Source organism: Mesorhizobium sp. M1334 (genome assembly GCF_040317995.1).
In the GTDB taxonomy this organism is placed as follows: domain Bacteria; phylum Pseudomonadota; class Alphaproteobacteria; order Rhizobiales; family Rhizobiaceae; genus Mesorhizobium.
This window is the reverse complement of record NZ_JAMYLM010000024.1, coordinates 1-57409: the sequence shown is the minus strand read 5'-3', so window position 1 is coordinate 57409 and position 57409 is coordinate 1. Positions and strand designations below refer to the sequence as shown.

Below are 57409 nucleotides of genomic sequence, written 5' to 3'. Positions count from 1 at the left end.
GGCAGGCCCTGGACGGAAGCGACGGTCGAGGCGGCGATGGCCGCGTACGCCGGCGATTTCACCCCGCTGACCGACATGCGGGCAAGCGCCGAATACCGGGCGCTGGCGGCACGCAACCTGCTGCTGCGCTTCTTTGCCGAAACCACCGGCACCCGGGCGCCGATCCAGGTATCACGGCACGAGGCGGCATGATGAACAAGCACGCCACGCCAAACCTGAAGGCGCAAAAAATCGCCGGCGGCGTCGCCACTGACCAGCGCCATGATTCCGCGCACAAGCATGTCAGTGGCACGGCCGTTTACATCGACGACATGCCGGAACCGGCCGGCACGCTGCACGGCTGCCTTGGGCTTTCGACGGCGACGCATGCCACCATCACCAGCATGGATCTTTCGGCGGTACGCGCCGCACCCGGCGTCGTCGATGTGCTGACGGCGAGCGACGTGCCAGGCGAGAACGACATTTCGCCGACCGGCCGTCACGACGAGCCGGTGCTGGCCGACGGCAAGGTGCAATTTTTCGGTCAGCCGATCTTCTGTGTCATCGCTGAAACCCGCGAGCAGGCGCGCCGCGCGACAAGGCTGGCCAAGGTCGAATACGAGGAATTGCCGTTCGTCGCCGATATCGGCGAGCTCAATCCCGGGAAAGACAAGCTGGTCACGCCGCCGCTGACGCTGAAGCGCGGTGACGCAGCGGCTGCGATCAATGCGGCGCCGCGCCGGCTGAAGGGAAAAATGCGCATTGGCGGCCAGGAGCATTTCTATCTCGAAGGCCATATCGCCGTGGCCATCCCTGGCGAGGACCACGACGTCACCATCTATTCCTCGACCCAGCACCCGAGCGAAATCCAGCACATGGTCAGCCATGCGCTCGGTGTTCCGAGCCACGCCGTGACGGTGGAAATCCGCCGGATGGGCGGCGCTTTCGGCGGTAAGGAAACGCAAGGCAATCAGTTTGCGGCATTGGCCGCTATCGCCGCGAAGAAACATCATCGGGCCGTGAAAATCCGGCCCGACCGCGACGACGACATGATAGCCACCGGCAAACGCCACGATTTCCTCGTCGACTACGAGGTCGGCTTCGACGACGAGGGCAATATTCTGGGCGTAGATTTCATGTTCGCGGCGCGCTGCGGCTTCTCGGCCGACCTCTCCGGCCCGGTCACCGACCGCGCGCTGTTCCATTGCGACAACACCTATTTCTGGCCGGCGGTGCACGCGCAATCGGCGCCGCTTTACACCAATACGGTATCGAACACCGCCTTTCGCGGCTTCGGCGGCCCGCAAGGCATGGTCGGCGCCGAGCGCGTCATCGACGAAGTCGCGTTTGCCGTCGGCAAGGACCCGCTCGAAATCCGCAAGAAGAACTTGTACGGCACCTCAGACCGCAACATCACGCCCTACCACCAGACGGTCGAGGACAACATCATCCACCGCATAGTCGCCGAGCTGGAGGCGAGTTCCAATTATGCGAGGCGCCGCCGCACCATCGATGCTTTCAATGCCAACAGCCGCTTCATCAAGCGCGGACTGGCGCTGACGCCGGTCAAGTTCGGCATCTCGTTCACCGCCACCCATTACAACCAGGCCGGCGCGCTGGTGCATGTCTATACCGACGGTTCGGTGCATCTGAACCACGGCGGGACCGAGATGGGGCAGGGCCTCTATGTCAAGGTGGCGCAGGTTGTGGCGGAAGAGTTCCAGATCGACCTCGATCAGGTCAAGATCACCGCGACGACGACCGGCAAGGTGCCGAATACCTCGGCCACCGCCGCGTCTTCCGGCTCCGATCTCAACGGCATGGCGGCGCAGAATGCCGCCCGCCAGATCAAGGACCGGTTGACCAATTTTGCCGTCGAGAGATACCAGGTGCCGCGCGACCAGGTGCTGTTCCTGCCCAACCGCGTGCGCATCGGCAACCAGGAGATCGCCTTCGCCGATCTCGTCAGGCAGGCCTATATGGCGCGCATCCAGCTTTCGGCGGCGGGTTTCTACAAGACGCCGAAAATCCATTGGGACCGCGACAAGGGCGAGGGCCGGCCCTTCTACTATTTCGCCTATGGCGCCGCGTGCTCGGAAGTCTCTGTCGACACGCTGACCGGCGAATATATCGTCGAGCGTACCGACATCCTGCACGAAACCGGCCGCTCGCTGAACCGCGCCATCGACCTCGGCCAGATCGAGGGCGGCTTCATCCAGGGCATGGGCTGGCTGACAACGGAGGAACTGTGGTGGGACGACAAGGGGCGGCTGCGCACCCATGCGCCATCGACCTACAAGATCCCGCTAGCGTCGGACCGGCCGAAGATTTTTAATGTGATTTTGGCCGACTGGGCGCAAGCAGGCGAGCCGACGGTGTACCGCTCTAAGGCGGTCGGCGAGCCGCCCTTTCCGCTCGCAATGTCGGTGCTGCATGCGCTGTCGGACGCAGTGGCGAGCGTTGCCGGCCACAAGATCTGCCCACGCCTCGACCCGCCGGCCACGCCGGAGCGTGTGCTGATGGCGATCGAACGGCTGAACCGGGAAGCCAAGACCGGCACTTGAATCCCGGAAACGTGCAATTCAGGCCGAAAAACTCTATATTTCCCGATAGGGAACACGAAATGATGAACGCGAAAGTGCAGAGCCTGAAAGCCTTTCTTGCCGGCGCCGGCCGGGTCGCCTTCGTTGAGGTGGCCGGGACAAAAGGTTCGACGCCGCGCGAGACGGGTGCCTTCATGCTCGTCTCAGGATCGGCCACTTTCGGCACGATCGGCGGCGGCCAGCTCGAATACATGGCGATCGACAAAGCGCGGCAGATGCTTTTCTCCCCCCTTGAGGAGGAGATGGCCGCGGAGCGGCCAGAGGGGGTCGTCTCAGAAGGCACCGCCGGTGCGTCGAGCACTGCCGCAGCGACCCCACCCGGCGGCTTCCCCGCCACCCTCCCCTCAAGGGGGAGGGATACCCTCGACATCGCGCTCGGCCCGGAGATCGGGCAGTGCTGCGGCGGCAGGGTCGAGCTGCTGATCCAGCTGGTCGACCCGGCGCTTGAAGCCAAGCTGGTTGCGGCGGCGGAAGCCGAGGAAGCGCAGCTACCGCATGTCTACATCCTCGGCGGCGGCCATGTCGGCCAAGCGCTGGCCTCGGCGATGGCCTTGCTGCCGGTGCATATCGTCGTTGTCGAGACGCGAGCCGAGGCGCTCAAAGGCATGCCGGAAGCAGTCGAAACCAAGCTGACGCCGATGCCTGAGGCGATGGTGCGCGAAGCCCCGGCTGGATCGGCCTTCGTCGTCCTCACCCATGACCATGCGCTGGACTTCCTGATCGTTGCCGAGGCTCTGAAACGCCGGGATGCCGCCTATGTCGGCATGATCGGCTCCAGAACCAAGAAGGCGACGTTCCGGAACTGGTTCCTGAAATCGGCGGACGGAAGCGAGGCGGAATTTGCCCGCCTCGTCTCGCCGATCGGCGGCGATGCCGTTAAGGACAAGCGCCCGCAGGTGATCGCCGCACTCGCCGTAGCCGAGATTATGACGGCGTTGGCCGGCCATGCGGCGGCACCGTCCGCTCAGTCCAAAACCCCTCGCCGCAAGGCGATGGCCGGCTGACGTTTTGGCTATTCCTTCTCCTGCGTGTGCGCCTCAAGGAACCACAGCAATTTGTCGAGCGAGCGTGAATAGGCGGTGAAGATGTCGGCGGTGTCGGCATCGCCCGCGCCAGCCGCCTCGTCGATCGCCGCGCGTGCCCGCTTGGCGGTTGCGGCATAGCGGTCGATCAGCGCCGCCAGATGATCCCGGGTCTTGTGGATGTCGGTCGGATAGGCCTCGAGCATAGTCGCCTTCGACACCTCTTGCGATGTGCCGAGCGCCGTCCCGCCGAGTTGTACGGCGCGCTCGGCGATGGTGTCGACATGGCCGTCGATCTCCTCGCGGAACGTGTCGAGCATCTCGTGGATGGCGATGAATTGCGGTCCCTTGACGTTCCAGTGCGCCTGCTTGGTGATCAAGGCCAGATCGATGGCGTCGGCGAGGCGGGCATTGAGAAGATCGATACACTCTTTCTTGGCATTGGATTGCAGGTCGTTGCGGGTGGCGATGGCATCCATGATCGGCTCCTGTGGCGGTTGCGTCCGCTTGGTTTTAAAAGGGCGAAGTTTGTGGAAGGTCAATCGAACATGCGCGCAGACGCCCTCATCGCCGCGCGGCACAGCATCCCAAACGGCGATCTCCGACTTTCGTTCCGCTCGTCGTTTACGCCGGCCTTTTCAAGCCCAGATGGTCGCGCAGCGTGCTGCCTTCATAATCCGTACGGAATAGCCCGCGCCGCTGCAGCTCCGGCACGACTAGTGTGGCAAAGGCATCGAGTTGGCCGGGAAAATAGGATGGCATGACGTGGAAACCGTCCGCCGCGCCGCCCTCGAAGCGTGCTTCGAGCTCGTCGGCGATCTGGGCGGGCGTTCCGACGACGCGCCAATGGCCGCGCGCGCCGGCGAAATGACGGGCAAGCTGGCGAATGGACAGATTGTCGCGGCGTGATTGCTCGATGACGAGCGCCTGCCGGCTCTGCATGCCTTCGCTGGCCGGCAGCTCGGGCAGCGGTCCGTCGATGGGATAGCGCGCGAGATCGGATATGCTGAGATAGCTGGAAAGCAGCGCGACACCGACATCGTCCGGTATCAGCTCCTGCAGTTCATCATGTTTTGCCCGGGCTTCCGCTTCGCTTGCCGCGACGACCGGCGCGACGCCGGGCATGATCTTGACGTCCTCCGGCTCGCGCCCATGGGCTGCCAGCCGTCCCTTGAGGTCGTCGTAGAAGGCCTTTGCCTCCTCGAATGTTTGCGCCGCAGTGAACACCACATCGGCGGTCCGGGCGGCGAGATCGCGGCCCTCATCCGACGCTCCCGCCTGGACCATAACCGGTGCACCTTGTGGCGAGCGCGACAGATCGAGCGGGTCACGCACCGAAAAACTTCTGCCTTCGTGTCCATCCTGGCCTTGCCAAAGGCCAGCAACCACGGCAGCGAATTCGCGCGCGCGTTCGTAGCGGTCCGCATGTGGGCGCAGTCCGGTCGAGCCGAAATTGGCGGCCTCGATCTGGCTGGCCGAAGTGACAAGGTTCCAGCCGGCTCGGCCGCCGCTCAGATGGTCGAGCGACAGGAAGGTTCGCGCCAGCCCGTAAGGCTCGTTATAGCTCGTCGACGCCGTTGAGACGAGGCCGATGCGCTCCGTCTGCACCGCGAGCGCCGCAAGCAGGCTGATCGGCTCGAAGCCGATCGAGCGCGACGTTTGGCTGGCGATGTTGACATTGGCCTCGCGCACGCCGGCGGCGTCCTCGCAGAAGATCATGTCGAACTTTGCCGCTTCCGCCGTCCGCGCCAGCTGGATGTAATGATCGATGTCGATACCGGCCGTGACATGCGCCTGCGGATGGCGCCAGGCGGCGATGTGGTGGCCTGTCGCCCACAGGAAGGCGCCGAGCTTCATCTGGCCCCGACCGGCGCTCATTGCCGATCCTCCCCTGCAAGCCCGAGATGGGCGCGCAGTGTCGCCGCGCTGTAGCCGGACCGGACAAGGCCGCGGCGGCGAAGCTCCGGCAGCACGAGACCGACGAAATCGTCGAGCGCCGATGTGAACGGCATGGCGATGTTGAAACCGTCGCAGGCTTTCGAGCGAAAGCACTCTTCGAGCCTGTCCGCAAACAGGTCCGGCGCGGCGGTTATTTCGGCGCTGCCGGTAACGTTCATCAGCACTTTCAGCGCCTCCGGCCTGCGCCCGGAGGCAAGCGCACGGCGCTTCAGATCGCCAGCCTTCGCCGGCTCGATCGATGGCGCATCCAGCAGGACGACATCGGCGGTGCGGGCGGCAACATCCATGGCCGGCTCGGACAGGCCGGACATGACCAGCACCGGCGCGTCCTGCGGCGACCGCGCTACGTTGAGCGGCCCGCGCACGGAAAAATATTCCCCCTTGTGGTCGAGAAGGTGCATCTTCTCGGGATCGAAGAAGCGGCCGGCAACTTTGTCGAACAGCAGCGCGTCCGCGTCCCAGCCTTTCCACAAACCTTGCACGATGCCGATGAATTCCTCTGCGCGCAGGCGGAAATCGTCGCCGGAAAAGCCTTCCGGCCGGCTGAAATTGGCCGCCTCGCGCGGTTCGGGCGTCATGCTCGCGTTCCAGCCGGCGCGACCATGGCTGATAATATCGAGCGAGGCGAAACGACGCGCGAGATTGTAGGGCTGATGGGCGACCGTCGACGCTGCCGCGACGAGGCCGATCCTGCTTGTCACCGTAGCCAGCGCTGCCAGCAAGGTCGTCGCTTCGAAGCGCATTTGCCGGTTCGGCCCACTTGCAACCGGCGCGGAATCGCCGAGCAACACCATGTCCAGGCCGGCCGCTTCGGCTTCTTGCACGAACCGCGCCAGCAGACTGAAGTCCGGGCCGGCGCCGGGCGGATGGGAAGGAGCGGCTTCCGGAGACAGTGAAACGGCGAGACACATTGTGGCGCCGTCGGCCATCGCTTTTCCCTGTTGAGCGAGATTCCTTGGGAATTATCTCGTCGGCTGGACGGAAAGAAACCGGCCAGCCGGCTATCATTTGCCGGCCAGAATATCCCGGATCAGCCGCTGGCAGCGCTCGGCCATGAAATCGAGCAGCAGCCGCACCTTCGGATCCTGCAGCTTTTTGTGTGGGTAGACGGCGGCAAACTGCACCGGCGTCGGCGGCGTATTGCTCAGGATCACCTTCAGCCGCTGGTCGCGGATAAACGGCTCGACCTCGAAGCGCGGCTTGTTGATGATGCCGCGGCCGGACAGCGCCCAGCCGGTCAGCACGTCGCCATCATCGGTATCGTAAGGGCCGTGCACCTCGAACTTTTGCGGGCCGTTCGGCGTCTGCAGCGTCCAGACATATTCACGCGCGCCGGAATAGCGCAGCATCAGGCAATCGTGTTTCTTGCCGATCAACTCCTGCGGCTCGCTCGGCTCGCCGCGCACTTCCAGATATTGCGGGGCCGCCACCAGCACGCGCTCGCATTCCATAATGCCGCGCATCCTCAGGCTGGAATCCTCGATGATGCCCAGCCGGAAGGCAACGTCGATGCCTTCCTTCATGATATCGACATTGTGATCGGAAAGCCGGAGTCGTACCTCGATATCGGGGTACCTGTCGTGGAAATCCGGGATGCCGGATGCTACCAGCCGCCGCCCGAGGCCGAGCGGCGCTGTCACCTTTATGGTGCCGCGCGGCTGGCCGGATAATGCGCTGACCGCCGCTTCCGCCTCGGTGACCGCCTCCAGCACCTGCTTGGCGCCGGAGTAGAACACCGTGCCGTGCTCGGTCGGCATCAACTGCCGCGTCGTACGGTTGAACAGCCTGACGCCCAGGTGCTTCTCGAGCTCCTTGATCCGGTTGGAAGCGACCGCCGGCGAAATGCGCATGTCGCGCCCAGCCGCCGACAAATTGCCGAGCTCGACGACACGGACGAAAACGGCGATGTTATCGAGATAGGCCATGCGGCTTTCGTGGCTCTCATGTGGCTGCGTATGATCAGCCTAGTATTTTCCAATTTTTTTTGAAAGTCATCGTGCGTCTCGGCCCTTTCCGTTTGCGCTCCAACCCGTAAAGTCAGCCGATCGGCAGGGACGATTTTTCATGATGGATTTCGCGATATTCTGGGATTGGCTGAGTTTCGCCGTGCGCTGGCTGCACGTCGTCACCGGCATCGCCTGGATTGGATCGTCCTTTTATTTCGTCGCGCTCGACCTCGGGCTGCGCCAGCGTCCGGGCATGCCTGCCGGAGCCTTCGGCGAGGAATGGCAGGTGCATGGCGGCGGCTTCTACCACGTGCAGAAATATCTGGTGGCGCCGGCCGAAATGCCCGAGCACCTGACCTGGTTCAAATGGGAATCCTACGCCACCTGGCTGTCGGGCTTCGCCATGCTGTGCGTCGTCTACTATGCCGGGGCGGACCTGTTCCTGATCGATCCGAATGTGCTTGCCATGTCGGTGCCTGCAGGCATCTTGCTGTCGTTGGCGACGATCGGCGTCGGCTGGGTGGTCTACGATCTCTTGTGCCGTTCGCCGCTTGGCAACAGCGACACCGGCCTGATGCTGGTGCTCTACGGCGTGCTGGTGTTCATCGCCTGGGGCCTGACCCACCTGTTCACCGGCCGCGCCGCTTTCCTGCATCTTGGCGCCATCACCGCGACGATCATGTCGGCCAACGTTTTCATGGTCATCATCCCCAACCAGAAGATCGTAGTCGCCGACCTGATCGCCGGCCGTAAGCCCGATCCGAAATACGGCAAGATCGCCAAACAGCGCTCGCTGCACAACAACTACCTTACGCTGCCGGTTTTGTTCCTGATGCTGTCGAACCATTATCCGCTGGCGTTCGGCACAGAGTTCAACTGGGTCATTGCCTCGCTGGTGTTCATCATCGGCGTGCTGATCCGGCACTATTTCAACACCAGGCATGCGCGCAAAGGCAATCCGACCTGGACCTGGCTGGCCGCCGCCGTCCTGTTCGTCGTCATCATCTGGCTGTCGACGGCACCGAAGCTGCTGACCGGCGAGGTCAAAACGTCCTCGGCGGCACAGGTCTACGTCGCCTCGGCGCATTTTCCCGCCGTGCGTGATACGGTGCTTGGCCGCTGTTCGATGTGCCATGCGGCGGAGCCGTCCTACGAGGGCATTTACCACGCGCCCAAGGGCGTGATGCTCGATACCGATGCCGGCATCGCCGAGCACGCCGGCGAGATCTACCTGCAGGCCGGACGCAGCCACGCCATGCCGCCCGCCAACGTCACCCAGATCACCGACAAGGAACGGGCACTGCTGGTAGCCTGGTTCGAAGGCGCGGGGAAATAGCATGACCAGCACGCTCCTGCGCGGCCGCACGCTGTCGTTTTTGCGCTGGCCAGAAACTGTCGACGACCATTCCGCCTGGCGCTACGAGCAAGATGGCGGCTTGCTGATGCGCGACGGAAGGATCGTTGCCGCTGGCGCCTATGCCGAAGTCCAGAGAAAGGCGGGCGAGGGAACAAAAAAGATCGACCATAGGCCACATCTGCTGCTGCCCGGGTTCATCGATGCGCACGCGCATTTTCCGCAGATGCAGGTCATCGCTTCCTTCGGCGCCGAGCTGCTCGACTGGCTGAACACCTACACCTTTCCGGAAGAGACCAAATTCCAGAACGCCCAGCATGGCCGCCGTATCGCCAGGCTGTTCCTGGATGAAGTGTTGCGCCACGGCACGACGACTGTCGCAGCCTATTGCTCGGTGCACAAGGAATCTGCCGAAGCGTTCTTTGCCGAGTCGCATGACCGCAACATGCTCAATATCGCTGGCAAGGTGATGATGGACCGCAACGCGCCGGAAGGCGTGCTCGACACGCCGCAATCGGGTTATGACGACAGCAAGGCGTTGATCGAGGAGTGGCACGGCAAGGGGCGCCAGCACTATGCCATCACCCCGCGCTTCGCCATCACCTCGTCGCCCGAGCAATTGGAGATGGCGGGCGCGCTCTGCCGCGAATATCCTGATCTGCACATGCAGACGCATTTGTCGGAAAACCATGCCGAGATCGCCTTCACGCAGCAGCTTCATCCGCAGGCGCGCGACTATACCGATGTCTATGAGCATTACGGGCTGCTCCGCCGAAGAAGCCTGTTCGGCCATTGCATCCATCTCTCGGAACGCGAGGCGGACGCACTTTCCGATAGCGGCTCGGTGGCGGTGTTCTGCCCGACCTCCAACCTGTTTCTCGGCTCGGGCCTTTTCGATTATCAGCGCTATCGCCGCCGCGAGAAGCCGCTTCGCATCGCCGCCGCCACCGATGTCGGCGGTGGCACCAACTATTCGATGCTGCGCACCATGGACGAGGGCTACAAGGTGATCGCGCTGAACGGCGAGAAGCTCAATCCGTTCCAGTCGTTCTGGCAATTGACCCGCGGCAATGCCGAGGCGCTGTCGCTTGCGGAAAAGATCGGCACCCTCGAGGAAGGCAGCGACGCAGATATCGTCGTGCTCGACGCCCGCGCCACGCCGGCGATGCGGCTGCGGGTGGAGACGGCGGACACGCTCGCCGAGGAATTGTTTCTGCTGCAGACGCTCGGCGACGACCGCGCCGTGCGCGAGGTCTATGTCGCCGGCCGCGCGGCCAAGACGGACATGGCGGTTTAGCTGTCGCATGCGACCGGCTTGACCGTGCGGCAGCCATCCGGCAAAGCGTGCGGCGAAGTTGACAGGGGAACGACATGGCCGTTGCGGACGACATCGCTCTGATCAAGAAACAGGAAGCCACGCTTGTCTTTTCGGGCTTCGATGAAGCCGTCGCTTTCGAGATCGGCTCGGCGATCCGCGACCGGGCTCTCAAGGAAAACCTGCCGATCATCGTCGATATCAGAACCTTCGACCGGCCGCTGTTCTATGCGGCGATGCCCGGCTCGAACGCTTCCAATCCGGATTGGGCGCGGCGCAAGATCAACGTGGTGCGGCGGTTCCTGAAAAGCACCTACCGCATGGTGCTGGAGCAGCAGCGCCCCGACCGCAGCTTCAAGCCAGGCGAGGGACTGGATATTGCCGACTACGTGCTGGCCGGCGGCGGCTTTCCCATCTCTGTCAAGGGCGCCGGCGTCATCGGCGTGATCGCCGTCTCCGGCCTGCCGGAGCGTGAGGACCATGGCGTGGTCGTCGATGCGCTGTGTGAGCATCTCCGCATCGACGCGCGCGAGCTGGCATTGCCGGCGGAAGCAAAATGACAGAGGTAGACCCCAAGTCCTTTCTCATTTCGATCTTCAACGCCGCCGTTGCCGCCGCCGATCCCCAGAGGACGATCAAGGATCATCTGCCGGCAAGGCCGAAGGGCCGCACGGTCGTCATCGGTGCAGGAAAAGGCTCGGCGCAGATGGCGGCGGCTTTCGAGAAAGTGTGGGACGGGCCGATCGAAGGGCTGGTCGTCACCCGCTACGGCTATGGCGCGACCTGCCGGCGCATCGAGATCATCGAGGCGGCGCATCCGGTGCCGGATGCCGCAGGGCTCGAAGCTTCCCGGCGGCTGCTCGAAAAAGTCCAGGGACTGACTGCGGACGACCTCGTCGTGGCGCTCATTTCGGGCGGCGGCTCGGCGCTGCTGCCGTCACCTGCCGAAGGCTTGACGCTGGCCGACGAGATCGCCGTCAGCGAGGCGCTGCTCGCCTCCGGCGCGCCGATCGCCGCGATGAACACCATCCGCAAACATCTTTCCACGATCAAGGGCGGCAGGCTGGCGGCCGCCGCATATCCAGCCAAGGTGGTCTCGCTGGTTGTTTCTGACATTCCGGGCGACGATCCGGCTCTGGTCGCTTCTGGTCCGACCGTACCGGATATAGGCAGTCGTAAGGACGCATTGGCGTCGATCGCTGCCTATGGCATGAACCTGCCGGTTTCGGTCATGGCGCATATCAATTCGCCGGCGGCCGATGCGCCACGACCGGACGACCCGCGTTTTATCCGCAACGAGGTGCATCTGATCGCTTCCGCCGGCGTCTCGCTGGAAGCCGCAGCGGCCGAAGCGAAGCGCCAAGGCATTCAGGCGGTCATTCTCTCCGATTCCATCGAGGGCGAAGCGCGTGAGGTCGGCGGCGTCCACGCCGCGATCGCGCGCGAAGTGGCGACGCGCAACCGGCCGTTTGCAAAGCCGGTTCTGATCCTGTCCGGCGGCGAGACGACTGTGACCTTGCGCGCAAAAGGCAAAGGCGGCCGCAACTCGGAATTCCTGCTCGCCTTCGCCATTGGCATCAGCGGCATGGTCGGCGTGCACGCACTGGCCGCCGACACCGACGGCATAGACGGTTCGGAAGACAATGCCGGCGCCTTCGCCGACGGCTCGACGGTGTCGCGGATGCGTAAGGCGGGCGTCGATGCCAAGGCCATGCTTGCCGGCAACAACGCCTGGACGGCATTCAATGTCGTAGATGACCTTTTCGTATCCGGTCCGACCGGCACAAACGTCAACGATTTCCGGGCGATATTGATCAAATAGCTCAGGCGGCCATCAGCTTTTTCACCGCTCTCATATCCTGCAGGAACCGGTCGCGTTCTGCCTGCTTATCCGCCGGCTCGCGAATGCGCAGGATGAAGGACGGGTGGATGGTGACGAAGACACGCAAGCCATCGTCGCGCTCCACCACCGCCCCGCGCATCTTCATGATCGGCACCACCTTGCCGAGCAGCGCCTGCGCCGCCGTTGCGCCGAGCGCTACCGCCAAATTGGGCTTGATCAGATCGATCTCCTTGTCGAGCCACCAGCGGCAAGCCTGCACCTCGCCGGCGTTGGGCTTCGAGTGGATGCGCCGCTTGCCGCGCGGCTCGAACTTGAAATGCTTGACGGCGTTGGTGACGTAGACTTTCAGCCGATCGACGCCCGCATCGTCCAGGATCGCGTCGAACACCTTGCCGGCCGGGCCGACGAAAGGCTTGCCCGCCAGATCCTCCTGGTCGCCCGGCTGTTCGCCGACGAAGATCACCTTGGCTTTATCAGGGCCTTCACCGAACACCGTCTGCGTGGCGTCGTGCCATAGCGGACAGCGGCGGCAGATCTTGGCCGTTTCGCGCAGTTCAGGAATCGTTCTGGCGTCGATTTCTGTCGTTTCCGGAGACTTGCTTGCAGGCAAGCTTCTTGCCTGCACCTTGGCATGGTCCGGCGTCGGGGTTGTCTGCATCCTGGCGATCATGACTAAGGCGGCCTTGTTCGCTCCTGCAATCAGACACGCAATGAGCAAAGCCCGCCGAAGGTTCCGCTGAAATTATTCCGCATGGGCCTTCGACGGCGGATGGCCGACGATGTGATGCCCTACACCTCGTGCAGATAGAGGTGATAATCCAGTTCGCTGACCGTGCGCGCGACGCGCAGATATTCCGATTGCTTGATCGCCACGAACGTCCGGTGCAGATCTTCGCCCAATGCGCCCTTGAGGAAACTCGACGCCCTTGCCGCCTCGATCGCGGCACGCCAGTCGACCGGCATCGTCGTGCGCGTGACAGCCGATTCGTACCCATTGCCGGTGGTTTCGGGACCGGGATCGAGGCCTTCGTCAAGGCCTTTGACGATGCCTGCCAGCACCGTGGCTGCCACCAGGTAAGGATTCGCGTCGACGCCCGACGGCCGGTGCTCGATGCGCCGATTTTTTGCGTTGCCAGCCGGCACACGCAGTGCCACCGAACGGTTGTTGACGCCCCAGGTCGGCGCCACCGGCGCATAGGATTGCGAGACGAAGCGCCGCCACGAGTTGGCGTGCGGCGCAAAGACCAGCATCGATTCCGCCATCGTCTGGATCAGTCCGCCGAGGCCGCGCAGCAGAGGCAGCGACCAGCTTTCACCGCCGGTTTCGGCAAAGACATTCTTGCCGGCATCGTCCAGCAGCGAGACATGAAAATGCATGCCCGAGCCGGCATATTTCTCGATCGGCTTGGCCATGAAGCAAGCGGTGACACCATGACGGCGCGCCTGCGCCCGCACCAGACGCTTGAGCATGACGAGATCGTCAGCCGCCCGCATCACATCCTTGCGGTAGTTGAGCGTCAATTCGTACTGGCCCGGCGCATATTCGGAAATGACCGTCTCGGCCGGGATGCCTTGCACCTTGGCTGCAGCATAGATGTCGGAAAACAGCGGCTCCATGCCGTGCAGATGATCGACGGAATAGACCTCCGTCTTGGCCGAGCGGCGTCCGTCGAGCACCGCGTGCGCCGGCTGCACCTTGCCTTCGGCATCGCGCTCGTTGGCGAGCAGGAAGAATTCGAGCTCGAAGGCGCCGGCCGGATGCAGGCCCTTGGCCGCGAGGATCTCCACCTGCCGCGCCAGTGCCAGCCGCGGGTCGGACGACATCGGCTGGCCGTCGAGATGGTACATCGCCATCAGCACCTGGCCGCGCGGCGGCTGGGTGCCGAACAGCGGCACCAGTGTGCCGGGGATCGGCCACGCCCGCAGGTCGCCGTCGCCGGTCGTCCAGATCAGCCCGGTCTCGTGAACATCCTCGCCGGTGATGTCGAGGCCGAGGATCGAGATCGGCATGTGCCGGCCACCCTCGAAGATGCTCATCAACTCATGACGACGCACGATCTTGCCGCGCCCGACGCCATTGGCGTCGGTCAGCACGATGTCGAACGCTTCGATCTCGGGGTGAGCGTCGAGAAAGGCCTGCGCCTCGGCGGGCGTCGAGCCCGAAGGGGATGTCGTGACCAGGTTCAAACTTTGCTTAGGCGCTTGTTTCATGCCGCAAGCTTGTCTCACGCCGTAAGCTTTGCCGCAACTGCGCCGAAGGCAGTGATCAGCCGGTTCACCTGGGCGGCGCTGGTCGCAGGAGAGATCAGCATCATGTTGTGGAAGGGTGCGATCAGCACGCCGCGATTGACCAGCGCGACATGGACTGCCGCTTCGAGCTCCGGTGCATGCGCAGCTTCCGCCTCGCCGCCATTCCTCAGCGGGCCCGGCGCGCAGATGAACTCGACGCGGGCGCCGACACGTGAGACATGCCAGGGCAGCCGGTAGCGGTCGATGACGGCGGTCAGTCCGGCGTCGAGCCGCCGCGCCAGATGATCCATCTGGCCGTAGGCCTCGTCGGTCATCACCTCTTCCAATGCGGCGCGCATCGCCGCGAATTGCAGCGGATTGCCCGACAGTGTCGTGCCCATGCCCGAATAGCCCGGCTCCTTCACCCTGTTAAAGGCGGCATAGCGGGTCGCGACGTCCTCGCTTATCCCCCACACACTGGCCGGCACGCCGCCGGCGATCGGCTTGCCGAGCACGAACAGATCAGGCTCCAGCCCGAATTTCCTCGTATAGCCGCCGGGACCGGTCGAGATGGTATGCGTCTCGTCGATTAGCAGCAGCGTGCCGGTCGCACGAGTAAGACGCCGCAACCCATCATGGAAGCCGGGCTCGGGCAGCACCATGCAGGAGTTGGTCAGCACCGGCTCGGTGATGACGCAGGCGATTTGTCGGTCCCGGAGTGCGGCGCCCAGCGCTGAAAGATCGTTGAACTCGACGACATCAGCTGCCCTGGTCAGGTCGCGGAACTCGCCGGCCAATCCCGGCCGGTTGACCGGTCTGCCGTCGATCAGCCGCACCATAGTCTCGTCGACCGAGCCGTGATAGCAGCCGTTGAAGACCAGGATCTTCTCGCGGCCGGTGACGGCGCGGGCAATCCGCAGCGCAAAGCGGTTGGCGTCGGTCGCCGTCGTTGCGATCTGCCAGAAAGGCAGGCCGAAGCGCTGTTGCAGCAGCGGTCCGATGGGCAGTGCGTCTTCGCTGGGCAGCATATAGGTCAGGCCGCGTCCGGCCTGCCGGCGGATGGCGCGGGCGACCGGCGGCGGCGAATGGCCGAACATCGAGCCGGTGTCGCCAAGACAGAAATCGTCCAGTCGGTTGCCGTCGATGTCGGTGATCGTGGCGCCCCTGGCGCTGTCGACCAGAATCGGGAAAGGCGTCGGCCAGTCGTTCATCCAGTGCATCGGCACGCCGCCGAAGAAGCCGGGCAAGCCATTGCCGATTATGGCCATCGATTTCGGCCGCGCCTGGCGGAAGACTTCTGCCTCGGTCTCGTACAACTCGGCGATCCGGGCCGGGCCGATGCCGCCGATAGAAGTCTTTGCATGGTCGATGACGTTCATGGCGGCCCCTCTCAGTTGCAGTTTAGACAATCGGCATCCGCCACCGCAATTGGCCGGGCGGCTGCCCTGTGTTGGGTCAGCGGTCATTTAAATGGAAACAGGCGCTTGACCGCGAGCCGCCTTCGGGCGCCAATGGTACTTCGGCCGGAGGGGACAAGATGGTGCGGGCGATCGTCTGCGCAGCAACGCTGCTGTCGTCGGTTGGTGCGGCTCTGGCGTCGGGCGGCATCTGGTGTTCCGCCGAGGATGCAGCCGTCAAATTTCAGGTCGGTGCCGGGGTCACCAGAGGCATGGGCGGGCCGACCTTCAATTTTAGCGGCGAGCTCGAAATTCTGGGCAGGCCGGCTGCCGACAGTCTGCGCAAGACGGTGTTCGGGGATCAGAACCTCACGCAATATTGGCTCGACAACAAGGAACTGCGGCTGCTTGTCTACCACGAACGGCAGGTCGAAAACGCCTATGGCTATGTCGAACTGGCGATCCTGACCAAGGCCAGCGACGAAGGCGTCTATGACGGCCGCTATTTGCTCTCAATCTATGATGTTACGGCTGATGCCGAAAAGGACGGCAAACCGGATGAATTGACCGGCAAAGTATCTTGCGGAGCCGAGTAAGTAACAGGCTACGCCGAAATATCGATGACGCCGCAGTCACCCGCAGCGCTGCCAAAGGCGACGCGGCGCTCTTGCCTGTCCCACATCATCGAGGTGACGGCGCCCTTGCCCGGCCGGCGCAACAGCACTTCCCTGGCGTCCGCGAAGCGCACCGCCATCACCATGCCGTCATCATAGCCGACAGCAACGACGTCCTGGCTCGGGTGACAGGCGACGGAGGTGACCATCGCATTGCCGCGCGTGCCGAGTTCCAGCGGCGCCTTGCCCATCGGCCCGTCCTTGCCCGAAAACGGCCAGACGATCGCCGCCGGCGCGCCGGAACTCGCCAGCCATTTGCCCTTGGCGCTCCACGACAGGCTTTTGACCTTGCCGGGGTAGCCGGACATGCGCATGTGCTTGCCGTCGGCGAGCTTCCAGCCATGCAGCGCGTTTTCCTGCATGGTGGTGACGACGAAGTCGCCGTCCGGCGAGAAGGTGATGCCGGTGTGGGCACCGGCCCATTCGAGTTCGACCGGCTTGCCGTCGGCGGCCGGGAAATGCAGCGTCGCGCCATTGTAGCGGGCGACGCCGAAGCGCATGCCCTTGGGCGAGAAGGCCAGCCCCTCGACCGAGCGCGGATGCGAGAATTCCCTGGTTTTGCCGTCGGCAAAGCGCACATAGGCAATCTTGCCCGAAGCATAGGCAACAGCGCCTTGCGGCCCGGCGGCGACGCTGGTGATCCATTTTTTGCCTGCGGTCGCCAATTCCGCGGTATTGCCGCCAGCGGTCACGGCAAAGATCCTGCCGTCCTCACCACCGGTGATCAGCCGGTCGTTCGCCGCATCATGGAAGGCGGCGAGCATCCCGTCATTGGCCTGCACCGTCTTGTGGCCGTGGTCGAGCCGATGGATTGTGCCGTCAGCCAGCGCAAAGTGCGGCACGTCGCCGAGGAACACGGCGGCGAGGCAGTGGCCTTCGAGATCGAGCGGGGCGACTGTGGGCATGAGAGATAATTCCGTCCGAGGTTTCTGCTGCCTCACCCTTAAGGGGTTGAGCTGCCCGTCTCAACCCGTGCTTCGGATCGTCGTGGCTAGAGAGCGCCAGCGTTGCGGCTGCCCCTCCTCCCACAAGGGGGAGAAGGAAGAAGGTAGCTAAATCAAGCGGCCTGACAGGCCTCGAAGCTTGTCTTCAGCCGCTCGGCATCGAGTTCGCGACCGATGAACACCAGCCGGCTCTCGTGCTTCTCGCCGTCCTTCCAGGCGCGCTGGTGGTCGCCCTCGATGATCATGTGCACGCCCTGGATGACATAGCGCTCGTCATCGCCTTTCAGCGCAATGATCCCTTTCAGCCGCAGGATGTTCGGGCCTTCCATCTGGGTGACCTTCTCGATCCACGGGAAGAACTTTTTCGGGTCCATCTCGCCACCGCGCAGCGACACCGACTGCACGGTCACGTCATGGATGTCGGAAGGGTGCGCATGATGATGGCCGTCATGATCGTGGTGATCATGGCCGTCGTGATCGTGGTGGTGGTGGTCATGATCATGATCATGATGGTCGTGATCGTCATGCGCCTCGAGGAAGTGCGGATCGTTCTCCAGCGCCCGGGACAGGTCGAAGGCACCGCGATCCAGCACCTCGGACAGCGCCACGCTGGCGCGCATGGTGCGATGGATGCGTGCCGCCGGGTTGATGGCGCGGATCGTTGCCTCAACCTTGCTCAGCTCTTCAGGGGTGACGAGATCGGTCTTGTTGAGCACGACGACGTCGGCAAAGGCGATCTGGTCCTCGGCCTCGCGGGAATCCTTGAGGCGCAGCGGCAAGTGCTTGGCGTCGACCAGCGCCACCACCGCATCGAGCCTGGTCTTGGAACGCACATCGTCGTCCATGAAGAAGGTTTGCGCCACCGGCACGGGATCGGCGAGGCCTGTGGTCTCGACGACGATGGCGTCGAAGCGGCCGGGTCTGCGCATCAGGCCTTCGACGACGCGGATCAGGTCGCCGCGCACGGTGCAGCAGATGCAGCCGTTGTTCATCTCGTAGATTTCCTCGTCGGATTCCACGATCAGCTCGTTGTCGATGCCGATTTCGCCGAATTCATTGACGATGACCGCGTAGCGCTTGCCATGGTTTTCCGAAAGGATGCGGTTGAGCAGTGTCGTCTTGCCGGCGCCAAGATAGCCGGTGAGGACGGTTACGGGGATCTGCGTCTGTGCGTCGCTCATAATGTGCCTCGAATAGGGATTGTCGGCTCCATATAGGATGTGTGCTCGGCTTTTGCACGAGCCAAACCGGTGGACCAAAGAGAGGCTGGTATTGCCGAACTTTCCTCAAATTGCCGAACTTTCATTGGCGCGGGTTGGCGGTGGGCTTAGATAGGCAAAGGTCATTCACGAGGGCTGTTCGCATTGAAGAGACGCCAGATGTCCGACAAGTCCTTGCCACTAAGCCGCCGGCAGGCGCTCCGTCTCGTTGCGGTTACCGCTGGCGGCATATTCCTGCCCGCCGGTGCAAGGGCCGGGAAGGTCTCGCCCTATGCCGGGCTTGCTTTGTTCGAAGCCGGTGCCGGCGTCTGCGCCATCACGCCTGAGGTCACCGAAGGGCCGTTCTATTTCGACCCGAAGCTCGAACGCGCCGATATCACCGAGGGCAAGAAGGGCATCGCCCTCAATGTGCGGCTGCAAATCGTCGACGCCGCCTGCCGGCCGCTTCCCGGCGCACGCGTCGACATCTGGCATTGCGACGCCCAGGGCGCCTATTCCGGCTATCCCGGACAGGGCGACGGGCAGGATATCGACACGTCCGGCCAGAGCTTTCTGCGGGGCTGGCAGAGAACCGATGAAAGCGGCATCGCTTCTTTCGCCACCATCTATCCCGGCTGGTATCGCGGCCGCACCACCCACATCCATTTCAAGATTTTCCCTGACGACCGCTCGGTAATGACCGGCCAGATGTTCTTCCCCGACAGCCTCAGCGAGCAGATATTCGCCACCGTCGCGCCCTATAAAGATCGCCCCGGAAAACGCGATACATCGAACGCGCGGGACGGCATTGCGCGGCAGGCCGGGCTGCTGTCGCAGGCAGCGCTGCGGGAAATGGCGGACGCCTTTCAGGCCTTGATGGTGGTCGCGGTGAAGGCCGGTTGAGAACGCCTCGTCACGTCCCCATCCAGCCATTGCGGAAAGTCGTTTGTCATCTAACTGAAATAAACATCTGGCATTAGCCACGGCGAACACCGCGAAGCTTGCCGGCAAAGCTATTTTCCGAGCCGGAATGTTTTCGATGGTCATTGCCAACCGGCGGGCTGCTTTTATGCTGTCCGCACCGGTTCGGCCGAGGAGGGATGCGCATGGCCAAGGCGGACAAGACTGCAACAATGAGCCGGCTGCATTCGGCGGCGCGGCTGGCTCGCACGGCGCTCGCCGCCCGGCTTCTGGCGCATGGTTTCTATGCCGGCCAGGACCAGATCATGCTGGCGCTCGACCGCGAGGACGGGCAGACGCCCGGCAACCTTGCCGGCCGCCTCGGCGTGCGTCCGCCGACCATCACCAAGACCATCAACCGGCTGCAGGCGCAGGGTTTTCTGGAAAAGCGCGCCTCCTCCGCCGATGCCCGCCAGGCGCATATTTTCCTCACCGACACCGGCCGCGAAATCATCCACGCCATCGAGAAATCGGTGAAGAAGACCGAAAAGCAGGCATTGAAGGGTCTCGACAAGAAGGATCAGAAAGCGCTGTTCAAGCTGCTTGCCCGCGTCGAGGCGAACCTGTCGAACGGCGAAATGGTGCTCCCGGACGACGAACTGGATATCGAAGACAAGATGCTTGAATAGCTCACGCGTTCGCCGCTGACGGCCGCCGCGTCAGTGCCGACCAACGTCCCGGTGTGACGCCGAACGCCTTCTTGAAATGCCGATTGAAATGGCTTTGATCACTGAAGCCGGCGGCGATTGCGATTTGCGCCAGCGGCTCGTCGGCTTCGATCATCCGACGGGCTCGCTGAAGCCGGCGCATCAACAGGAACCGGTGCGGGCTGGTCGAGAAGGTCGCGCGAAAATGCCGCGACAGGGCATAACGGTCCAATCCGGTTATCGCCTCCAATTCGTCTGAACGTACAATCCGCGCGACATTTTCCTCCAGGTAGTCGCGCGCCAGGTTGGCGGCGCGCCACGCCGTTTTCGCTACCGGTTTCGCCGGCTGACCGGCGTGCCGGGCCAGGCTTTGCATAAGCTGCGTCATGAAATCGACGACAAACAGCTCGTCCAGTTGCTGATCCAGCGGCCCGAGCGCCGAAAGCAGCGTCGCGCGGAGATCGCGGTCTGTCACCACGGCATTCCTCACGAACGGCAGTGATCCGCCGCCGAGACAATCGAGCATCAGGGACGGCTCCAAATAGAGCATTCTGTATCGCAAGCCGTCTTCGGTGCCGGCACCGCCATCGTGCAGTTCGTCGGGATGAAGGATAATGATCTGGCCAGGCAGGCTCAGATGCATTTGGCCGCGATAGCGGAAGCGCTGCACGCCATAAAGCGTCACCCCGATCGCATAGGTGTCGTGGCGATGGAGATCGAAGGCGTTGCCGTGGAACCGGGCCTCGATGCGTTCCATGCCGGCAGCACGGGGTGCCGGTACGATGCAGTTTTCGGCTGCATCCACGCACAAACGTCCAAGACCCTGAAAGGCTTCCCCGTCTAGACCGTGCGGCATCGCTTTTCTCGCAGCCTCGGATTGGCCCCTTTCGGATTGGAAACTGTCGCATGTTCGATACGAAATTTGCAATCGTGCTCAAGGATGATCTTCCCGTCTGGCAAAAGCTCAATGTCACCGCCTTTCTGACCAGCGGCATCGTCGCGCAATTTCCCGACATTATCGGCGACCCCTACCGTGATCGCGCCGGCAATATCTACAACCCGCTGTCGATCCAGCCGGTCATCGTGCTTTCGGCGGACGGCCAGACGCTCGGCGCGATCCAGCGGCGGGCGCTGGAGCGTGGTGTGACGGTATCGCTCTATGTCGAGGAAATGTTTTCGACTGGTTATGATCTGGCCAACCGTGCCGTCTTTGCCGAATTTGCGCCGGAGGATGCCAAGGTGGTCGGCATCGCGCTTCGCGCCGAAAAGAAACTCGTCGACAGGATCACCAAGGGTGCCCGCATGCACGCTTGACTCGTCGGCCACCAGCAACAAAACCTTAGCCTGTCGTTGTGCCAGCCTCTTTTGGCTTGCCCGCAGGCGACAATTCCCGCATGGGTGAAGGACTGCCTTGCTTCCCGTCCGGCCTGAAATTGAATGCTTCCCCAAGACATGACGAAAGCGCGACATCGCCGGCGGCGATCCTGTGCATGCTTTCCGTCTATGTGTTTTTCACCTTCCTCGACACCAGCAGCAAGTACCTTGTCCTGGCCGGCGTCTCGGCGCTGATCGTCGCCTGGACCCGCTTCGCGGTCCATGTGCTGATCGTCGGCGTTTTTCTGCGCGGATGGCGTGAGCCGCTGCGCTTACGTCCCGCCAACCTGCCGGCGCACATCACGCGCGGTCTGCTCCTGTTCGGATCGACGATGTTCAACATTCTGGCGCTGCGGACGCTGCAACTGGCGGAAACCACCTCGATCTACTTCTTCGGCCCGATGGTGATCACCGCGCTTGCCGGTCCGTTGCTCGGCGAATGGGCCGGCTGGCGGCGCTGGCTGGCGATCATGAGCGGCTTTGTCGGCGTCCTCATCATCACCCGGCCGGGTGTCGGCGTTTTTGGCGTCGGCCATCTCTTTGCGCTCGGCTCGATGCTGTCGAACAGTTTCTACGTCATCATGACGCGCCGCATGTCGGCTACGGAAACCTCCGAAAGCCTCATCCTGTTTTCGGCGCTGGCGCCGGCCGTGCTGCTTTTGCCGACACTGCCGTTTTCGCCTTCGCTGCCGCAGGATGGCTGGCACTGGTTCATATTGCTGATGCTTGGCGTCTTCGGCGCCATCGGTCATTGGCTTCTTGTGCAGGCCTATCGCCTTGCCACCACCACGGCCCTGGCTCCCTATCCCTATTCGCAGATGATCTGGATGATCATCTCCGGCCTGATCGTCTTCAACCAGTTTCCCGATCGGTGGACGCTGGTCGGTGCCACAGTCATCGTCGCCAGCGGCCTCTACATCGTTCACCGTGAGCACCGGCTTCGTTTGCGCAACCGCGCGACGCTGGACGCGGAGGCGGAAGCGCTGGCAAAAAAACTTTGATTTGCTCGGAATCGATGGCATAAGAGCCGGCCTTTAAACAGTTTAAATTGCTTCGGGAGCGCAGGGCGCTGGCACAGAAGATCAAGCTTTCGACCATCGCGGATGCGCTCGGCGTGTCCACGGCCACGGTCTCGCTGGCCTTGCGCGACAGCCCGCTGGTCGCCGGCGGCACCCGCGACCGCATCAAGGAACATGCCCGCGCCATCGGCTATATCTACAACCGCCGCGCCGCCAGCCTGCGCACCTCGCGCTCGGGCATAGTCGGCGTCGTCGTCCACGACATCATGAACCCGTTCTTTGCCGAGATATTGCGTTCGATAGAGAGCGAGCTTGACCGCAGCCGGCAAACCTTCATCCTGTCGAACCACTACGACCAGCTCGAGAAACAACGCACTTTCATCGACACGCTTCTGCAGCTCGGCGCTGACGGGGTCATCATGTCGCCGGCCATCGGCACGCCTCCCGAAGACATATTCATGGCCGAGGAGAACGGTCTCCCGGCAGTGCTGATTGCACGCACCGTCGAAGGTGCCGACGTGCCGGTGTTTCGCGGCGACGATGCCTATGGCACCGGGCTTGCCACCAACCATCTGATCTCGCTTGGCCACAAGCGCATCGCAATGATCGGCGGTACCGATCAGACGTCGACCGGCCGCGACCGCTATCAGGGATATGTCAACGCCATGGAGGCGGCGGGGCTTGAGGTCAGGCCGTCCTGGCGCATCGCCGGCCCGCGCACCAAGCAGGCCGGCTTCGAGGCTGCCGGGCAGTTCCTGGCGCTAAAGGACAGGCCGACCGCGGCCTGCTGCTGGAATGACCTCGTCGCCATCGGCCTGATGAACGGCATTGCCCGCGCTGGTCTGGTGCCGGGCATCGACATTTCGGTCACTGGTTATGACGACCTCGAGGAGGCGGCGATCGCGACGCCGGCGCTAACCACGGTCTGGAACGGCCAGCGTGAGGTTGGCCGCCGCGCTGCCAGCGCGCTGCTCGACAAACTCAACGGACAGACGGTGCGGCCGTCGCAGGAACTGATCAAGCCGGAACTGCATGTGCGCCAGTCGACCGGCAAACCGGTGGAACGTGCATGACAAAAACCGACCAGCAAGCTGTCACCATTCTGGTGCCGGGCCAGTTCAACGACCATGCGGTCGGCCGCATCGACGGGGCGTTCAGCCGCGTCCTGATCGAACGCGCCGATCCGTCGCTGGTCACCGACGAGATGCGCCTTACGGTGCGCGGCATAGCCGCCTTTGGCGGCATAAGCGCCGCGTTGATGGACGCGCTGCCAAAGCTCGAGATTATCGCCAATTTCGGCGTCGGCTATGATTCGGTAGATGTCCACCACGCCGCACGGCGCGGCATCATGGTCACCAACACACCGGATGTGCTGACCGAAGAGGTCGCCGACACGGCGCTCGGCCTGTTGATCAATACCATCCGCGAACTGCCGCGCGCCGAGGCCTGGCTGCGCGACGGAAGTTGGTTGCGCAACGGCAACTATCCGCTGAGCCGTCTGACTTTGCGCGGTCGCCATGTCGGCATCTTCGGCATGGGCCGCATCGGCCTCGCCATTGCCCGCCGGCTCGATGCTTTCGGACTGCCCATCGCCTATCACAACCGGCGCCGCGTCGAAGGCCTGTCCTATGACTATCACCCGACGCTGAAAGGTCTCGCCGAGGCGGTCGACACGCTGATCTCGGTGGCGCCCGGCGGGGCCTCGACGGACAAGGCCGTCAATGCCGAAATCCTCTCGGCTCTGGGGCCGAACGGCGTCTACGTCAATATCGGCCGGGGCAGCACGGTCGACGAACCAGCTCTTGCCGCCGCACTTGCCAGCGGCAGCATCGCCGCTGCCGGGCTAGACGTTTTTGCCGACGAGCCGAACGTGCCTGCGGCGTTGCTTGCCGCGCCCAACACCTCGCTTTTGCCTCATGTCGGCTCGGCCTCGCAGCACACCCGCCGCGCCATGGCGGACCTGTGCGTCGACAATCTGGTCTCGTGGTTTTCGCAGCGCAAGGCGCTGACGCCGGTGCCGGAGACGGCAAACGTCAAGGCGAGGCCGTGACCGCCCTATGTTAACTTCAGCTTAACCCTTCGGAATCATTCTGCCTCCTTGGCTAGTGTATGTCCCCTTGACAGCACATGGCAGCAAGATGAAGCGCGCCTCCTCCTGATGACATCGAACACGGCGCGCTTGAAATGCGCGGAGAAACAGGATGAAAACGCTTCCCGCATTGATGGCGATTGCTGCGCTGTTAGGCAGCGTCCAGCTGTTTTACGCCGGTAGCGGTCAAAGCCGCGCAGCCAGTGAACCAGCACCTTCGTCCAGCACCTACAGGCTGGTAGCCCATGGTGACGAGGCGTCTTGTGCGGTCACCCGTGGCGCCGAGATTTCGCAAGGCCTGTCGCTGTTGACGGTCGCCGCGAATTGCCGCCGGGTGTTGCCCGGTGTCGAGCAGGCGAAGTTCTGGCGAGAGCAGGATGACGGCACGGTCACATTCAGCGCCAACGGCAGCGATCCGATCGTCATGTTCTCGGTCGCCGATGGCGACGGTTACGAATCCTACGCGCCGGCGCTACCGCTACTGACCCTGGCGTCGGCCGGCAACTGACGAGCGCTATTCTGCCGCAGCGCGCGCACCCGATTTCGCCGCCTGATGCAGCCGCACCGCGTCGCCGAAAGCGCGAAATATCTTTACCGAGATGCTGTCCGATTTGACCCAGTATTCGGGATGCCACTGGACGCCGACGGCGAAAGCCCGTGCATCGCGCACCGAGACCGCCTCGACAGTGCCGTCGGCGGCGACCGCTTCGACCTGCAGCTTTGAGCCAAGCCGGTCGACAGCCTGGCGATGCACCGAATTGACCATGATGTCGCCGGCGCCGAAGACCCCGGCCAGGCAGCTGCCGGGTTTTATCGACACGCTCTGGCGGATGGCGAAGCGTTCGTCCTGATTGTCGCTTGCAGGCGCACGATGATCGAGCGAACCGGCGCGTTCCTGGATTTCAGTGGCCAGCGTGCCACCCAGCGCCACATTCATCTCCTGGATGCCGCGGCAGATCGCGAGCAGCGGTACTCCGCGCTCCACCGCCCTGCGGATCAGCGGCAGCGTGGTGGCGTCGCGGGCGGGGTCGTAGGGACCATTGGCTTCACTGGCGTCACCGCCGTAGAGCGAGGGATGAACGTTGGACTTCGAACCGGTGACCATGACGCCGTCGACGGCGGAAAGCAGTTCATCGAAGTCGAGCCGGTCGCCGAAGGACGGTACCAGCAGCGGGAACACGCCTGCCCCTGAAAGCGCCGCTTCAAGATATTGCTGCGGCGCGGCATGCCAGGTGTAATTGTCGAACTGGCGGACGTCGGTCGATATGGCGACGAGCGGCTGGTGCATTTGGTCCGGATCCCATCGGGTGCAACGAATTATCTGCCTGCAAAATAGGCGATCCGAAGGCGCATTTCCATGGCAAGTTTCGGCGTGTCGCGTAGACCAGTTAATCGACGTTAGACTATAGTTGCAAGATCTGGCCCAACGCCGTGAATTTCTCCGAAATGCGCCACTCAAACCGGGCTGCCGCGCTGGACTCGACTCCTTGCCTGTGTATTGTCGGCTCGAAGCCGATGCGGGCGCCGAAGCGTCCCGAACGTCGGTCAGTTGATCCAAACGGGAGGAACTTCATGGATCGTCGTTCGTTCATCCGCAAGGCCGGCACCACCGGTTTCGGCGCTGCGGCCGCTGCCGCGACACTTGCTGCGCCGGCCATCGCCCAGTCCAATCCGAAAGTAACCTGGCGGCTGGCGTCGTCCTTCCCGAAGTCGCTCGATACGATCTACGGCGGTGCCGAAGTGTTTTCCAAGATGCTTTCGGAGGCGACCGACGGCAACTTCCAGGTCCAGGTCTTCGCCTCCGGCGAACTCGTTCCCGGCCTGCAGGCCGCCGATGCCACCACAGCCGGCACGGTCGAGGCCTGCCATACTGTGGCATACTATTACTGGGGCAAGGACCCGACCTGGGCGCTGGGAGCGGCGGTTCCGTTTTCGCTCAACGCGCGCGGCATCAACGCCTGGCACTATCATGGCGGGGGCATCGATCTGTTCAACGAGTTCCTGGCGACGCAGGGTCTGTTCGGGCTGCCGGGCGGCAATACCGGCGTGCAGATGGGCGGCTGGTTTCGCAAGGAGATCAAAACGGTTGCCGACCTTTCCGGCCTCAAGATGCGCATCGGCGGTTTTGCCGGCAAAGTGGTGCAAAGGCTCGGCGTGGTTCCGCAGCAGATCGCCGGTGGCGACATTTATCCGGCGCTGGAAAAGGGCACGATCGATGCCGCCGAATGGGTTGGCCCTTATGATGACGAGAAGCTCGGCTTCTACAAGGTTGCGCCCTATTACTACTATCCCGGCTGGTGGGAAGGTGGACCGACCGTCCATCTGATGTTCAACAAGGCGAAATACGACGAACTTTCGCCGGCTTACAAGTCGCTGGTGCACACTGCCGCCCAAGCGGCCGATGCCAACATGCTGCAGAAATACGACTACCTCAACCCGGCGGCGGTGAAGCGGCTGGTTGCCGGCGGCGCCAAGTTGAGTCCGTTCAGCCAGGAGATCATGGCCGCCTGCTTCGAAAAGGCCAACGAGGTCTATGCCGAGATGGAAGCCTCGAACGCGCCGTTCAAGAAGATCTGGGACTCGATCAAGGCGTTCCGCAAGGAGCATTATCTCTGGGCGCAGGTGGCCGAGTACAACTACGACACCTTCATGATGGTCCAGCAGCGCAACAGCAAGCTCTGAACCTTGCTGCTCTGCGGCGCCGGCGTTCCTTCGGGACGCTGGCGCCGCAGCGCATTCCGTTTGCGATCAGCCGGGCACCACCAGAACCTTGACCTCGCCTGGCGCAGGCGGATTGGCGATCACTGCAGCTGACTCTTCAAGCGTGACCTGCCGCGATATCAGCCGGTCTACCTCCATTGCCCCCGAGGCGATAAGATCGGCGGCCCGGCGATGGGTAAAGGGATTGAGGAAGGAGCCCAGGACCTTCAACTCGCGGAACAGCAGGTCGAACGGTTCGAACGCCGCTTTCATGCCTTGCGGCATAACGCCGACGACGACAATTTTGCCGCCCGCTTTGGCCAGCCGCATCGCCTGCTCAACAGTGTCTTTCACGCCGGCGCATTCGAACACCACGTCGACGCCGCCCGGCATCAAACCCGACCGGCCGACGATCGCATCGGTGACATCGAAGGCGCTGGGATCGAGCGTCGCCGTTGCGCCAAGTTGCTCAGCAAGAGCCCGCGAGGCCTGACGCGTCGACAGGATGATGGTCGTCGCACCGGCGAGCTTTGCCAGCTGAACGGTGAGCAGGCCGATCACGCCGCCGCCGAGCACCGCGACCGACGAGCCTGGTTTGATCGCGGCAAGGTCCACGCCATGCAGGCAGCAACCGAGCGGCTCGCAGAAAGCACCATGCGTAGGCTTCAGATCGCCTGGCAAGGCGAAGGCCTGTTTCTGCGGCAAGGGAAGATATTCGGCAAAGCCGCCGTCGCGATGGATGCCGATGGCACGCAGATTGCTGCAGAGATTGACTCGGCCCGCCTGACAATGCGCACAGCGCCCGCAGGCAATATTGGGATCGCCGGTGACGCGGTCGCCGACCGAAAAGCCGGATACCTCAGGTCCGATCGCCTCGACGATGCCGGAGAATTCATGCCCGAGCGTCACCGGCGGCGTGCACGGGAATTCACCGTGGAAAAGATGCCTGTCGGTGCCGCAGACGCCGCACGCCTCGATCCGCACCAGCAGATCGCTCGGCCCGGCGGTCGGTTTCTCGACCTCGCACACGGCGAGGCTGCCCACTCGCTCCAACCGAACCGCCTTCATGGCTGCCGGGCCTTCCTCAGTTGAAACTCGCCTCAGTTGAAACTCGGGGGTTGCGACAGATCGATTGCCGGTGCCGCCGGCTTCGCGGGCGGCTTTTCGTCGAAGCTCGGCGGCTGCGACAAATCCGGTGTGGAAGGTGAGGCAGGGGCAGTGCCGCCATTGGCCGGCGGCGTGCCGAGCGGCGACAAGCCGATGCCAGGCGTTTCCGGCACCTGGTAGTTGATGGTGCCCGGATCGACGACGGTGCCTTTGTAGTGCATCACCATCTGCGGGAAGGCGATAGTCAGGCCGATCATGATCACCTGGATACAGACGAAGGGCACTGCGCCCCAATAGATCTGCCCGGTGGTGACCGGCGCTATCTGCTTGCCGGTGAGCCGGTCGAGATAGGGCACGCGCGCGGCGACCGAGCGCAGATAAAACAGCGCGAAGCCGAAGGGCGGATGCATGAAGGAGGTCTGCATGTTGACGCCTAAAAGCACGCCGAACCAGATCAGGTCGATGCCGAGCTTGTCGGCCGCCGGTGCCAAAAGCGGCACGATGATGAAGGCAAGCTCGAAAAAGTCGAGGAAGAAGGCGAGCACGAAGACGAGGATGTTGACGCCAATCAGGAAACCGACTTCACCGCCCGGCAGCGAGGTCAACAGATGCTCGACCCAGATGTGGCCATTGACCCCGTAAAAGGTCAGCGAGAACACCCGCGCGCCGATCAGGATGAACAGAACGAAGGACGACAGCCTGGTCGTCGAGGCCAGCGCCTGCTTGACCACGTCGAGCGACAGCCGCCCCTTCATCGCAGCCATTGCCAGCGCGCCGACGGCGCCCATGGCGCCGCCTTCCGTCGGCGTGGCGATGCCGAGGAAGATGGTGCCCAGCACCAGGAAGATCAGTGCCAGCGGCGGGATCAGGACGATGATCACCTGCTGCGCCAGCCTCGACATCAGGTTGATCTTCAGGCGCTGGTCGACGATCGCCACGACATAGATGAAGATGACGCCAATAGTGGCGCCGAGGATATCGGCGTTGCCGCCATGGTTCGGCGCAAGGTAGCGATACGCCGCATAGGAAACCACCACCGCCGCCAGCACCGCCGCCAGCAGCGACAGCACGCCGTGGCCGAGCGTGCGGGCCTCCAGCGGCAGGGCCGGCATCGACTTCGGCCGGAAGATCGACATGAGCAGGATGTAGAGCATGTAGATGCCGGTCAAAATGAGCCCGGGGATCAGCGCCCCCTTGTACATATCGCCGACCGAGCGGCCGAGCTGGTCGGCCAGCACGATCAGCACCAGCGACGGCGGGATGATCTGGGCGAGCGTCCCGGACGCGGCAATGACGCCGGATGCCAGCCGCCGGTCGTAGCCGTAGCGCAGCATGATCGGCAGCGAAATCAGACCCATGGCAATGACGGAGGCCGCCACCACGCCGGTCGTCGCGGCAAGCAGCGCGCCGACGAAAATCACGGCATAGGCAAGGCCACCACGAACCGGTCCGAACAGCTGGCCGATGGTGTCGAGCAGGTCTTCGGCCATGCCGGATCGTTCGAGCACGATGCCCATGAAGGTGAAGAACGGGATCGCCAGCAGCGTATCGTTCGACATCACCCGGCTGCCATAGAAATTATCCGGCAACGCGTGCAGCAACGGCCAGGCGAGATTGATGGAGCCGCCCGAATAGGGCGACAGCAGCACGCCGATGAAGAAGAACATCAGGCCGTTGGCAGCGAGCGAGAAGGCGACGGGGTAGCCGATCAGCAGGAAGACGACCAGCGAGGCGAACATGATCGGCGCCATGTTCTGGGCGATGAACTCGATCACGAGCGCACCTCTTCGACGAGCGCCTTGGCTTCTAGCTCGGCCTGCTCATGCACCGATATGAACGGAGTGGGATCGTCCATCTGACCGCGCATGATGGCGATCTTCTTGATGATCTCGGAAATGCCCTGCAGCGCGAGCAGAAAAAAGCCGACCAGCAGAATCGCCTTCGCCGGCCAGATGATCAGCCCGCCGGAATTGTTCGACATCTCGCCGCTGCGATACGACAGCGACACATAGGGAACGAAATAGACGACCATCAACGTCACGAACGGCATCAGGAAGAAGACGTGACCGAAAAGGTCGATCCAGTGCTGCACGCGGCGCGAGAACATCCCGTAGACGATATCGATGCGGATATGGTCGTTCTGTTTCAGAGTGTAGGCGGCGGCCAGCATGAAGGCGGCGCCGAACAGATACCATTGCAATTCCAGCCAGGCGTTCGAGGACATGTCGAACACCTTGCGGATCACGGCGTTGGCGGCGCTTACCAGGATCGCCAGCAGGATCAGCCACGAAACCCATTTGCCGATGAATTCGTTCAAACGGTCAATGGCTCTGGAAAGAGCGAGAAGCCCTGCCATGCATTCCTCCCTTGTGTCGGAGCGCGCCGGTTCCCTGTCCGTCGCGTCGCTGTGGACCAACGGTATGCAGTGCGTGGTTCGGCGGGTCAACATCGGACAGCCCGCATAAACACAGTTGTGAGGTGGCCGCCGGCAAAATGCTGCCGCGTCCTTTGCATGTCCAACCAAAGTCGGATGCGGCTCAGGCGATCTTCTGTTGGTCGCGGCCGGAGCCGATCAGCACAAGCATAGCGACGAGGAACAGGTACATCCAGCCGTCCCGCCATTCGAGCGGGAAATAGCCGGACCATAGCGATTCGGCCATGCCGAAAGCGGCGGCGCCCAGTGCCGCCCGCAAAGGCGAGAGATAGCCGCCCACTGCGGTCACGAACAGGATTTTCAACCCGTAGACCAACCCTGTGCCGAAGCCGATGTTGCCGTAGTAGAAGGCGGCGAGCACGCCAGCCATTGCCGCGCAGAGGCCGCCGAAAAGCACTGCACGCCGAAACACCGCGCGGACATCGACGCCGCACATCGCAGCGGCCTTTGGATCGTCGGATACGGCACGCCAGCTTCGGCCGAAGCTGGAATGTGTGAACCCCCACGCAGCCAGCGAAATAGCCGCCAGCACGGCGGCGCAATCGAGCAACTGAATCAGTGTCAACGTCGCCTTGAAGCTGGCATTCTGCGCGAAGACGATGGTCTGGGCCAGCATTGGCGGCAACCATAGGTCATGGGTATCGGCGGCGATGCGGCTGGCTTCCGACAAGACCAGCAATATGCCGAGCGTCGTCACCACGATGGCGTTGGGCGAGCGGGCGGCCAGCGGTTCGAAGATGCTTCGCGACAGGACATGGCTGAGCAGCGCCGCATAAAGGAATGCCGCCACTACGCCGAGCGCGACCGATGCAAACAGCGTCAGCCACAGCGCCTGATAGCCGAACGCCGCGGTGAGGATCATCGTATGCCCGCAAAAGGCGAACAGCGCGCCATAGGCAAGATTGGTGCGGTGCAGGATGCCGTTGGTCAGCACGTAGCCGAAGGCAAGCAATGCGTAGAGCGCGCCCGAATGCAGCCCGTTCAGAACCTGCTGGAAGAAATAGAGCATGCAAGACCCTCGATGCATGCCCCACAATCGGGGCGGGGCTTGAGACGACGACATTCTCGATACGGCGATCGCCTCACTGACGAGCGTTGCACCCGGAATCTAACTTGTCAAACGCGATTTATCGGTTAGATTCGCGATATGACAGTATCCTGGACTCCGCACCGCTTCACCGGTGGCATGCTGGCGCTCGACACGGCGAACACCGTCGTTTTGCGGAACGATCCGGAGGAAACTTTCGACCGTTTCGACGATCCGGCCGAGATCGCCCGCTTTGCCGAAGCCGCGAGTGGCTTTCGCGCCACCGAGCTCGGCGGCAGGCGGCTCGTAGCGCCGGCGCCTGAAAAGATCGCACCGGTGGTGCTGTCGATTCGCGAGACGACCGATCGGCTGTTTCGCGGCGCGGTATCGAAAGGTGCGATCGACACTGCCGACATGCCTGAATTCCTGGAAGCCTGCGCCGATGGCCTCGCCCATGGCCACACCGAAATAGGCGCGCCCGGAAAACCGTTCGGCGATCCGGCAACGCCGATCGCCTTCGAGGTGGCGCTTGCGGTCTCGGCGCTGTCGCTGCTGCGCAACGACACCATCGCCAGGCTGAGGATATGTCCGAACTGCAGCTGGCTGTTTGTCGACAAAAGCCGCAATTCCAGCCGCCTCTGGTGCGACATGGCGGTGTGCGGCAACCGCCAGAAGGCAAACCGATACTATCGCCGCCGGACCGCGGCCAGGGAGGTCACCAATGCCTAAGAAATATTTGCGCGCGATGATCGTCGTCGCGGCGTTGTTCGCGGCGACCGCGCTCGGCGCCTGCCGTGATTCCGGCAAGGACCAGCTGTTCGCCATTTCCGGGAAGCTGTTCGAATTCAACTACCGGCTGGGTATCGCCACCTACGTCATCACCCTCAATCCGCTGCGGCCGGTGGGTGAGGGGCAGGTCGCCGTGGTCTCCTTCCAGAACCCGGCCGGTGGTGATCCGATCATCGTCACCCAGAAAATATGGCCGAAGCTGCCGCATGTGACGCTCACCAGCCCGCCGCTCACCTGCGTTGTCAAGGACAAGCCCTATGCGGTGTCGATCCGAATCGAGGATTCCAGCGGCCAGTTGCTGCAGAGTTTCGAGACCACTCTGACGTCCTCGCTCGACCAGTCGGTCCTGCCCGACCGGCCCCTGGTGGTCGGGCCAGTCTACGAGCTCAACAAGGACTTGGCCGGCCATGTCGACGGCAAGCTGCCCGGTGAACCGAAGCCCAGTTGCCCAAAGGCTGCATGATGCATCACCAGCGGCACCGACCGCCGCCGGAGTTTTCGTGCTAGGCCATCCTCCCCGGCAGGCGTTTCGTGGCGCCACACCGCCGCGCACCGATCGTTTGTTGCGGACCGCCTGGCACCTTCGATTTTGTTTGACCTCCCCGGCAAGGGAAGAAAGACTGTAGGCACTCGACTCCGACGTTGGCCGTGCACCTCCTGGCACGGTCTCCGCACAGGAAACGCCTGATGACGCTGCACAACGTCGCGCTCGACGACAAGTTCGACCTGGCAAAGGAGCGCATCTTCCTGTCGGGCGCCCAGGCAGTCATCCGCATGCTTCTGATGCAGCGCGAGCGCGACCGCCGGGCTGGCCTGAACACCGCCGGTTTCGTCTCCGGCTATCGTGGCTCGCCGCTCGGCGGCCTCGACATGCAGCTGTGGAAGGCCAGAAACCAGCTCGCGCAGTCGGACATCGTCTTCCAGCCCGGTCTCAACGAGGAGCTCGCCGCCACCGCGTGCTGGGGCTCGCAGCAGGCGGAATTGCTGGGCGAGGGTACCCATGACGGCGTTTTTTCGGTCTGGTACGGCAAGGGTCCGGGCGTCGACCGCTCCGGCGACGTGTTCCGCCACGCCAATCTCGCCGGGTCGTCGAAACATGGCGGCGTGTTAGCCCTGATGGGTGACGACCACATGGCCGAATCCTCGACCAACGCGCATGCCACCGAGTTCCTGTTCGTCGACACCATGGTGCCGATCCTCAATCCGGCCGGCGTCCAGGAGATCATCGACTACGGCCTCTACGGCTTTGCCATGTCGCGTTTTGCCGGCACCTGGGCGGCGATCAAATGCGTCAAGGACAACATCGAATCGACGGCCTCGGTCGATGCCGCGCTCGACCGGCTAGATATCGTCGTCCCGGACTTCGACATGCCGCCCGGCGGCCTCAACATCCGTAACGAGATCGACATGCTCGGCCAGGAGGAGCGGTTGCATGAATACAAGCGCGCCGCAGCTTCCGCCTTCATCCACGCCAATGGGCTGAACCGGATCGTCTATTCGGGCGGCAGCAGCGCCAGGCTTGGCATCGTCACCATCGGCAAGAGTTATCTCGACGTTCGCCAGGCGCTGGAGGATATCGGCATCGACGAAGCGGCCGCCAATCGTATCGGCATCAGGCTGTTCAAGGTCGGCTGCCCGTGGCCGCTCGACCTGCAGCACATCGCCGACTTTGCTCGCGGCCTCGATACCATCGTCGTCGTCGAGGAGAAACGCTCGCTGATCGAGGTGCAACTGCGCGAGAACCTTTACGGCACCGCGACGCAGCCGGTCATCGTCGGCAAGAAGGACGAGCGCGGCGACTGGCTGTTCCCGGCCAAGGGCGCGCTCGACCCCAACGACATTGCCATCGCGCTCGGCGAGAGGATTTTGCGAACGATCGGCCCGTCGGAGGAAATCGCCGCGCGGGTGGCGAAGTTGCGACAGTTCCAGGCGATGCTGGCCGACACGTCAGACATCGCCTCGCGCACGCCGTTCTTCTGCTCCGGCTGCCCACACAATTCCTCGACCAAGGTGCCGGACGGCTCGCTCGCCGCCGCCGGAATCGGCTGTCATTTCATGGCGTTATGGATGGACCGCAATACCGTAGGCTTCACCGCCATGGGCGGCGAGGGCGCGCAGTGGGTCGGCCAGGCGCCGTTCTCGAAGCGCGAGCACATCTTCCAGAACCTGGGCGATGGCACCTACAACCATTCGGGCGTGCTGGCGATCCGCTTCGCGCTGTCGACCGACGCCAACATCACCTACAAGATCCTCTACAATGACGCCGTCGCGATGACCGGCGGGCAGCCGCACGAAGGCGGCCTGACGGTGGACATGATCGCCAGGCAGGTGCGCGCCGAGGGCGTCCAGCGCATCGCCATCGTCACCGACGAGCCGGACAAATATACCGGCAAGGTGGAATTTCCCGCCGGCGCCACTATCCATCACCGCGACGACCTCGATCTCATCCAGCGCGAGTTGCGCTCGGTCAAAGGCGTCTCGGTGCTGCTCTACGACCAGACTTGCGCTGCCGAGAAGCGCCGTCGGCGCAAGCGCGGCACCTTCCCCGATCCCGACAAGCGTATCTTCATCAACGAGCTGGTCTGCGAAGGCTGCGGCGATTGCGGCGTGCAGTCGAATTGCGTCTCGATCCAGCCGGTCGAGACGGAATTCGGCCGCAAGCGCAAGATCGACCAGTCGAGCTGCAACAAGGACTTCTCTTGCGTCAACGGTTTCTGCCCCTCCTTCGTCACCGTCCACGGCGCCAAAATCAGGAAAGCCGAAGGCATAGCCGGCGCGGCCAACCCGCTCGCGGGGGTGCCGGCGCCGGCGCAATTTACGCTCGGTGAACAAGGCTGGGCGGCGATCATCGACGGTGTCGGCGGCACCGGCGTCGTCACCATAGGCGCGGTGCTAGGCATGGCCGCACACCTGGAAGGCAAGGGCTGCGGCATGATCGACATGGCCGGCCTCGCCCAGAAGGGCGGCTCCGTGTTCACCCATGTCCGCATCGCCCGCACGCCGGACGACATCCACGCCATTCGGGTATCGGCCGGCAAGGCCGACCTCGTGCTTGGCTGCGATCTCGTCGTTTCGGGTGCCAAGAAGGTGCTGGCCGCGGTGCGCGAAGGCCATACCATCTTCCTCGCCAACACCGCCGAGATCATGCCGGGCGAGTTCGCCCGTTCGGCCGATTTCTCGCTGCCCGTCGAGCGGCTGAAGAAAGCGATAAGAACGGCCGCGGGCGACGACAAGGCGCATTTCTTCGACGCCACCCGCACCGCCACCGCGCTGTTCGGCAGCTCGCTTGGCGCCAACATGTTCATGCTCGGCTTCGCCTTCCAGCATGGCGGCCTGCCGCTGTCGGCGGAGGCGGTCGAGAAGGCGATCGAACTCAACGGCGAGGCGGTGGCGATGAATGTCGCGGCATTTCGCTGGGGCCGCCGCGCCGCCCACCAGCCGGATTTCGTGCGTGGCCTTCTCGCCCAGCCGGGCAAGGCCACGCAGCCTGCCGCCATTGCCGAGACGCTGGACGACATCATTGCTCGCCGCGTCACCTTCCTTACCGCCTATCAGAACGCCGCCTATGGCAAGCGCTATGCCGACAGACTGGCGGCGCTGCGCAAGGCCGAAACCAATGCTGTGCCCGGGTCGACCGCGGTGACCGAGGCTGCCGCAAAGAACCTGTTCAAGCTGATGGCGATCAAGGACGAATACGAGGTGGCGCGGCTTTATACGGACGGCTCCTTTGCCGCAGAGCTCGCAAAGCAGTTCCAGAGCTACGGCAAGCTTGAATTCCATCTCGCACCGCCGATCATGGGCAGGCGCGGCAGTGACGGGAAGCCGAAGAAATCGAGCTTTGGCCCGAGGATGATGAACGGGTTCCGCCTGCTGGCGGCGATGAGGGGGCTGCGCGGCACCGCTTTCGACCTGTTCGGCTACAGCGCCGAGAGGCGTATGGAGCGGCAGCTTCTTGCCCTCTATGAAGCCGACCTGGACCTTGTCGCCGGCGCGCTGGCGCCGGGCAAGATCGAGGCCGCTGCCGCGCTTGTTTCGGTACCGGCGCTCATCCGCGGCTTTGGCCATGTCAAGCAGGCCAGTGCCGAAAAAGCCGCCGGCGAACGCCAGCGCCTGCTCGACCGCCTCTCGACGGCGCCGCTGCGGCCGCAACTTCAAGCCGCCGAATGATTCCGCACGTGATACCCCTTGTTTACCTGAACTGTAGTTTCCCTGCTTCCGCAGCGTCACCAATGGATGCCGGCAGGGTTCGAAACGCCGCTCTAAACCTTTCTTAAGGCCAATGTGACACTGCTGGGTTCCCCAGGGTTGGGATCCAGGCGTGAATCTGAGACGAAAAAACGAGATTCCGGTCGACGTTTACATTCCGTTCGTGGAAACGCTGTTTCGCGACGGGTTCACGCTGTCGATCGGCCTTGTTGCGCAGACACTCCTCGTCATTCTGGTCTATTGGAAGACCATGGACTTGGCGTATCTTCTAGTTGCTGCTGGGCTCATCATTGTCGGTACTCTGCGCCTTCGCAACATCCGGAAATACGGGCGACTTCCCTCCCCGACGACGTGGGAAGAAGCCCATGATCGCGAAAATGATTACATAATTTTCGGTTCGATGCATGGTTTCATGCTTGGCGCGTTCTGTTTCGTTAGCATCTATCTGGCAAATGACAGCCACGACAACTATGCCGAAATAGCCTCTGTCTGCGTCACTCTTGCATCGGTCACGTCGATTGCCGGCCGCAATTATGGGTCGCCGCGCATGGTCATGATTTTTATCATTACCACCACATGGCCCATATCGCTTGGCTTTATCCTGCGCGGCGATATCTACCACATTATCCTCGGTCTGATGTCGGCCCCTTTTCTGTTTGCGATCAAGCGGTTCGCCGACATCGTCCGCGAAGTCCTGTTTACCGCCCTGTCGGAGGAAAAGAAGGCGAACCGCATCGCGCAGCGTTTCAACCGCGCGCTCAACACCATGTCGCATGGCCTTGTCATGCTTGGTCCCGACGGCCGGGTGGCGGTGGCCAATGCCGAAGCCGCGCACCTGATGTCGCTCAAATCGGCCGATGCGCTGCTAGGCCGCTCGATTCACGGTCTGCTGATGCGCGGCGCTGCAGGTGGCATGCTGGCGCCGAAAGATTGCCGTTACATCGAAGCCCAGCTGACGCGTGCGTTGCGCGAGGGCCGCGACCGCAAGGTCCTGGTCTCGCTCACCAACGGCCAGCACTATGAATTTTCGGCGCGCGAAGGCAGCCAGGAACTGGGCGTCGTCACTTTCGAGGATGTGACCGCCCGGGTCGAGGCGGAAGACAAGATCCGCTTCATGGCGCGCTACGACAGTCTCACCGGCCTGCCCAACCGCGCCTACTTCCACGAGTTGGTGGTGGAAGCCATGGCCTCAGGGGATCCCGCGCGTCTCTGCGGGCTGGTGGTGCTCGACCTCGACGATTTTAAGAGCGTCAATGACACGCTCGGCCATCCGGTCGGCGACGGATTGATCTACGCGGTTGCCGAGCGGCTGGCCGCGGTCGCTGGGCCAGGCATCACCGTCAGCCGCTTCGGCGGCGACGAGTTCATGATCTTCTTCGAGCGCATCGAGGATGAAAGCCATCTGATCGGCCAGGTTGATGAGATCTTTGTCAATCTACAGGGCGAGGTCGATGTCGCCGGTCACGGATTACGCATCCAGGCCAGCGGCGGCGCGGTGCTGTCGCGGGTCAAGGATACCGACGTCGACGCCATGATCGTCAAAGCCGACCTTGCACTCTACAAGGCCAAGGAGCTTGGCAAGAACGGTTGGCGGCTGTTCGAGGCCTCCATGGATGCTGCCTTCCGCAGCCGTCAGCTGATGAAGGCGGACCTGCGCAGCGCCGTGGAAAACAACGAATTGCGGGTGGTCTATCAGCCGATCGTGGCGATGAGCACGATGCGTATCGCCAGTTGCGAAGCGCTGTGCCGCTGGGATCATCCCGATCTCGGGCCGATTTCCCCCGGTATCTTTATTCCGCTGGCGGAGGAAATGGGGATTATTTCCGACATCAGCACCTTCGTCCTGCATGCGGCCTGCACGGAATGCGCGAAATGGCCGGCCCAGACCAGCGTGTCGGTCAATCTCTCGGCCAAGGATTTCCGCAACCGTGATGTCATCCAGAAGGTTCGCGACGCGCTAGCTGAATCCGGTCTTTCCGCCGGACGTCTGGAGATCGAGGTCACCGAGACGGCGCTGCTCGACGACAAGTCGCTGACACGCCAATATATCGAGGAGTTGAAGCGGCTCGGCGTGCGCATTGCGCTCGACGATTTCGGTACCGGCTATTCGAGCCTGAGCTATCTCCACAAGCTGCCGCTCGACAAGATCAAGATCGATCGCTCGTTCCTGATCGACGTCACCCAGAACAGCCGGTCGCTCGAATTGCTGAAGGGCATCGTCAACCTGTCGCGACCGCTGGGACTTTCAGTCACTGTCGAAGGTGTCGAGACCTTCGAACAGCTCAAGATCCTGGCATTGCAGGTCAAGCCGGACCTGGTCCAGGGCTTTCTGTTCGGATCTGCGCTCAGCGCGTCCGGCATCGAGACCATGTCGAGCACCGTCTGGCCTTTCGCCAAGGACATCCAGACGGCAAGGAAGGCGCCGCGGCGCTGACTTCGCGCTGAAAACCGCGTATTTTAGTATAATTTTATTAATGATTAACCTTAACGGGCGGTAAACGACCTCCTACTTATTTTCATCTTTACATCTCATGACCCGTCCGTAGTGTCGGCTGGTGGCGGCAATCGCGGGGAATAGAGTTCATGTGTGCCCAGTTGAGTTCGCTCGGCCATGCGGCGGGCGCTGGTGGGAAAGATGCGTCCGAGACCATGTCCAGCTTCGCGCAACATGTCTATGCGCTGCTTGACCGGACGGAGTACCGACGCTGTGAAAGCGGCGAGGACTTCGAAAGCATTTACAGGCTGCGCTACAATTCCTATCGGATGAACGATCTGGTGCCCGAGAATGCGTCCCGTCAGGTCCATGACGAGTTTGACGAACTGGCCAATTGCCATACGTTTGGAATCTACATCGAGGGGCGGCTGGTCAGCACGATGCGCCTGCATGACGTGTCTGCTGATAACGCCACATCACCAGCGCTCAGCGTATACAAGGACTTGTTGATGCCGCGTCTGGCGGCCGGCGAAGTCTTTATCGACCCGAGCCGTTTTGCCGTGGACGCCGAATGGTCACGGCTTTACCCTCAGATCCCGTATGTGACGCTGCGCCTTGCCGGCATGGCGTGCTTCCATTTCGGCGCGCCTTATTGCATATCCATGATCCGTGAGGACCATGCGGCTTTCTACAAGCGCATCTATCGGGCGCGACCGATCGGTGATGCGCGGCCCTATGCCGGCGTGATCAACTGTTTTGCGCTGCTTTATCAGGCCGATGTCCTGGCGATCAAGAATGAAACCTACGCTCGCTTTCCGTTCTTCCGTTCGACGCCGATGGAGCAGCGCATGTTGTTCGATAAGCCCGGCGCCGGCGAACTCGCGCCGCTGACCATCCTGCCCACCGCCAAGTATTTTCGCGAAGCCGCCTGAACGAGCCCATGGAGCCTTCCGGTGGCTTCGGCGTTCTGTGCAAGGGTGCTGGTGGTACGCCGGCATGTCCGACATCCATCACACACCGCTTCGACAGCCATCCGATCAAAGGAACCGATATGACCATTTCCACGCTCGCCCTCACCCCGCTTATCTCGCTGATTGCAGGCGTGCTGATCCTGGTGATGCCGCGGCTGCTCAATTATATCGTCGCCCTTTATCTGATCGTTGTCGGCCTGCTCGGGCTGTTCCCGCATCTCGCCGGCTAACGACATCGGCAATAGCGGACCTGCCATCCATTGTGATTGGTATCGCCGCGCTCCGCCCCGCCTGGTTTGAGGGCTCGGGTCAGTCATAAGACGCTGCGCATGTTGCGCCACATCATCGGCGCAGAGATTTCAAGTTTTGCTTGAGATTGTTGGCTGCGGCGATGCGGCAATAGCGCCATTGCCCTTAACGCGGCTTTTCGCTATGTGCCTGAAAGATGTCTTCGAAGGGGTATTCCAATGGCTGAACATACGCCGACCGGTCCTGTCGAACTGGGCGCGAAGATGGACTATGCCGAGCACGACCGCACCTATGCCGGCTTTGTGATGCTGGCCAAATACGGGTCGCTATTTTGCGCCGCCGTGCTTCTTGCCATGGCGTTCGGCTTCTTTGTGGGCGGCTTCTTCTCGGCGACTATCCTGTTCGTGCTGATCCTGGCCATCGGCGCTTTTATTCTCCGATAACTCCTCCAACCTTTATCGAAGGCGCCGCCGCGGACGGTCGGTGTCTTGCGGTAACAGGGTTCCGGCCGAAAGGATCGTGCGGTGGGACAGACGGTTTTCATCCCTCGCGAGCTCGACGCAAACGAGCCTCGCGTCGCGGCCTCGCCCGATACGGTGAAGCGGCTGGCAGCGCTGGGTTTCGATGTAATCGTGGAAACCGGCGCCGGCACGGCGTCGCGCATTCCCGACGAGGAGTTTGCCCGGGTCGGCGCCGCGATCGGCAAGGCCGGCGATGCTGCCAAGGCCGACGTGGTGCTGAAAGTGCGCCGCCCCATGGACGCCGAGCTGAAGGGCTACAAGCCCGGCGCCGCTGTCATCGCGATCATGGATCCCTACGGCAACGATGCTGCCGTCGCAGCCCTTGCCAGGGCCGGTGTTACTGCCTTCTCCATGGAGTTCATGCCGCGCATCACCCGGGCGCAATCGATGGACGTTCTATCCAGCCAGGCCAACCTCGCCGGCTACCAGGCGGTGATCGATGCGGCTGCCGAATATGACCGGGCGTTGCCGATGATGATGACGGCGGCTGGCACGGTGCCGGCTGCGAAGGCGTTCGTCATGGGCGTCGGCGTCGCCGGTCTGCAGGCCATCGCCACCGCGCGCCGCCTCGGCGCCGTGGTCACCGCCACCGACGTGCGCCCGGCCGCCAAGGAGCAGGTCGCCTCGCTCGGCGCAAAATTCCTGGCCGTCGAGGACGAGGAGTTCAAGGCGGCTGAGACGGCTGGCGGCTACGCCAAGGAAATGTCGAAGGAGTACCAGGCCAAGCAGGCGGCGCTGACCGCCGAGCACATCGCCAAGCAGGACATCGTCATCACCACGGCGCTCATCCCCGGCCGGCCAGCGCCGAAGCTGGTTTCGGCGGCGATGGTCGCCTCGATGAAACCCGGCTCCGTGATCGTCGACCTCGCGGTGGAGCGCGGCGGCAATGTCGAGGGCGCCGTGCCCGGGAAGGTGGTGACCGCCGCCAACGGGGTAAAGATCGTCGGCCATGTCAACGTTCCCGGTCGCGTCGCCGCCTCGGCCTCGCTTCTCTATGCCAGGAACCTCTATGCCTTCCTCGAGACGCTGGTCGACAAGGCGACGAAGACGCTTGCCATCAACCGCGACGACGAGCTGGTCAAGGCAACCATGCTGACCGATGCCGGCAAGGTCGTGCATCCCGCGTTCGTCAGGGCTGAACAGGAGCCACCAAAGGGCCAACATGTCGAACCACCGGCCATTCCGGCGAGGACGATGGTTGCCGAGGCTTCGGCGAAGCCGGCTGCGAAGAGACCAGCCGCTTCGAGGAAGCCCAAGACCACCGGAGGGATCGCGTGATGGATCAGACTCTGCAGAAAGCCCTCGACCAGCTCGACCAGGCGACAGCTGCCGTGCGGCTCGCGGTTCAGAACCTGGCCGCCGCGCCCGGCACCGAAGCGGCGGGTGACGCCGCTCACGCGCTGTCCGGCGGTGCCATCGATCCCTTCGTCTTCCGCTTCGCCATCTTCGTGCTGGCGATCTTCGTCGGCTACTACGTCGTCTGGTCGGTGACGCCGGCGCTGCACACGCCATTGATGGCCGTCACCAACGCCATTTCCTCCGTCATCGTCGTCGGCGCGTTGCTGGCCGTCGGCATCTCGGCCTCGGGCATCGCCACCGGCTTCGGCTTCGTTGCGCTGATGCTGGTATCGGTCAACATCTTCGGCGGCTTCCTCGTCACCCAGCGCATGCTGGCTATGTACAAGAAGAAGGAAAAGTAGGCCGCTATGAACGCCAACTTCGCTTCCTTCCTCTATCTGGTCTCCGGCATCCTGTTCATCCTGGCATTGCGCGGCCTGTCGCATCCGACCACCAGCCGCCAGGGCAACATGTACGGCATGATCGGCATGGGCATTGCCATCGCCACGACGCTGGCTCTGGCCACCCCTTCCGCCGGCCGCTTCGCGCTGATCGTGCTCGGGCTGCTGATCGGCGGCTCGGTCGGTGCGGTCACGGCACGGCGCATCGCCATGACCTCGATGCCGCAGCTGGTCGCCGCCTTTCACTCGCTGGTCGGTCTTGCTGCGGTCATGGTGGCGGCCGCCGCCATCTATGCACCGGAAAGCTTCGGCATCGGCACCGTCGCCGATATTCATGCCCAGGCGCTGATCGAGATGAGCCTCGGCGTTGCCATTGGCGCGATCACCTTCACCGGCTCGGTCATCGCTTTCTTGAAGCTCGACGGCCGCATGTCGGGCAAGCCGATCATGATCGGTGGCCGCCACTTCATCAACGCGGCGCTGGGCATTGCGCTGATCGTGCTGATTGTGCTGCTCGTCACCACCGAGTCCAAGCTGGTGTTCTGGCTGATCGTTGCCGGCTCGCTGGTGCTGGGCGTCCTTCTCATCATCCCGATCGGGGGCGCCGATATGCCGGTGGTGGTGTCGATGCTGAATTCCTATTCCGGCTGGGCCGCCGCCGCACTCGGTTTCACGCTCGGCAATCTGGCGCTGATCATCACCGGCGCTCTGGTCGGTTCATCGGGCGCCATCCTGTCCTACATCATGTGCAAAGGCATGAACCGGAGCTTCATCTCGGTCATCCTCGGCGGCTTCGGCGGGGAGACATCAGCCATTGCCAACGACGGCATCGAGCGCACGGTCAAGCAGGGCTCGGCCGAGGATGCCGCCTATCTGATGATGAATGCGCAAAAGGTCATCATCGTGCCCGGCTACGGCATGGCCGTCGCCCAGGCGCAGCACGCGCTGCGCGAGATGGCCGATAAGCTCAAGGCCAACGGCGTCGACGTCAAATACGCCATCCACCCCGTCGCCGGCCGCATGCCCGGCCACATGAACGTGCTCTTGGCCGAAGCCAACGTGCCTTATGACGAAGTGTTCGAGCTGGAGGACATCAACTCTGAGTTCGCACAGGCCGACGTTGCCTATGTCATCGGCGCCAACGACGTCACCAATCCCTCGGCTCGTGACGACAAGTCGTCGCCGATCTACGGCATGCCGATCCTCGATGTCGACAAGGCGCGCACCTGCCTGTTCGTCAAGCGCTCGCTTGGCTCCGGCTATGCCGGCATCGACAACACGCTGTTCTACAAGGACGGCACCATGATGCTGCTCGGCGACGCCAAGAAGATGACCGAGGAGATCGTCAAGGCTATGGATCACTGAAAAGGCGTCGCTGCCAACTCACTGCCGATCGTCGAATACAGCCCGGCTCCGCGCCGGGCTTTTTCTTGGCTGTTACCGGTTCTGAAGCTACGATGCCGACCGTCGTCTTGCAAACGGCGTCATCGTGGAGGTGCTGGTGCCCGACCCTGGTTCTGCTGCATCGCCGGCCGCCGATCTGACCGCAGCAGAGAAGGCGCCGCGCAAGCGCAGCCAGGCGGTAGTGGTCGTGCACGGCATGGGCGAGCAGCGGCCCATGGACACGTTGAGGGAGTTTGTCCAGGCCGTATGGAGCCACGATCCGGCCCGTGCACCGTTCTATGCCCACGTCGCCGATCCGGCCGACCCGATGGGTGCGAAGATCAACCAGAGCTGGATCACGCCCGACAGCCGGACCAATTCGCACGAACTCCGCCGGATCACCACGCCCTATGATGTCGATGGCCGCCGCACCGATTTCTACGAGCTTTACTGGGCCGACATCACCCAGGGCACGACCCGAAGCCGCCTTGCTGCCTGGGTGACGACCCTGCTCTGGCGCAAGCCCGCCGATATTCCGCGCGATGTGCGCAAACTCTACGTCGTCACGCTTTTGGCCACCATCGTCGTCCTCGGCGCGGCGCTGGCGCTCGCAACGTCGACCTGGCAAGGCTACATCTCCTGGACGACCGGTGTGTTTGTCACGGTTCTGGCGTCGTTCGTCATCTGGTCGGTGGACCAGTTTGGCTTGCCTTATTTCGGCGACGTCGCCGCCTATGTGCGGGCCGAAGCGGCAACGGTCGAGAAACGGGCGCTGGTCCGCGAGCGTGGCCTCAAGCTGCTGAAGCGTCTCATGATGGACGATGCCTATGATCGCATCGTGCTGGTCTCGCACAGCCTCGGGTCGATCATCGCCTATGATCTGTTGCAGATCTTGTGGGCTGATTTCAGGCCTAGAAAGCTGGAAGCCATTCGCGACAAAGCGCGGCTGAAGGCGATCCACGCCGTCGACAAAGCGACGCTGGCCGCCGATGCCTCCGCCTGGCCCGACAGCCTCAATGATCTCCCCGCATTCCGGCGCCACCAATGGGAGCTCTACCGGCAGCTTCGCGTCGGCGACGCCGATCATCCGCTGCCGTGGAAGATCAGCGATTTCGTCACGCTCGGCAGTCCGCTGACCCACAGCGAGTTCCTGGTGACCTACAACCTCGCCGAATTCAGGCGCGGCATCGCCGAGCGCCTGTTTTCGGCATGCCCGCCGATCGCCGACAGGGCGGCGGGCGGGACCATGCTCTACCAGGAAGGGCGCAGCCATTCCGGCAAGCCGCAGCGGGCGGTGCATCATGGCGCGGTGTTTGCCGCAACGCGCTGGACCAATATTTTCGACAGGGGCAATGGCTGGCTGACCGGCGACCCGATCTCAGGGCGGATGACGGAAAACTTCGGTCCCGGCGTGGAAAACATCCAGGTCGAGCTGCGCGGCTCGCTTGGCCGCGTCTTCACGCACAGGCTCTATTGGTCGCTGACGGCGAGCGGCGTCGAAGTCAATGCGCCGGTCGGCGCACGGCCGCGCTCGCACCTTGCCGTGCTGCGCGATGCGGTCGATCTCGGCCGCAAACTGGAAGCTGAGCTGTAGGCGGTGAGCACGACAATGCCGCGGCGGCACTTCAAGGCAAGGGTCCGCTTCGGGCGTAATCTTCCCGAAGCGGACCGAGTTCGCCTAGTCACCGATCAACGATTGGTCAGGAAAATTGCTTCCTCGTCGTCGCGCTGCCTGCCGCCAAGTGCTGCGGCCGCACTGGCAATGAAGGCGCCGATGACCAGCGACAGCGCGCCAATCAGCGAGAAGGTGGCGCCTGCCTTTCTGGCGGTGTCGGCCGCCTGCTGCGCCTTGACCTTGGCCTCCTGCGCTCTGGCGATTACTGCATCGACGCGAGCGGTGGCATCCGCTTCGGACAGGCCTGTGCGGGCGGCCACCAGCCGCGACAGATAGGTCTTGTCGTCGGCCGATATTTCGCCTGCTGCGGCACTCGCGATCAGAATGCGCGATGCCTGCGCCGATGCCGCGGCGTCGCTCTCCGGATTGGCGGCAGCGAGCCTTGCCGGATCGGCCGGGCGAAACAGCGTATCGACGAAATACGACGTGGCGTCGTTAGTCGAGGCGCCACCAGCGTTTGCGGCAGCACCTGCCGAAGCGCCCATTGCCGCGCCCGATGCCACAGTCGAAGCAGCCTGGACACCGCTGCCTATTGCGGCCGAAAGCGCCGTGCCGAGCACGCCGGCGACGAGCAACGTCGCCAGCGCCCAGGCCAGGAAACCGTGAGCGGTATCGCGGAAGAAGACTTCATCGGTGTGGATGCCGACCCATTTGGTGCGCAGGCGTCCGGCGAGGTAGCCGCCCAGCGCCGACGACAACCACTGCACGACGATCAGCCAGACGGCAGTGGAAACTGCGAAAGTGGTGACTGACGCACCCGAGCCGGACCATGGCGACACCATGCTCAGCCCAAGCCCGGAGCCGAGCAGCATCAAGATGAAGGTAAGCGTCGACGCAGCAAAGGCGCCGGCGACGATTGGCCCCCAGCTGACAGCGGGGGAAGCGGATTCCGTCGGTGCGGAAACGTCGGCAGTCGTTAGGGTGGACGGCATCGAAGCCCCCTACCTTGCAAACAGCATGATCAGAATAATGATCGGAATCGGGACTCCGAGAAGCCAGAGCAAAATGCCACGTCCCATGGATGCCTCCTGCGGCGATTGTGATCAACTACAATGCCTTGAAAGCCTTTCCGTTCCGGCGGTCCTGCTGATCTCTGTTGCTTGCAACAGTCGGCATCGGTGCGCCAAGGCGCACCAATGCACTTCATGCCTGCTGGCTGGGTATCTGAGATCGTGGCTCAGATGTCCAGATTGGCGACCGACAGCGCGTTTTCCTGGATGAATTCGCGCCTGGGCTCGACCTCGTCGCCCATCAGCCGCGAAAACAAGCTGTCCGCATCCGTTGCGTCATTGACCTTGACCTGCAAGAGCGAGCGCACATTCGGGTCAAGCGTCGTTTCCCAGAGCTGCTCGGCGTTCATTTCGCCAAGGCCCTTGTAGCGCTGCATGGTGAGGCCCTTGCGGCCGGTGGCAAACACGGCATTGAGCAGTGCCAGCGGCCCCGAAATGGTTTCCGAGACATCCTTGCGGCGCAGCACCGGCGGCTCGCCATAGATTTCCGCCAGACGCGGCGCATAGCGGTCGAGCTGGCGTGCGTCGGCGGAATTGATCAGCGCCAGGTCGAGATGTGCGAACTCCTTGACGCTGCGCACCGTTCGCTCGAAGACATAGCCGCCAATGCCCTCGTTCGAGGTCGACATGCGGCCGATCCAGCCGCGCTCGGTGTCCTCGGCGATAATGTCGAGACGGCGGGCAACACGCTCGGCCGTCTCATTGGCGCGGCCGAGGTCGGTGAAGATCTCCGGGTTGAGCGCGCCGGCAATCGCTGCCTGCTCGACCACGCCTCTGTTATAGCGGGTGTGCAATCCGTTGATGAGCTGGCGGACAGCCAAGGCGTCGTCGATGGCACTGCGCAGGTCCTGCCCGGCCCGCACCTCGCCCGTGCTGAGCGCAAGCGACGCTTCTTCCAGCCCGGAGCCGATCAGGAATTCCTCGAAGGCGGCTTCGTCCTTGATGTATTGCGAGCTCTTCCCGCGCGTCACCTTATAGAGCGGCGGCTGCGCGATGTAGAGATGACCGCGTTCGATCAGTTCCGGCATCTGGCGAAAGAAGAAGGTCAGCAGCAAGGTGCGGATGTGGGCGCCGTCGACATCGGCGTCGGTCATCAGGATGATCTTGTGGTATCGCAGCTTGTCGGCATTGAACTCGTCCTTGCCGATCGAGGTGCCGAGCGCAGTGATCAGCGTGCCGATCATGTCGGAGCCGAGCATACGGTCGAAGCGGGCGCGCTCGACATTGAGGATCTTGCCGCGCAGCGGAAGAATAGCCTGGTTCTGGCGCGAACGGCCGCCCTTGGCCGAGCCGCCGGCGCTGTCGCCCTCGACGATGAAGATCTCCGATTTTGCCGGATCGCGCTCCTGGCAATCGGCCAGCTTGCCGGGCAGCGAGGTGACGCCGAGCGAACTCTTGCGGGTAATGTCGCGTGCCTTGCGCGCGGCTTCACGCGCGGCCGCGGCCTGGATGACCTTCTCGATGACCGCCTTGCCCTCGGTCGGGTGCTCTTCGAGCCAGGTGCCGAGCGCTTCGTTGACCAGTCCTTCGACCACCGGACGGACCTCGGACGACACCAGCTTGTCCTTGGTCTGCGAGGAGAATTTCGGGTCGGGAACCTTGACCGACAGCACCGCCGTCAGCCCTTCACGGCAATCGTCGCCGATCAGCGCCACCTTTTCCTTCTTGGTCAGGCCCGAAGAGTCGCCATAGCCGGTTATCTGGCGTGTCAGCGCACCGCGAAAGCCTGCCAGATGCGTGCCGCCGTCGCGTTGCGGGATGTTATTGGTGAAGGCCAGCACGTTCTCGTGGTAGCTGTCGTTCCACCACATAGCGACTTCGACCGTGATGCCGTCGCGCTCGGCGCGGATCGATATCGGCTTGTCGAGCAACGGCTTTTTCGTCCGGTCGAGATATCGGACGAACTCTTCGAGGCCGCCATCGTAGTGCAATTCATGGCGCACGATGTCGGCATGGCGGGCATCGGTCAAAACGATGCGCACGCCGGAGTTCAGGAAGGCGAGTTCGCGCAGCCGATGCTCCAGCGTACCGTAGTCGAATTCGACCATGGTGAAGGTTTCGGACGACGGCAAAAACATGATTTCGCTGCCGCTGCGGCCTTCATAGGTGCCGGGGACCTTGTCTTGTTCATAACTGCCGGTGACGCGCAGCGGCGCGTCGGCATTGCCATGCGTGAAGCTCATCTCGTAGATCTGGCCGTTGCGGCGGATCTTCAGTTTCAGCCAGGCCGACAGCGCGTTGACGACCGACACGCCGACGCCGTGCAGGCCGCCCGACACCTTGTAGGAGTTCTGGTCGAACTTGCCGCCGGCATGCAGCTGCGTCATGATCACTTCGGCCGCCGAAATGCCTTCGCCGGTGTGGATATCGGTCGGAATGCCGCGGCCATTGTCGATGACCGTCACCGATCCGTCCGGATTGAGCGTCACCGTCACCAGGTCGGCATGGCCGGCCAGGGCTTCGTCGATGGCGTTGTCGACGACTTCATAAACCATGTGGTGCAGGCCCGAGCCGTCGTCGGTATCGCCGATATACATGCCCGGCCGCTTGCGAACGGCATCCAAGCCCTTCAAAACCTTGATGGAATCGGCGCCGTATTCGGCTTCAACGCCGTTGGCGATGTCGGTCTGTTCGCTCATGAAAACCTGTCTGATTGATGCCGTGTGCAGAGCGCGAAAAATCGGCTTCGAATCGCGCATTTCTAATGTCGTAGATATAGGCGCAAAAGGCGGTTTTTCCAAGGTTTGCAGGCATTTCCGGACGGAATGACAGTCACGTCGGCCGGCTACTGGCGCTTGGCTTCGATCCTGGCCAGCCGCTGACGCAGGAACTTGATCATGAATTTGTATCGCGGCGCCAACCGCCCGCTTCGGTCGAGCTCGAGCGTCATGTCGAGCGCCTTGGAAAGCACGGCTTTCGGATCCTTAGCGACTTGCGCGTAGTCGATATAGGCGACCACCAGGTCGCGCTGCCAGGTGGCGTTGTCCGGATCGGACCGGGCAAGTTTCTCGCGAATGGCCAGGCTGTCCTGATAGGCTTGCCGGGCTCCGCTGACGTCGCGCTGCTTTAGGCGCAGGGTGGCGACTTCGGACAGCGTTATCGACAAGTCACGCTGCCAGTCGGAATTGGCCGGATCGAGCTTGGCCAGCCGCTGCGCAATCGCGTAACTGTCCAGATAGGCTTTCAGCGCGCCTTTGTGGTCGCCCTGTATCGCCAGGACGCCGGCGACCTTCTCGAGGCAGACGGACAGGTCGCGCTGCCATTCGGTGTTGTTCGGGTCGCCGACGGCGAGCGCGCTGGCCTGCGAAAGTGCCTCACGATAAGCCGAAAGTGCCGCAGGCCAATTCTGCTGGTCGCTCAGCGCATTACCGATCTTGGCGTTGCCGACCGACAGGTCGCGTTTCAGCTCGGTGTCGTCCGGATCGCGTTTCGCCAGGTGCTTGACGATCGCGAGGCCTTCCCTGTAAGCCGCCAGCGCCCCGGCGGCGTCGCCGCGTTCGCGCAGCAGGTCGCCTATCGTATCGTGGCTGACCGAGACGTCACGCTGCCGGTCGGCGTCTCCCGGTTTGTCCGCCGCCAGCGCCAGCCGCACCTTCAGGCTCTCTTCATAGGCCGCCTGTGCGTTGTCCAGTTGGCCTGCGACATGGGCAAGGTGACCGATCTCATCGTAGGTGATGGTCAGGTCGCGCTGCAGTTCGGCACGGTCGGGCTCTCCGGCGGCGAGCTGTTTCTTGATCGACAGACTTTCCTGGTAGACCTCTGCGGCGCCGGCCAGATCGCCTTGCGTCGCCAGTACGTTGCCGATCTTGTCGTCGGCCATGGCGAGGTCGCCGAACCACTCCAGATTGTCCGGTTCTGCCTCGGTCAGGCCCTGCAGAATGGTCTTGGCGGTCTCATAATTCTGCAGCGCTGTCGGCAGATTGCCTTGCGCCATCCGCACATTGCCGAGCTTGACGTGGCTGACGGCGAAGTCGCGCTTCACGTTGAGATCGGTTTCATGATGCAACCGCCGTTCGAGATCGGCTTGCAGCGCTTCGAAGGCGCGGCCGGCCGCATCGATATTGCCGACCGTGGTATAGAGCTTGCCGAGTTCGTCCAGCGTGCGGATCAAGCGGTCGGCATCGTCGAGCGACAGCACCACCTGTCCGGCTTCGCCATAAAGCGCGAGCACCGACTCATAGTCCCTGATGGCTGTGGCGTAGTCGAGGTCGGCGCGCGCCGCCCCGCCGGACAGATAGCGCGTTGCGGCCTCGGAGAGCGTGCGGCTGACGAAATTGGCCTTCAAAGCGTTGCGCGAGACATTATCGATCTCGGCTGCCTCGGCGAGCTTTTTGCGCGCCGCATCGAACGCTCCCAGCGAAAGCTGCTCTTCGGCCTGCCGGCGCAACGCTGCCACCCGCAGATCGTCGGATCCAAGCGTCTGCATTTCGCGTCGCACCTTGACGAAGGCGTCGGCTGCCTCACGCAGCCTGGCGTTCAGACTGTCAGCGGAAAGGTGGCCGGAATCGGAACTGATCAACGCGCCATAGAGCGGTGCCAGCGGCATGTCGGCGTCGCTGGCGATCTTCTCCACCTCGCCGCGCATCTGAGGCGTCACCTCGGCCATGGCGAGCAACAAGCGTTCGCGCTCGGGCAGTTTCTCCTTGGCTGTCGTGGCAAAGAACAGCTGCGGCAGGCCGCTCTCGACATAGGGCAATTGCTTGCCGCGCGAGAGGTCGTAGACCTCCTGCTGCACGAGCGTCAGCACGGAGCGGATCTCGAGTCCATCGGTGCCGAGATATTTCGTCAATGCTGCGGTGAACGGCGAATTCTGGCCGGTCCCATCCGCGGCCGTCTCGCCGGGTGCCGCCGAGAAGGCAAACAGAATGTTTTCTGCCCGCCCGACGCGGCCAAGACCCGGCCGGACCTTGACGCCGACCTCTTTTGCCAGCGCCGTTGCGCCGCGGCCTTCGCCGCCCGTAGCCGCAAACGGATCGCTGCGGCAGGCATCAAGCACGATCAGTCCGACCTTGCTGGTGGCGGCGACGGTCGTGCGGATCTCCTCCAGCGGCAGGCTGGTCTTTTCCAGCGCATCGAGCGACGACGCGTCTGCATCGACCGGCAGGAGCCGATTCTCGCCGGCGATCTCGACGCCATGGCCGGAAAAGAACACTACTACCACGTCGGCGCCTTTGGCATCCTCGCGGAAATCGTCGAGCGCCCGGCGCATGCGCCGCAGGTCGCGGTTGGTTTCGAGGAAGACCTCGAAGCCGAGTTTCCTCAGCACCGTTTCCATCACCTCGCCGTCGTTGACGGGATTGGCGAGCGGCCGGATCAGCCGGTAGTCGTTCTCGGCGATGACCAGCGCAACGCGCCGCTCCGCCATGGCAGCGGAGGCCGTCGAGAGGATCAGCAGCAAGGCAAACAGAAGACGCAAATCGAACCGCCCCGGCCCGGTCGTTTGCCGGAGCATTCCATCTCTTTATGGCATGAGCAAGTTATGGCATCGGCAAGCTCGGCCGTTCGCGTTGTCAGCCGACCCGCATCGGCTTCAGCGCTTCGCTCCAGCGGAACAACTCGTCCAGCATGGTCCTGGCCCCGCCGAGCACCTGCTCGCTGGGCAGGAAGGCGCCGGTCTCGTCGAGCAGCTTCTGGTACATCGGCAGCGCTACGCCCTCCGGGATCGGCATGACGCCGACCGCGGTCAGCAACGGTTTGACCGCCTGCGCCGCTCGCAAGCCGCCGGAGACACCGCCATAGCTGAGGATGGCGGCCGGCTTGTATCGCCATTCCCTGAGCAGGTAGTCGACCGCGTTGACGATCGCCGGAGCGGCGAAATAATTGTATTCCGGCGCTACGAAGACGAATGCGTCGGCGGCGTCGATTGCTTTCGACCAGGCTTTCGTGTGGCTGTTTTCGTATTTGCCGAGTCTCGGATGATGCGGCTCGTCCAACACCGGCAGGTTGAAGGCGGCGATATCGGTGAGCACCGGCTCGAATTTCCCGTGTTCGCGCGCAAAGCTCTCCAGCCACTTTGCGAAAACCGGTCCGGCGCGGCCCGGCCGCGTGCTGCCGATGATGACGTTCAACTGGTGCTTCAAGGCAGGCTCCCGCCGGTTTCTGACATCTGTGGTGCTGCCACCTAAGACACGCAGCCGGACACAGCAAGCAGGCACTTTCCGGTGCCCTGGTCACATTCCAGAGAGCGGATGCTTCGCCTTGTCGTCCAGTCACATGGACGCCTGCCTTGCCCGCCACTACATTGAGGTGTCAGCGGAGTAAGCCATGGACAGTCAGCCCGTCCCCTTCGTCCCGCCGGCGCCGAAGCCGCGCACAGCGCCGCCCTCGACGCTGGAGATGATCCGCATCGTCTACCGCAATCCGCTCGAGCTGTGGGGCGAGCCGACCTATAACGAGCCCTGGATTTCGGTGACCGGTATCGGTGGGCCGCTGGTCATCGCCAACGATCCCGGTCTCATTCGCCACGTGCTGGTCGATAACGCCAAGAACTACAAGATGGCGACGGTTCGCCAGCTGATCCTGCGGCCGATCCTGCGCGACGGCTTGCTGACCGCCGAGGGCGAGGTGTGGAGGCGTTCACGCAAGGCGATGGCGCCGGTGTTCACGCCGCGCCATATCTTCGGTTTTGCCGAGCCGATGCTGAGGCGCACGCGGGAGTTCGTCATGCGCTACGAGGGCGGCGGTACGTTCGACATCGCTCACGACATGACGCTGCTTACCTTTGACATCCTGGCCGAGACGCTGTTTTCCGGTGAGATTTCAGGCGAGCCGGGCAGCTTTGCCAAGGAGATCGACCGCCTGTTCGAGACCATGGGTCGGGTCGATCCGCTCGACCTTTTGCGTGCGCCCGACTGGCTGCCGCGCCTGACCCGCATCCGCGGCCGCAAGACCATGGCCTACTTCCGCAAGATCGTCACCGACACGGTGCAGATGCGCGAGGCGCGGTTGAGGCGTGCTCCGGACACGGTGCCGCAGGATTTTCTCACGCTGCTGTTGCGGGCGGAGGGACCGGGCGGGCTAACCCGGTCCGAGGTCGAGGACAACATCATCACCTTCATCGGCGCTGGCCACGAGACTACGGCCAGGGCCCTCGGCTGGACGCTCTACTGCCTTGCCGAAGCGCCGTGGGAGCGCGAAAAGATCGAGCACGAGATCGATGCGGTGCTGGCGCGTGAGCCCGACCCGACGAAATGGCTCGACGCCATGCCGCTGACACGCGCCGCCTTCGACGAGGCGCTCAGGCTCTATCCGCCGGCGCCGTCGATCAACCGCGAACCGATCGAGCCCGAAACCTGGAACGGCCTCTACATACCGCGGCGTGCCGCGGTGCTGGTGATGCCGTGGGTCGTCCACCGCCATCGGAAATTGTGGGACCGGCCGGACGCTTTCATGCCGGAACGCTTCCATCCGGGGAATCGCGAAAAGATCGACCGTTTCCAGTATTTGCCGTTCGGCGCCGGGCCTCGCGTCTGCATCGGCGCCAGCTTCGCCATGCAGGAGGCAATCATCGCGTTGGCGATCATGCTTTCGCGCTATCGTTTCGATACCACCGCGCAAACCCGACCCTGGCCGGTGCAGAAGCTGACGACGCAGCCGCAAGGCGGGCTGCCGATGCAGGTCACCAGGCGCGCGCCGTAGGCAACCGGACGTCCGTTCGTGTTACACGGCGGACTTGCGCTGGAACTGGCCGGCGGCGCGGTAGCGCCAGAGATAGCTTGGCAGGATGGTTCCGATCGAACGCGGCTGGATACCGAGGCCGGCAAGCGTCCTGTTGTCCTTGACGGCGTCATCCGACACGACATTGTGCTGGCGCAACAGCAGGACCTGGTCCTTGGTCAACAATGGATTGGGCAGCAGCCCGAGAATTGATGCCTGGAGGTTCGCCAGCCACCATGGCACGGGCAGCAAAAAACGCTTGCGTTCGATGATGACAAGCAGCTCTTGCATGCACTCCCTGAAGGTAAGCACCTGCGGCCCGCCGAGTTCATAGATCCGGCCGCCCTGGACCTTGCCGTCGACCGAGTGCGCCACCGCCTCGGCGACGTCGCCGACATAGACCGGCTGGAATTTCGTCTGCCCGCCGCCGATCAGCGGCAGCACTGGGGAAAAGCGGGCCATGTTGGCAAAGCGGTTGAAGAAACCGTCCTCCGGCCCGAAATTGATCGATGGCCGCAAGATCACGGCGTCTTGGACCGTCTCAAGAACGGCCTTTTCGCCGAGCGCCTTGGTACGCGCGTAGTCCGATTGCGCGTGGAGGTCCGCTCCCAGAGCCGAGATGTGGGTGAGGCCGGCGCCGACGGCGCGCGCCGCTTCGGCAATAGCGCGCGCGCCGAACTCGTGGACGGCAGTAAATTTCTGCCGGCCGGCCTCATGTGCGATCGCCACCAGATTGACGACATAGTCGGCGCCTTGCACGGCGCGGTCGACCGACCAGCGCACCCGGACATTGGCCTGCACCGGCTGGATCTGCCCGACATTGCCAAGCGGTTGCAAATGACCGGCGAGATCGGGCCGGCGACAGGCAACCCGGATGCGGTAGCCGCGCTTGGCCAGCGCCCGCACGACATGACGACCGACAAAGCCGGAGCCGCCGAAAACGACGACGAGCTTTGGGGTCTGAAGGATTTCGGTCATGGCTGGCTCCGGCGGGCTATCCAGATGGCTTGATTGAAGCCGTTTCATAGTCGGTTTCGCGCCAAAGGCAAAGGGCGACCATAGGTCGCCCGGCACTGTTGAAGCATGATTTTCCGGATCCGTTCGAAATGGCAGAAACGCCGCCGAGGCCCGGCTTTACGGCAACTCCATTAGGAACAGGAACCTTTGTTCGGTCGGCGATTTTAGATGTATGGTTTGATTCCGAATGGAGGATATTGCCGATGACGACAAAACGCGTTGCGATCTTCGCTCTGGCTTTCGCAACAGGCTGCAGCATTGGTGCCTCGGCATTCGCGGCAAACCGGCATCACCACCAAGCGCAACCCGATCGCTACGTTCCCGCCAACGGCGACATCATCGACATTCTGTTCGGTGGCCCGCGCTACTATGACAACCACCTGTTCACGACGGCCGCCGAACCCTGCTCCTACAACAGGGTAGGACCGGACGCGAATGCGGTGAACGTCATCAACGATCATCATTGCGGGAAGTAGGCTCGCGCTCCCGGATCGGCCGGCCTCCTCAGCCGCTCATCCGACAAATGAATTCCTTCAGGACGAATAGCGCGCGGCGAATTCGGAAATGCGTTGCACCACGGCTTTCGGCGCGCTTATGCCGCGCGCCGCCGCCTTCTCTGCCGCTTCTGCCCGGGCACGCCCCGGCACATGCACGCCATAGCGCCGCCGCAACCTGTCGAGTTGGTCCTTCATCCGTTTCTCGAAGTCCGGATCGAGCAGCTTGGGCTCGACGGCGAGCACGAACAGGCCGGTCCCCGGACTGTCCGGCCCGCCGCTGAACCATGGCGCATCGAGCGACCAGTTGGCGCCCGACAGGCCCGCAGCCAGCACCTCGACCATCAGCGCGATGTTGGCGCCGCGCTGGCCGCCGAAGGCAAGCATGGCGCCTTTCATGGCGGCTGCCGGGTCCGTGGTTGGATTGCCGCTGGCGTCCAGTGCCCAGCCTTCGGGGATCTTCTTGCCGTCCTCGGCCGCCTTGCGGATGTTGACGAAGGCGGTGGCGCTCGACGACTGGTCGATGACCAGCGGCGCCCCGTCCGTGGTGGGTGCGGCAAAGGACATCGGGTTGGTGCAGTAGACCGGCTTGATCGAGCCTGAGCCGGCAAGCACGGCCGGGCCGTTGGTGGCGGCGAACGACACCAATCCCTGCGCGGCCAGCCGTCCGGTGAAATAGCCGAGCGCGCCGCACGTATAAGCATTCTTCTGCGAAAAGATGGCGACGCCGAACAGCCGCGCCGCCTTGGCTAGGTCATCGATCGTGCGGTCGAAACCGGTATGCGCTAAGCCGCCGCGCGCATCGGAAAGATAGACCGCGAGCGCCGGCCTGGTGATCACCGGATCGGCGTTGCCGTCGATACGGCCGGCCTCCAGTGCTTCAAGATAATCGATGAAGTGCGACAGCCCGACGGTCGACAGTCCTTCAGCCTCGGCCGCGACGATCGAGGCAGCCAGCGACTGCGCCGCCTCTTCGTTGGCGCCGGCGCCAAGTGCGGCCATCCGGCACAGCCCTGTCGCCTGGTCGAGACTGAGTTGCATGGCAGCTGCCCTGAATTCGCGACTTTAACAGCTTTAGCCTAGCTTGCTCGGGATCCGCGCCTCGAGCCTGCGGAAACCGAACACCAGGATACCGGTGATGGACATATAGACCAACGCCAGAAGCAGCAAGGGTTCGTAGGTGATGAATAGATCCTGGCGCACCCGCGAGGCTACGGCATAGATGTCGACCATGGTTATCGTTGCCACCAGCGGTGTTGCTTTCAGCTGGAGAACGGTTTCACCCGCCAGCGTCGGCAGTGCCCGGCTGATCGCCTGCGGGAGCCATATGCGCCTGAAGATTTTCCAACGGCTCATGCCGAAAGCGCGGGCCGCTTCGAGTTGGCCATGCGGTACCCCGGCGAAGGCGCCACGCATCACTTCGCCTTCATAGCCGGCATACGAG

51 protein-coding genes (1 of these 51 cut by a window edge) are annotated in these 57409 nt (G+C 63.1%); 29 read left to right on the top strand and 22 right to left on the bottom strand.

Translation table 11 applies throughout. The features are described 5' to 3' along the window. The 3 genes from xdhA to xdhC all read left to right on the top strand — a co-directional run. On the top strand, positions 1-192 hold the 3' end of the coding sequence (gene xdhA / locus NKH17_RS27815; protein ID WP_352900332.1) for a xanthine dehydrogenase small subunit. 1290 nt of this gene lie to the left of the window's left edge; only the last 192 of its 1482 coding nucleotides appear in the window; its start codon lies beyond the left edge, outside the window; the stop codon is at positions 190-192. Then, positions 192-2543 carry a xanthine dehydrogenase molybdopterin binding subunit gene (gene xdhB / locus NKH17_RS27810; RefSeq protein ID WP_352900329.1) on the top strand — a complete coding sequence of 784 codons (2352 nt, stop codon included), beginning with the start codon at positions 192-194 and terminating at the stop codon, positions 2541-2543. The genes xdhA and xdhB overlap by 1 nt, the downstream gene beginning before the upstream one ends. Before the next feature lie 62 nt (positions 2544-2605). Further along, a complete protein-coding gene (gene xdhC, locus NKH17_RS27805) occupies positions 2606-3586 on the top strand; it encodes a xanthine dehydrogenase accessory protein XdhC (protein ID WP_352900365.1) in 981 nt (326 codons plus the stop codon). A gap of 8 nt (positions 3587-3594) precedes the next feature. On the opposite strand, the gene dps is transcribed toward xdhC, so the two are convergent. The 4 genes from dps to NKH17_RS27785 form a co-directional block, all read right to left on the bottom strand. After that, positions 3595-4083 carry a DNA starvation/stationary phase protection protein Dps gene (dps, locus tag NKH17_RS27800; RefSeq protein ID WP_023676226.1) on the bottom strand — a complete coding sequence of 163 codons (489 nt, stop codon included), beginning with the start codon at positions 4081-4083 and terminating at the stop codon, positions 3595-3597. 145 nt (positions 4084-4228) lie between these two features. After that, positions 4229-5482 (bottom strand): LLM class flavin-dependent oxidoreductase, encoded by a 1254-nt coding sequence (locus tag NKH17_RS27795; protein WP_352900326.1) that lies wholly within the window; start codon positions 5480-5482, stop codon positions 4229-4231. Further along, a complete protein-coding gene (locus tag NKH17_RS27790; RefSeq protein ID WP_352480067.1) occupies positions 5479-6492 on the bottom strand; it encodes an LLM class flavin-dependent oxidoreductase in 1014 nt (337 codons plus the stop codon). The genes NKH17_RS27795 and NKH17_RS27790 overlap by 4 nt, the downstream gene beginning before the upstream one ends. A gap of 75 nt (positions 6493-6567) precedes the next feature. Further along, a complete protein-coding gene (locus tag NKH17_RS27785) occupies positions 6568-7488 on the bottom strand; it encodes a LysR family transcriptional regulator (RefSeq protein ID WP_352480068.1) in 921 nt (306 codons plus the stop codon). A gap of 139 nt (positions 7489-7627) precedes the next feature. Between NKH17_RS27785 and NKH17_RS27780 the strand changes: the two genes are divergently transcribed. From NKH17_RS27780 to NKH17_RS27765, 4 genes are all read left to right on the top strand, one after another. After that, complete coding sequence (locus NKH17_RS27780) at positions 7628-8845, top strand: urate hydroxylase PuuD (protein WP_352480069.1); 1218 nt, start codon at positions 7628-7630, stop codon at positions 8843-8845. A 1-nt stretch (position 8846) separates the two neighbouring features. Further along, positions 8847-10160, top strand: a complete 1314-nt coding sequence (gene guaD / locus NKH17_RS27775; protein ID WP_352900321.1) for a guanine deaminase — start codon at positions 8847-8849, stop codon at positions 10158-10160. Between the two features lie 74 nt (positions 10161-10234). Next, positions 10235-10738, top strand: coding sequence for a heme-degrading domain-containing protein (locus NKH17_RS27770; protein ID WP_352800659.1), 504 nt, complete (start codon positions 10235-10237; stop codon positions 10736-10738). Beyond that, positions 10735-12000 (top strand): glycerate kinase type-2 family protein, encoded by a 1266-nt coding sequence (locus NKH17_RS27765; RefSeq protein WP_352800657.1) that lies wholly within the window; start codon positions 10735-10737, stop codon positions 11998-12000. The genes NKH17_RS27770 and NKH17_RS27765 overlap by 4 nt, the downstream gene beginning before the upstream one ends. Position 12001: 1 nt before the next feature. Here the strand turns inward: NKH17_RS27765 and NKH17_RS27760 are convergent, their stop codons facing one another. From NKH17_RS27760 to NKH17_RS27750, 3 genes are all read right to left on the bottom strand, one after another. Further along, a complete protein-coding gene (locus tag NKH17_RS27760) occupies positions 12002-12724 on the bottom strand; it encodes a UdgX family uracil-DNA binding protein (RefSeq protein ID WP_352900363.1) in 723 nt (240 codons plus the stop codon). 86 nt (positions 12725-12810) lie between these two features. After that, the gene (locus NKH17_RS27755) at positions 12811-14232 is read right to left on the bottom strand and encodes a glutamine synthetase family protein (protein WP_352900318.1); all 1422 of its coding nucleotides are present in this window, start codon (positions 14230-14232) and stop codon (positions 12811-12813) included. A 14-nt stretch (positions 14233-14246) separates the two neighbouring features. Continuing rightward, complete coding sequence (locus NKH17_RS27750; RefSeq protein ID WP_352900315.1) at positions 14247-15629, bottom strand: aspartate aminotransferase family protein; 1383 nt, start codon at positions 15627-15629, stop codon at positions 14247-14249. A gap of 158 nt (positions 15630-15787) precedes the next feature. Here NKH17_RS27750 and NKH17_RS27745 point away from each other — a divergent pair, with 158 nt between their 5' ends. Then, positions 15788-16243: a hypothetical protein gene (locus NKH17_RS27745; protein ID WP_302893581.1), complete on the top strand. Its 456-nt coding sequence runs from the start codon at positions 15788-15790 to the stop codon at positions 16241-16243. 8 nt (positions 16244-16251) lie between these two features. Here NKH17_RS27745 and NKH17_RS27740 read toward each other — a convergent pair whose 3' ends face one another. Together NKH17_RS27740 and NKH17_RS27735 are read right to left on the bottom strand one after the other, a co-directional pair. Then, positions 16252-17226 carry a WD40 repeat domain-containing protein gene (locus tag NKH17_RS27740; protein ID WP_352900312.1) on the bottom strand — a complete coding sequence of 325 codons (975 nt, stop codon included), beginning with the start codon at positions 17224-17226 and terminating at the stop codon, positions 16252-16254. A gap of 152 nt (positions 17227-17378) precedes the next feature. Beyond that, a complete protein-coding gene (locus NKH17_RS27735; protein ID WP_352900310.1) occupies positions 17379-18446 on the bottom strand; it encodes a CobW family GTP-binding protein in 1068 nt (355 codons plus the stop codon). Between the two features lie 198 nt (positions 18447-18644). Here NKH17_RS27735 and NKH17_RS27730 point away from each other — a divergent pair, with 198 nt between their 5' ends. Beyond that, positions 18645-19367 carry an intradiol ring-cleavage dioxygenase gene (locus NKH17_RS27730; protein ID WP_352800645.1) on the top strand — a complete coding sequence of 241 codons (723 nt, stop codon included), beginning with the start codon at positions 18645-18647 and terminating at the stop codon, positions 19365-19367. A gap of 203 nt (positions 19368-19570) precedes the next feature. Next, positions 19571-20053, top strand: a complete 483-nt coding sequence (locus NKH17_RS27725) for a MarR family winged helix-turn-helix transcriptional regulator (RefSeq protein WP_254816029.1) — start codon at positions 19571-19573, stop codon at positions 20051-20053. 1 nt (position 20054) lies between these two features. Here the strand turns inward: NKH17_RS27725 and NKH17_RS27720 are convergent, their stop codons facing one another. Then, entirely contained in the window at positions 20055-20927 is an 873-nt protein-coding gene (locus NKH17_RS27720; protein WP_352900307.1) for an AraC family transcriptional regulator, read from the bottom strand. A gap of 50 nt (positions 20928-20977) precedes the next feature. On the opposite strand from NKH17_RS27720, the gene NKH17_RS27715 reads away from it, so the two are divergent. From NKH17_RS27715 to NKH17_RS27695, 5 genes are all read left to right on the top strand, one after another. Further along, on the top strand, positions 20978-21385 hold the full coding sequence (locus tag NKH17_RS27715; RefSeq protein WP_352505890.1) for a DUF2000 family protein: 408 nt from the start codon (positions 20978-20980) through the stop codon (positions 21383-21385). Positions 21386-21561: 176 nt separating this feature from the next. Next, positions 21562-22446, top strand: a complete 885-nt coding sequence (locus NKH17_RS27710) for a DMT family transporter (protein ID WP_352972832.1) — start codon at positions 21562-21564, stop codon at positions 22444-22446. Between the two features lie 68 nt (positions 22447-22514). Then, positions 22515-23537 (top strand): LacI family DNA-binding transcriptional regulator, encoded by a 1023-nt coding sequence (locus tag NKH17_RS27705; RefSeq protein ID WP_254816382.1) that lies wholly within the window; start codon positions 22515-22517, stop codon positions 23535-23537. Beyond that, on the top strand, positions 23534-24514 hold the full coding sequence (locus NKH17_RS27700; protein WP_352807408.1) for a 2-hydroxyacid dehydrogenase: 981 nt from the start codon (positions 23534-23536) through the stop codon (positions 24512-24514). The genes NKH17_RS27705 and NKH17_RS27700 overlap by 4 nt, the downstream gene beginning before the upstream one ends. A gap of 151 nt (positions 24515-24665) precedes the next feature. Then, on the top strand, positions 24666-25061 hold the full coding sequence (locus tag NKH17_RS27695; RefSeq protein ID WP_352700894.1) for a hypothetical protein: 396 nt from the start codon (positions 24666-24668) through the stop codon (positions 25059-25061). A gap of 6 nt (positions 25062-25067) precedes the next feature. Here the strand turns inward: NKH17_RS27695 and NKH17_RS27690 are convergent, their stop codons facing one another. Beyond that, the gene (locus NKH17_RS27690; protein WP_352807403.1) at positions 25068-25841 is read right to left on the bottom strand and encodes a gamma-glutamyl-gamma-aminobutyrate hydrolase family protein; all 774 of its coding nucleotides are present in this window, start codon (positions 25839-25841) and stop codon (positions 25068-25070) included. Between the two features lie 284 nt (positions 25842-26125). Between NKH17_RS27690 and NKH17_RS27685 the strand changes: the two genes are divergently transcribed. Continuing rightward, on the top strand, positions 26126-27235 hold the full coding sequence (locus NKH17_RS27685; protein WP_352469878.1) for a TRAP transporter substrate-binding protein: 1110 nt from the start codon (positions 26126-26128) through the stop codon (positions 27233-27235). 66 nt (positions 27236-27301) lie between these two features. On the opposite strand, the gene NKH17_RS27680 is transcribed toward NKH17_RS27685, so the two are convergent. The 4 genes from NKH17_RS27680 to NKH17_RS27665 all read right to left on the bottom strand — a co-directional run bounded on the left by NKH17_RS27680 (position 27302) and on the right by NKH17_RS27665 (position 31803). Next, positions 27302-28321, bottom strand: a complete 1020-nt coding sequence (locus NKH17_RS27680) for a zinc-dependent alcohol dehydrogenase family protein (protein ID WP_352900302.1) — start codon at positions 28319-28321, stop codon at positions 27302-27304. A gap of 32 nt (positions 28322-28353) precedes the next feature. Further along, positions 28354-30132, bottom strand: a complete 1779-nt coding sequence (locus tag NKH17_RS27675) for a TRAP transporter large permease (protein WP_352480106.1) — start codon at positions 30130-30132, stop codon at positions 28354-28356. Then, positions 30132-30716, bottom strand: a complete 585-nt coding sequence (locus tag NKH17_RS27670) for a TRAP transporter small permease subunit (protein WP_292658329.1) — start codon at positions 30714-30716, stop codon at positions 30132-30134. Before NKH17_RS27670 ends, NKH17_RS27675 begins: the two co-directional genes overlap by 1 nt. A gap of 181 nt (positions 30717-30897) precedes the next feature. Then, positions 30898-31803, bottom strand: a complete 906-nt coding sequence (locus tag NKH17_RS27665; RefSeq protein WP_352900299.1) for a branched-chain amino acid ABC transporter permease — start codon at positions 31801-31803, stop codon at positions 30898-30900. 138 nt (positions 31804-31941) lie between these two features. On the opposite strand from NKH17_RS27665, the gene NKH17_RS27660 reads away from it, so the two are divergent. The 11 genes from NKH17_RS27660 (at position 31942) to NKH17_RS27610 (ending at position 45707) form a co-directional block, all read left to right on the top strand. Beyond that, positions 31942-32550 (top strand): CGNR zinc finger domain-containing protein, encoded by a 609-nt coding sequence (locus NKH17_RS27660; RefSeq protein WP_352900296.1) that lies wholly within the window; start codon positions 31942-31944, stop codon positions 32548-32550. Then, complete coding sequence (locus tag NKH17_RS27655; RefSeq protein WP_352900293.1) at positions 32543-33073, top strand: hypothetical protein; 531 nt, start codon at positions 32543-32545, stop codon at positions 33071-33073. The genes NKH17_RS27660 and NKH17_RS27655 overlap by 8 nt, the downstream gene beginning before the upstream one ends. A gap of 224 nt (positions 33074-33297) precedes the next feature. After that, on the top strand, positions 33298-36777 hold the full coding sequence (locus NKH17_RS27650; protein ID WP_352900290.1) for an indolepyruvate ferredoxin oxidoreductase family protein: 3480 nt from the start codon (positions 33298-33300) through the stop codon (positions 36775-36777). Positions 36778-36928: 151 nt separating this feature from the next. Continuing rightward, complete coding sequence (locus NKH17_RS27645; protein ID WP_352480089.1) at positions 36929-39250, top strand: putative bifunctional diguanylate cyclase/phosphodiesterase; 2322 nt, start codon at positions 36929-36931, stop codon at positions 39248-39250. A 149-nt stretch (positions 39251-39399) separates the two neighbouring features. Continuing rightward, positions 39400-40182 (top strand): N-acyl amino acid synthase FeeM domain-containing protein, encoded by a 783-nt coding sequence (locus tag NKH17_RS27640; protein WP_352900287.1) that lies wholly within the window; start codon positions 39400-39402, stop codon positions 40180-40182. A gap of 119 nt (positions 40183-40301) precedes the next feature. Continuing rightward, entirely contained in the window at positions 40302-40451 is a 150-nt protein-coding gene (locus tag NKH17_RS27635; RefSeq protein WP_013528205.1) for a DUF3096 domain-containing protein, read from the top strand. Between the two features lie 237 nt (positions 40452-40688). Continuing rightward, on the top strand, positions 40689-40913 hold the full coding sequence (locus NKH17_RS27630; protein ID WP_254816044.1) for an aa3-type cytochrome c oxidase subunit IV: 225 nt from the start codon (positions 40689-40691) through the stop codon (positions 40911-40913). A gap of 81 nt (positions 40914-40994) precedes the next feature. After that, entirely contained in the window at positions 40995-42269 is a 1275-nt protein-coding gene (locus NKH17_RS27625; RefSeq protein ID WP_352900284.1) for a Re/Si-specific NAD(P)(+) transhydrogenase subunit alpha, read from the top strand. After that, positions 42269-42691 carry an NAD(P) transhydrogenase subunit alpha part 2 gene (locus tag NKH17_RS27620; protein WP_302893582.1) on the top strand — a complete coding sequence of 141 codons (423 nt, stop codon included), beginning with the start codon at positions 42269-42271 and terminating at the stop codon, positions 42689-42691. Before NKH17_RS27625 ends, NKH17_RS27620 begins: the two co-directional genes overlap by 1 nt. Positions 42692-42697: 6 nt before the next feature. Next, complete coding sequence (locus NKH17_RS27615) at positions 42698-44095, top strand: NAD(P)(+) transhydrogenase (Re/Si-specific) subunit beta (protein ID WP_352480092.1); 1398 nt, start codon at positions 42698-42700, stop codon at positions 44093-44095. Positions 44096-44231: 136 nt separating this feature from the next. Next, positions 44232-45707 (top strand): hypothetical protein, encoded by a 1476-nt coding sequence (locus tag NKH17_RS27610; protein WP_352900282.1) that lies wholly within the window; start codon positions 44232-44234, stop codon positions 45705-45707. 95 nt (positions 45708-45802) lie between these two features. Here the strand turns inward: NKH17_RS27610 and NKH17_RS27605 are convergent, their stop codons facing one another. The 4 genes from NKH17_RS27605 to NKH17_RS27590 form a co-directional block, all read right to left on the bottom strand. Continuing rightward, positions 45803-46720 (bottom strand): hypothetical protein, encoded by a 918-nt coding sequence (locus NKH17_RS27605; protein WP_352480094.1) that lies wholly within the window; start codon positions 46718-46720, stop codon positions 45803-45805. 245 nt (positions 46721-46965) lie between these two features. Further along, positions 46966-49437 (bottom strand): DNA topoisomerase (ATP-hydrolyzing) subunit B, encoded by a 2472-nt coding sequence (gene gyrB / locus NKH17_RS27600; RefSeq protein ID WP_352480095.1) that lies wholly within the window; start codon positions 49435-49437, stop codon positions 46966-46968. Positions 49438-49583: 146 nt separating this feature from the next. Then, positions 49584-52250 (bottom strand): caspase family protein, encoded by a 2667-nt coding sequence (locus tag NKH17_RS27595; protein ID WP_352480096.1) that lies wholly within the window; start codon positions 52248-52250, stop codon positions 49584-49586. 58 nt (positions 52251-52308) lie between these two features. Further along, a complete protein-coding gene (locus tag NKH17_RS27590) occupies positions 52309-52878 on the bottom strand; it encodes an NADPH-dependent FMN reductase (protein ID WP_352800622.1) in 570 nt (189 codons plus the stop codon). Positions 52879-53062: 184 nt separating this feature from the next. On the opposite strand from NKH17_RS27590, the gene NKH17_RS27585 reads away from it, so the two are divergent. Next, positions 53063-54436: a cytochrome P450 gene (locus tag NKH17_RS27585; RefSeq protein ID WP_352480098.1), complete on the top strand. Its 1374-nt coding sequence runs from the start codon at positions 53063-53065 to the stop codon at positions 54434-54436. Between the two features lie 21 nt (positions 54437-54457). Here the strand turns inward: NKH17_RS27585 and NKH17_RS27580 are convergent, their stop codons facing one another. Further along, the gene (locus tag NKH17_RS27580) at positions 54458-55432 is read right to left on the bottom strand and encodes a complex I NDUFA9 subunit family protein (protein ID WP_352900277.1); all 975 of its coding nucleotides are present in this window, start codon (positions 55430-55432) and stop codon (positions 54458-54460) included. A 98-nt stretch (positions 55433-55530) separates the two neighbouring features. Between NKH17_RS27580 and NKH17_RS27575 the strand changes: the two genes are divergently transcribed. Next, entirely contained in the window at positions 55531-55947 is a 417-nt protein-coding gene (locus NKH17_RS27575; protein WP_352900274.1) for a hypothetical protein, read from the top strand. Between the two features lie 57 nt (positions 55948-56004). On the opposite strand, the gene NKH17_RS27570 is transcribed toward NKH17_RS27575, so the two are convergent. Next, a complete protein-coding gene (locus tag NKH17_RS27570; RefSeq protein WP_352650045.1) occupies positions 56005-57006 on the bottom strand; it encodes an Ldh family oxidoreductase in 1002 nt (333 codons plus the stop codon). Positions 57007-57039: 33 nt separating this feature from the next. Further along, positions 57040-57409 (bottom strand): ABC transporter permease subunit (locus tag NKH17_RS27565; RefSeq protein ID WP_352800615.1); only part of this gene is annotated, 370 nt, incomplete at its 5' end.

Excerpts from the sequence above, each read along its gene's own strand:
- NKH17_RS27680 (WP_352900302.1), bottom strand. The coding sequence starts at position 28,321 with ATGAAGGCGGTTCGGTTGGAGCGAGTGGGCAGCCTCGCCGTGTGCGAG.
- NKH17_RS27770 (WP_352800659.1), top strand. The coding sequence starts at position 10,235 with ATGGCCGTTGCGGACGACATCGCTCTGATCAAGAAACAGGAAGCCACG.
- NKH17_RS27615 (WP_352480092.1), top strand. The coding sequence starts at position 42,698 with ATGAACGCCAACTTCGCTTCCTTCCTCTATCTGGTCTCCGGCATCCTG.
- NKH17_RS27765 (WP_352800657.1), top strand. The coding sequence starts at position 10,735 with ATGACAGAGGTAGACCCCAAGTCCTTTCTCATTTCGATCTTCAACGCC.
- NKH17_RS27700 (WP_352807408.1), top strand. The coding sequence starts at position 23,534 with ATGACAAAAACCGACCAGCAAGCTGTCACCATTCTGGTGCCGGGCCAG.
- NKH17_RS27755 (WP_352900318.1), bottom strand. The coding sequence starts at position 14,232 with ATGAAACAAGCGCCTAAGCAAAGTTTGAACCTGGTCACGACATCCCCT.
- NKH17_RS27790 (WP_352480067.1), bottom strand. The coding sequence starts at position 6,492 with ATGGCCGACGGCGCCACAATGTGTCTCGCCGTTTCACTGTCTCCGGAA.
- NKH17_RS27650 (WP_352900290.1), top strand. The coding sequence starts at position 33,298 with ATGACGCTGCACAACGTCGCGCTCGACGACAAGTTCGACCTGGCAAAG.
- NKH17_RS27730 (WP_352800645.1), top strand. The coding sequence starts at position 18,645 with ATGTCCGACAAGTCCTTGCCACTAAGCCGCCGGCAGGCGCTCCGTCTC.
- NKH17_RS27605 (WP_352480094.1), bottom strand. The coding sequence starts at position 46,720 with ATGCCGTCCACCCTAACGACTGCCGACGTTTCCGCACCGACGGAATCC.
- NKH17_RS27585 (WP_352480098.1), top strand. The coding sequence starts at position 53,063 with ATGGACAGTCAGCCCGTCCCCTTCGTCCCGCCGGCGCCGAAGCCGCGC.
- NKH17_RS27630 (WP_254816044.1), top strand. The coding sequence starts at position 40,689 with ATGGCTGAACATACGCCGACCGGTCCTGTCGAACTGGGCGCGAAGATG.
- NKH17_RS27580 (WP_352900277.1), bottom strand. The coding sequence starts at position 55,432 with ATGACCGAAATCCTTCAGACCCCAAAGCTCGTCGTCGTTTTCGGCGGC.
- xdhB (WP_352900329.1), top strand. The coding sequence starts at position 192 with ATGAACAAGCACGCCACGCCAAACCTGAAGGCGCAAAAAATCGCCGGC.
- gyrB (WP_352480095.1), bottom strand. The coding sequence starts at position 49,437 with ATGAGCGAACAGACCGACATCGCCAACGGCGTTGAAGCCGAATACGGC.
- NKH17_RS27795 (WP_352900326.1), bottom strand. The coding sequence starts at position 5,482 with ATGAGCGCCGGTCGGGGCCAGATGAAGCTCGGCGCCTTCCTGTGGGCG.
- dps (WP_023676226.1), bottom strand. The coding sequence starts at position 4,083 with ATGGATGCCATCGCCACCCGCAACGACCTGCAATCCAATGCCAAGAAA.
- NKH17_RS27745 (WP_302893581.1), top strand. The coding sequence starts at position 15,788 with ATGGTGCGGGCGATCGTCTGCGCAGCAACGCTGCTGTCGTCGGTTGGT.
- NKH17_RS27715 (WP_352505890.1), top strand. The coding sequence starts at position 20,978 with ATGTTCGATACGAAATTTGCAATCGTGCTCAAGGATGATCTTCCCGTC.
- NKH17_RS27685 (WP_352469878.1), top strand. The coding sequence starts at position 26,126 with ATGGATCGTCGTTCGTTCATCCGCAAGGCCGGCACCACCGGTTTCGGC.
- NKH17_RS27725 (WP_254816029.1), top strand. The coding sequence starts at position 19,571 with ATGGCCAAGGCGGACAAGACTGCAACAATGAGCCGGCTGCATTCGGCG.
- NKH17_RS27780 (WP_352480069.1), top strand. The coding sequence starts at position 7,628 with ATGATGGATTTCGCGATATTCTGGGATTGGCTGAGTTTCGCCGTGCGC.
- NKH17_RS27595 (WP_352480096.1), bottom strand. The coding sequence starts at position 52,250 with ATGCTCCGGCAAACGACCGGGCCGGGGCGGTTCGATTTGCGTCTTCTG.
- NKH17_RS27640 (WP_352900287.1), top strand. The coding sequence starts at position 39,400 with ATGTGTGCCCAGTTGAGTTCGCTCGGCCATGCGGCGGGCGCTGGTGGG.
- NKH17_RS27785 (WP_352480068.1), bottom strand. The coding sequence starts at position 7,488 with ATGGCCTATCTCGATAACATCGCCGTTTTCGTCCGTGTCGTCGAGCTC.
- NKH17_RS27740 (WP_352900312.1), bottom strand. The coding sequence starts at position 17,226 with ATGCCCACAGTCGCCCCGCTCGATCTCGAAGGCCACTGCCTCGCCGCC.
- NKH17_RS27655 (WP_352900293.1), top strand. The coding sequence starts at position 32,543 with ATGCCTAAGAAATATTTGCGCGCGATGATCGTCGTCGCGGCGTTGTTC.
- NKH17_RS27670 (WP_292658329.1), bottom strand. The coding sequence starts at position 30,716 with ATGGCAGGGCTTCTCGCTCTTTCCAGAGCCATTGACCGTTTGAACGAA.
- NKH17_RS27665 (WP_352900299.1), bottom strand. The coding sequence starts at position 31,803 with ATGCTCTATTTCTTCCAGCAGGTTCTGAACGGGCTGCATTCGGGCGCG.
- NKH17_RS27695 (WP_352700894.1), top strand. The coding sequence starts at position 24,666 with ATGAAAACGCTTCCCGCATTGATGGCGATTGCTGCGCTGTTAGGCAGC.
- NKH17_RS27710 (WP_352972832.1), top strand. The coding sequence starts at position 21,562 with ATGCTTTCCGTCTATGTGTTTTTCACCTTCCTCGACACCAGCAGCAAG.
- NKH17_RS27750 (WP_352900315.1), bottom strand. The coding sequence starts at position 15,629 with ATGAACGTCATCGACCATGCAAAGACTTCTATCGGCGGCATCGGCCCG.
- NKH17_RS27570 (WP_352650045.1), bottom strand. The coding sequence starts at position 57,006 with ATGCAACTCAGTCTCGACCAGGCGACAGGGCTGTGCCGGATGGCCGCA.
- xdhC (WP_352900365.1), top strand. The coding sequence starts at position 2,606 with ATGAACGCGAAAGTGCAGAGCCTGAAAGCCTTTCTTGCCGGCGCCGGC.
- NKH17_RS27690 (WP_352807403.1), bottom strand. The coding sequence starts at position 25,841 with ATGCACCAGCCGCTCGTCGCCATATCGACCGACGTCCGCCAGTTCGAC.
- guaD (WP_352900321.1), top strand. The coding sequence starts at position 8,847 with ATGACCAGCACGCTCCTGCGCGGCCGCACGCTGTCGTTTTTGCGCTGG.
- NKH17_RS27735 (WP_352900310.1), bottom strand. The coding sequence starts at position 18,446 with ATGAGCGACGCACAGACGCAGATCCCCGTAACCGTCCTCACCGGCTAT.
- NKH17_RS27620 (WP_302893582.1), top strand. The coding sequence starts at position 42,269 with ATGGATCAGACTCTGCAGAAAGCCCTCGACCAGCTCGACCAGGCGACA.
- NKH17_RS27660 (WP_352900296.1), top strand. The coding sequence starts at position 31,942 with ATGACAGTATCCTGGACTCCGCACCGCTTCACCGGTGGCATGCTGGCG.
- NKH17_RS27720 (WP_352900307.1), bottom strand. The coding sequence starts at position 20,927 with ATGCCGCACGGTCTAGACGGGGAAGCCTTTCAGGGTCTTGGACGTTTG.
- NKH17_RS27635 (WP_013528205.1), top strand. The coding sequence starts at position 40,302 with ATGACCATTTCCACGCTCGCCCTCACCCCGCTTATCTCGCTGATTGCA.